We start from the raw sequence: 57,671 nt of genomic DNA, 5'->3' as shown, positions 1-57,671 counted from the left end.
AATCCGCCGCTTGATGAAACGCTGATAAACTTTGAATCTCAGACCTTAATCGATAATTTAACCGATATAGAGGCTGCAAAAGTCGGTAACTTTAATGACGCAGATTACACTTTGCTGTACGCGCTGATTACCGAAAATAGCGAAGGGTTAACAACCCAGCAATTGGCCAGTCGCCAAGCATACGTAGAAACGAATGGAAGCACTCAATTTATTCCTGGTTTTGACGTGTTAGATCCTCAAACCAACGAGTACACCTTTAGCAATGATACTATAGTACGTGGCTTGAACGATGTGGGCACCACGGTGGGAAGCAGTTTTGATGTGTTTTATACATTAGACTACACATTGGAAGACGAGACTGAGTTAACGTTTGTGGTCAATGATTTTTATAATAGAGCATTCGCCACTGTTAATAATACGACAATTGAATTACCCCCAATTGCTGATACTGCAGGGGGCCTAAGTATTGCTTATGATGTAAATAACAACAATCAAGTTGCAGGTTACAGCACGACACTTTTAAATTCGACGTCATTACAAACGTCTGTTGATAATTGTAACGACGACGATGTTCGCGGTGATGAGCCTGTTGAAGTTTGTTTGCGTCGTATTAATTTAGCCGAATCTACCAATGGTGAAAAAGCGCTAGAGTTTAGCTTTCAACGCCGCGGTGTTATTTGGCAGTTAGACAACCAAGGTCAGATAATCAGCACCAAAGCGCTAGGATTGCTATATACGCCTGAAGAAGATGACACTAACAGCTACGAGAGTAAGGCGCTAGCCATCAACGACAACGGTGTTGCTGTTGGTGAGTCACAAGATGAATATCGCGACACAAATATCATTCGTACTTTTGCTGCGGTTTTTGAAGGCGATACGGTCACTGGTATTACGAGTGACGACGAATTCACCTCTAGCACTGCAACAGACATAAATAACAGCGGGTTAGTCATTGGCTCTGGCGTTAAGCAAGTTAATGGTATTTCACGTAGCAAATTCTTTGTACATGACATCAACACTGACGAAACCACGTTTCCTGAAGACTTCTTCTTAGGCTCATCTAGCTTCGCTAATAGTATAAACAATGCTGGAATTGTGGTTGGTAGAGGTGAGGTAGAAACAGGGGTATCTGCAAGAAGAAGTCATGCATTTAGATACGACACCAATACGTCTGAATTCATCAACATGAACGATTTAATTCAGTGTAACTCGGCATATACTTTGGTTAATGCGACCAGTATTAATGATGACGGTGTTGTTGCAGCATCAGCATTAGTGCGAGTACCTTCTAAGAATGTTTTAGGAGAGGTCATTTTAGACAGTAACGGTGATGAAGTGTTGGTTGATAAGATTATCGGCGTTCGCTTAGAGCCCATTGCCGGTGGCACGATAGAAGATTGTGATGTCACCGAGCCTGGAGATGACGAAGAAGGCAATGACAATAATGACTTAGATCGCAAAGGCGCAGGCTTTGGGATACTGTCATTAACGGGCTTGATGTTAATGGCCTTTCGTAGACGCATAAAAGTGTAAAAAAATACACATTCTTTTAGAGCCCGCATCAAGCGGGCTTTTTTATGCCTGTTTGACATTTTTATTACAAAATTGGCTAAATAGCCCGTTGCATATTCGAAATGAGTTTATTGGAATTAAAGTATTTAAATCAATGAATTAGTTGATATTTTTCATTATGTTAAATAATCAATATTGAACCAAAATCCGAGATCAACTATCTCTATACACGTGCTTATTTTAAGCACGATTTCAGATAGCTACGTAATATAGGAAACTCGATTAAATGAAGAGACAAAAGAGAGACAAACTTTCCAGAGCGCATTCAAAAGGGTACAACGCAGGCATATCCGGTAGATCAAAAGAAATATGTCCATTCCAAGCTTCAGAAGCTCGTTCAGAATGGCTAGGAGGGTGGCGAGAGGCCATGGGTGACCGAAACACCGGCCTCAAGCTTTAGATACCACTCTCGTTAATTATAGCCCCTTACGGGGCTTTGTTTTATTCAACGTACAGTGAACGCAATTCTTTTAGAAATTACTGGTATCTTGAAATAAACCGACTTTAAGATCTTTGGCCTGATAAATAACGCGACCATCAACAGACACTTCACCGTCACCAATTCCCATAAACAACTTACGTTTGATAACTCGCTTCATATCAATTTTATAAGTGACTTTCTTCGCCGTAGGCAATATTTGGCCAGAAAATTTCACTTCTCCAACGCCCAGTGCACGCCCTTTACCGGGGCCGCCACACCAACCTAAAAAGAAGCCAACTAATTGCCACATGGCGTCTAATCCTAAGCAACCTGGCATAACGGGATCACCGGGAAAGTGACATGCAAAAAACCATAGATCTGGTGAAATATCGAGTTCCGCGATAATGACACCTTTACCGTGTTCGCCATCTTCTTCAGATATTTTGATAATACGGTCCATCATTAACATATTTGGCGCGGGGAGTTGGCTATTACCTGGGCCAAATAACTCACCTCGACTACAGGCCAATAGCTCTTCTTTTGTAAAACTGCCTTGATTAATTGTCATAGTATTCCGAGTCTAAAATTTGAAAGGACGTAATTTAGCGAACACTTGTACGCTAAACAACTCTGAGCAGTGATTTATTTTACATCTTTGACATAGTAAAGGATGATAACCAGAAAATAATCCTCTTTTTACACGGAAAAAATGACGCCATAATGAAAAACCCGAAAATGGTTGCCAATGCAGAAAAGCAACGAAGATTCAGAGAAAGACAAAAAGAACTGGGTAAACAGCAAGTTCGCGGCTATGTATCGCCTCAAGGTATGGAAAGTTACCAAGAATTATCAGCTAAAACAGGTTGGTCAGACAGTGAACTTTTATCCAATGCGTTACGCATAACCTATGCAGCCTATAAATGCGGCCAAATTAAGTTATTAAATGAATGGTTGAAAGACAACAATAAGTAATGTCTTTAGGGGCTTAAATTAGAAGGCGCACTTAGAAGGCACACTATACTGAGTGATTCAGGATCTTCATTATTGATAAGAGAAAGCGAAACAAACAGCGCTTAAGCCTAGTGTCGGTAAAGCTGACGGTGTAGCTAACATCAGGTTGAACAGATATTTAAGACAGGCAGCATTTTTTGTATTTTTTACCACTGCCACATAAACATATATCATTTCGCTGGGGTCTATGAATTCCACTGTCTTCGAATAACGTACCGCTATCGTAACGCCAAATATTATCTTCAAGATGGAAGGTCGAACGCTCATGCATTTTATACATTTCATCGTTAAAGCGATAATATGCAATGAACTCAACTTGACCTGTGCTGCCGTTTTGATCAACAAGCGCATCAAGTACATCTAAGCGTAGCCACTGCGTTTCGCTGCTACTTTGAATTAAATCATCAAGGGTTAGTGTTTGTCGCTGGGATTGGGTATAGGTATCTAATACGTACTGAAAATGGCCAGAGGCGTAAGCGCTGTATCGAGAGCGCATAAGTTGTTCAGGCGTACTTGGTGTACTTAAACCTTGCAAGTATGGTTGGCAACATTGCGCAAAGTGAAGTTCGCTACCGCAAAAACATAGATGTACATTCATTAATTCAACTGTGCAGTAAATCTATTACTGCTTCCTTTCGCTGCTAATTTTACTGAAGGTGAATGATACACCTTATAACAACGCATTAGCGCAGGAAATTTCAAAACAGCAGCTGTGAATAAAACCGAAGCGCAAATCCACATTATGGTTACATTCACCAATTTAAAAAAGTGAGGTAACAAACCTTAGTTTTTTGGGCTGAGGTTTAACTATCAAGCCAAGGACCTTTAACCACTTCACCGTGTTGATGCGTCGTTACATTGATCAAATTTACATTATGCATAATGCAAAGCTGAGTCAGACGTGCCTGGCTCATTTCGTCTAACACTACATGCTCAACGAATATATTGGCGCACTGCCCACCACTAATTAGCCGTTCCAACCAAATCACTAGTTGTTCCGTTGCGGGCATATTGAGTTTAATACAATGGGAATACGCCTGTTTAAACACAATATTATTAGCAATAAGATAGGACCACTTGGCCTTATCCACATTATTATGGATCGCCTGTAAGCGCTGCTGATTAAAAACCGAAACGCTATCGAAATGACTTGTTTTTGATGCTGAAATTGCGTGTACGCTGGCCATGTGCTTTTACCTGTTTGTTTATACAGTGGTTGCAATAACAATAGTACTGTATAAAAACACATGCAAGTTATTTTTGTATTTTTTGCGTATTATTTAATCTCTTTTTAAATATCCGTTTCAGCTTATCTCGCCTATAAAGCAGTAATAACAAGGTTATCAGCATATATATCAACGGTTCTAGGATGGCAGATTTGACTGACCATAAAAAATGAACCGACACTAACATAACCGCGAGGTACACCCAGTTGTGCAGGGATTGCCACTTTTTTCCTAGGTAGCGCTGGGCTTTTTTTGTTGATGTGAGGGTCAAGGCGAGCAGGATGAGCCAAGCGATTAAGCCGACAGTAATGTAGGGGCGTTTTATTATTTCGCTCAACAATAACGACCAGTCGAGCTGTAAGTCGAATAATATGTAACTAGCGAAATGCGCAAAGGCATACGTAAAACTATACAAACCAATTAACCGGCGTACTCGTATCAACAACCCTTGTTTGAGCACTCGGGCCAATGGTGTAACGAGCAGTGAAAGTAATAATAACTTGAACGCACCTAAGCCGGTAAAATGCAAAAGCGCAGTGACCGGATCGCCCCCTAAGTTATCAGTAAACGCTTGATAAAACGTTAAACATAACGGTGCTAGGGCGGCGACATGTATAATGAGTTTCACCCAGAAAAGATGATTTGGTTTAAGTTTTAATGCAAAGGTATTCGGCATTAGAAGTTTTTTCTTAAATTCATGCCATCGTATAAAGGCGCGACCTCTTCGTAACCATTAAACATCTGCGTATCAATCCTATTTCGTGAAAACAAGCTAGCTCCACTGATACGCCTTTCACTGGCTTGACTCCATCTGGGGTGGTCAACGCTTGGGTTGACGTTGGCATAAAAGCCGTATTCATTTGGAGCAAGTCGGTTCCAACTGGTAGGAGGGCGTTTATCTGTTAAACGGATTCGGGTAATTGATTTGATGCTTTTAAACCCATATTTCCAAGGAACCACCAACCTTATTGGCGCACCGTTTTGTGGTGGAAGTGTTTTTCCGTACAGTCCAACTGATAGCAATGTGAGTGGATGAACAGCCTCGTCAATTCGCAGTCCTTCAACATAGGGGTAATCTATGCCGCCTCCTGCAAATCGATTCTTTTGGCCTGGCATTTGTTTGGGATCATACAGGGTTTCAAACGCCACATATTTTGCTGAGCTTAATGGCTTGGCTTTTTTAATCAATGCGGCCAACGAAAAGCCAATCCAAGGCACCACCATTGACCACGCCTCAACGCAGCGTAAACGATAGATTCTTTCTTCTAGTGGGAATTGTTTGAACAAATCGTCGTAATCGAGAGAGAAGGGGTTTTCTGCCAAACCTTCAACGCTTAGCAGCCAAGGATTAACCTTAAATTGTTGTGCATTTTCAACGGGATCAGATTTTCCTGTACCGAATTCATAAAAATTATTGTGGGTTATAATTTTTTCTTCAGGGGTTAATTTGGTGCTAACTTGTTTGGCGTCAGGCGCATAGTCAAGAGCTTGCGTCTTAAAGGGTTTGTCATCATTCCCGAAAAAGCTTGCTTGAGCTGAGGTGCTGCTAAGCAGCGAAGACGCCCCTACAAAGCCCATAGACTTTATGATATCTCGGCGTCTGTGGTACACGCTTTCGTCGGTGATTTGGTTTTCTTTGGCTGCGCTTGTTTTCGGAACTTTAATTAACATAGTGGCCTTAATTCTTAATTAACCATATTGATTAATACTTAAGACAATGAATTAAGACCAAAAATTTCAATTGTTTTTTATTTGACCGCTAAATGCCAATGCTGTCGGGGCTCGCCCCGCTTTTAGGAATAAACAGGTTACTGTACAAACGAGAGGCAAATTCGTCCGTCATGCCAGCGATGTAGTCGCTAATAACACGCATGCCATTATTGTCGTTTTGCGCCACCAGCCATCGTTGACGCGTGTTTTCGGGCAACAAACGCTCAGGATCTGACGAAAAAGCTTCAAATAACGCCATGACAACTTGTTGTCCTTTGTATTCAAGCAGCTGGATTTCAGGTTTACGGATCACTTGTTTAAATACAAACTGTTTAAAAAGCGCCAATGCTTGCTCATATTCAGCAGGAAAAACCGCGTTATATTTTAATAAATCGTTTTGAAAAGCAGGATCTGTACGCGCGATATCAATATGGGTAATAAAGCTATTGACCAATGCACCGATGGCGTCTTTGCGCTCGTGATGATGCTGACTAAACAATTTTTTGGCTAGCATGGAAATATGCCCTGACAACCAAGTGTCGCTCAGGTCTTCTATTGGTTCGACAATCTGCGCTTCAAACTGTTGCAAGTTCACGATCCCCATGACAATTGCATCTTCTAAGTCATGGATCGCATAAGCAATATCATCTGCAAGCTCCATAATCGAACAATCAAAGGATTTGAATTTTGTTTTATGCTGTCGCTGTTCAGACGTACTCGCGACGATATGGCAAAATAACTCCCGGTCGTCTTGTGAAAGTGGCTCAATTAGCCAGTTAAACATGTTTCTGTCGCATTCGTACAAGCCTTTGGGGGGAACCCAATCAGACGCCTTGATATTTCGATGAGACAGGGCAAGCTGATTCATCTGTGCTGCAGGTTTTAGGTTGCTCAACGAAGGAATAAAATTAGGATACTTTACAAGGCCGAGCAAAGTGCGGCGACTCAAGTTCATACCATGGGAAGGGGTGTAAGGTTCTAGTTTGGTCACAATCCTAAACGTTTGCCCGTTGCCCTCAAAACCACCGTGATCGCGCATCATATAATGTAACGCAATTTCTCCGCCGTGACCAAAAGGAGGGTGACCAATGTCATGGGCCAAACACAAGCCTTCTATCAAGGTATCGTTTAAATTTAACCCCTGTGTTAGCTCAGGGTGTTTACGGCGAAGTTGTGCTGCTATTCCTTGACCAATTTGTGATGCTTCTAATGAGTGGGTTAGGCGGGTTCGATAGAAATCACTCATACCCACGCCTAATACTTGTGTTTTAGCTTGTAAACGTCTAAACGCCGCAGAATGTAGGATGCGTGCTTTATCACGCTGAAAAGGTGAGCGGTGATCGCCATCGCGCTGAATTTGTTGTGAAAAGTGTCGCGCTGACCACATCTTACTGTGCTGCATTTTACTATTTACCTTTTACTTATGGGCTAACTGATATTCCCTTGCCGGTTGCTGCCCAATATATACCACCATATATGTGCTGTAAAAACGCATTGTCTTGATAGGCAATGGACTTATGGCCCAATGCGGTATAAAACGCACGTCCACCGTCAAAATCGTGATACCAAGCAACAGGATGGAATGCGCCCATGCCTTTCCCGATATTATCATTCCACTTGGTGTCAGGGTTAAACGTACGCTCGTCAACTGAGAGTAAATAGGTTAAATCGTCCACTTTCGCGGAGCTGAATTCATACCATTCGTCTGTCCACAAGACGGAATCTGGAAAGTACTCAAGACCAGGAAAATCTCTTGAAATTACATCAAGTTGCGCACTTTGAATCTGAGGGTGAATTTTAAATACGTGGCCTACAAGCTGTGTATACCAAGGCCAGTTCTTTTCAGTATCAGATGCGCTGTGGATCCCCACGAACCCTTTTCCTGATTGAATGTAACGTTGCAGGGCATTTTGTTGCTCATTATTTAAGATGTCGCCAGAGGTTAACAGAAAAACAATCGCGTCGTATTTCTGTAAATTTTCATCATTTATTAACCCGGCACCCTCTTGCCAGTCAACGTTAAAATGATGCTTATCACCTAGTTTCTCAATGGCTTGAACAGCACCATTAATTGACTTGTGATGCCATCCAGCCGTTTTAGTGAAGAGCAACACATTAAATTGACTTGAATAAGCCAAAGAAGAGTAAATTAAAATAACACTGGCGATCACTAATTTGCTGAATTGTCTGATTAAAACTTGTGGGCAAGGGTGCATAAATACTGTCCATTTTTAAGTTGACCCAACATAGTAATCATTTATCAATAAAAAACTATTCAGTTTATTCTTTTTACCGCTAATTTATTTATTTTATATGTGATCTTTATGGGCAAAACCTTGTGTGCAAAATGCTACAAACTCATCATTTTCTAATTGTGTCAGACAGAGCATGGCGTAATAAGTTTAAAGTGAGTGCTCTTGACGTCGCTTAGTGTTAGTAATGGCCCATCTATCAACAGTTTACCCAACACTATTTATCACCAAACCACGACGTTTTCGTATTAGGAATAACCCGAAGGTCCCTCTAATACCCCCAAGCGATACGGTTAAAGCTATTTCGCATTGAATGCGCTAATTCAAGTTGAAACTAGCGGTTTGGGTTGTGTAAAAAATTACCGGCTCGCGAAAATATTGCCTGAATAAAGTGTGCAATTAGTGCTCAAAGTGCTGGCACTCGCCTAGGATCATGGTCGGATGAGCTCTACAGTCTTTGTAAACCTTGGTGTGGGCGGTCGTTTAATTTGCGCAAAGCATATCTGGCAAACTAACTGCACGCTCTAATGTTTTTTATTCTGTCATATCGCGGGAATGTCTTAATGGAAAATGAAATGGTTTCTCAAGATGGTGGTAAACCGATTGTTTTAATAACGGGAGCGTCTGGCAATATAGGAACACATATTTGTCGTCAACTTAATCCAAACTACACCACAATTGGATTAGATAGAGACGAATGTGAGTGCTCCGATGAAAGTTATATTTGCGATCTAACGTCGGATGATTCGATTGAGTTAGCCATGTATAAAATTCGAGAGAAACATGGAAACCACATCGCTGCAGTCGTGCACTTAGCTGCGTATTTCGATTTCACAGGTAAGCCTAACCCGTTATATGAAGAAGTTAACATTAAGGGGACTGAGCGCCTTTTAAGTGCTCTGAACGATTTTGACGTCAAACGGTTTATTTATTCTTCCACTATGTTGGTACATAAGGCTGGCGTGCCAGGGCAAAAAGTGGATGAAGATACACCCGTAGAGCCCGCGTGGGAATATCCCAAATCGAAAGCCGGCGCGGAAACGGTCATTATAGAAAACGACGATGACATACCCTATACCATATTGCGCCTTGCGGGTTTGTACGACGATGAAACGGCAGTACCTACGTTATCTCAACAAATCGCTAGAGTGTATGAACGGGATATGAAGAGTCACGTTTATGCAGGTGACCTAATGGCTGGTCAGTCATTTATACATCAAGAAGATATGATAGATGTGTTTGAAAAAGTCATAGAGCGTCGTGAATCACTGCCCAAAGAACATATATTGCTTGCAGGTGAAGAAGACGTGATGAGCTATCAAGCGTTACAAAATAGGATCGGCAGCTTATTATTCGGCGAGACACAGTGGAGTACCATCAATGTACCCGACGTTGTTGCGAAAGCCGGCGCTTGGATGCAAGTTAAAAGCGAGCCAGTGGTGCCTGATGCGATTGATCAGGGGGAAAAACCATTCATTAAACCCTTTATGATCGATTTGGCTTCGCAACATTACCATCTTGATATTTCCCGCGCCAAAGAACAGCTCGATTGGCAGCCTAAACATAACATTTACGACAAACTAGCCACGTTAACGAACAACTTAACGTCTGATCCGTCCGCTTGGTATAAAAATAATGGGATTACTCGACCCGACTGGATAAAAATGAGTCGAGAAAAGGAGAAAAATTCGCATACGGTACGAAAACAGTATGAAAAACATTACCGCGCTGAGCATCAACGTTTTTTGTGGGCTCACTTTTTGAATATAGGTCTGGCTTTTTGGTTATTGAGCGCACCGTCAATTTTAGGCTACGAGTCACAAGCCATGAGTGTCAGTAACTATGTAAGCGCAATTGGGTTAATGTTTTTTTCCTGTTTGTCCCTTTCTTGGCGGATGGGCTGGGCCCGTTGGGGAGCCGGGTTGGTTGGTTTTTGGCTATTGTGTGCTCCGCTTGTGTTTTGGGCACCTAGCGCCGCAGGGTATTTAAATGACACGTTAGTGGGTATGTTGATACTTGGCTTTGCAGTGTGTTCTCGACCGACACCTGGGGTGGCGAACGTCGCTGCAGAAACAGGTCCAGCCATACCGACAGGATGGGATTTTAACCCATCAGGCTGGTTGCAGCGGTTGCCCGTTATTGTTTTAGCCTTTGTCGGTTTTTTTATTTCACGTTATCTATGTGCTTACCAACTCGGTCACATTGATGCTATCTGGGACCCATTTTTTACTGGGATTGCCTCTGATCCTCAAAATGGTACTGAGGAAATTATCACGTCCTCTTTTTCACAAGCATGGCCTGTTCCGGATGCTGGTCTTGGGGCAATGACTTATGCACTTGAAATTATCACTGGGATAATGGGCTCTACGCGGCGATGGCGAACTATGCCGTGGTTAGTGATGCTGTTCGGTATCATGATAGTGCCACTGGGGGCTATTTCAATCTTCTTTATCATTATTCAGCCCATCTTATTAGGGACTTGGTGCACCCTGTGTTTGATTGCAGCCGCCGCCATGTTAATTCAGATCCCGTATTCTTTGGATGAACTTGTAGCGACATCAGAGTTTTTATATCGCCGTAAAAAGCAAGGTAGGCCGCTTCTGCGGATTTTGTTCACCGGGGATACCGATGAAGGAAGTGCTGAAAAAACAGAGCACTCTGAATTCGAACGACCAGTGGGCGCCATAATAAAAGACTTAGTGGGTGGGGGCGTAACCTTTCCGCCCAGTTTAGTTTTATGCTTGCCCATTGGTTTATGGCTTATGTTTACCCGAATGACCCTAGGGGCAGAAGGTGAGATGGCTAACGCTGATCATCTCATTGGTGCCCTAGTCATCACGGTGGTCGTCATTGCGCTAGCCGAAACGGGTCGAGCAGTGAGGTTTGCACTTATTCCGTTAGGAGCTGCATTATTCATAACACCTTTTGTGTACGGTGTTGATGGTATTAGCATTGCGTCTAGTTTTATCTGCGCAGCCTTACTTATTGCATTGAGTTTACCGAAAGGAAAAATGCACAATCGATATGGGCTGTGGGACAAAGCGATCATTTAACGCCATTTTTAACCCACTTTTTAATCCAAGAAGTGCGCGATGAGGCTATATATCGTGCTCTTCTTGGGTGATTTCATCTAGGCTTAAACTAAAGCTAGGCACATAAGCGCGCATAAAATAATCCACCTCTTGTGAGTGATAATCTTTTAAAATTTTGTCTAGGCGTTTTTTAGCTAACACAAATTCTTGATTGCCCGCTGAGAGTTCTTCTAAGGTTTTCAGATAAGCACATATCACATCAGCCGCTTTGATGATGAATGCTTCACTTTCATCTTGACCTTCATGTTGAATAAGAGATGCATAATCTTCTTTGAAGTCTTGAGGAGCCATATCGATCAGCTTTTGCTCTGCTATTTTTTCGATTTTTTTATATTCAGTCTGAATGGCTGGATTGTAATATTTAACTGGGGTCGGTAAATCTCCCGTGAGCACCTCTGAGACATCATGGAACATCGCTTGAGTTGCAATTTTATAGGGGTTAACGGTGCCGTTAAAATACTTATTGCGGATCAATGCCAATGAGTGCGCAACCATAGCAACTTGTAGGCTGTGCTCTTGCACATTTTCAGTACGTACATTGCGCATTAAAGGCCAGCGGTTAATAAGCTTCATGCGGGCTAGATGGGCAAAAAAGTGACTCTTTTGTGGGGTGCTCATAATGTAGGATCTGCCTGACGGTAGTGTTTAAAGAAATTGGCGATACGTTCAATGGCTGGGCGTAGCACATCAATGTGAGGTAAGAAGACTAAACGAAAGTAACAGCCGTCGGTTAAATTAAATGCCTTGCCGTGCACAAGCAGCACCTTTTCACTGCGCAGCAAGTCCATGATCATTTGCTCATCACTGGTAATATTAAATTTCTGTGCATCTACTTTAACGAAACAGTACATTGCACCTTTAGGAGCGACGCATTCAAGCCCATCAATTTCATTGAGTAGGGTTGTGGCAAGGTCTCTTTGCTGTTTTAAACGCCCACCGTCGGCAATTAAATCATTGATGCTTTGATAGCCGCCTAAGGCAGTTTGAATTGCGTGTTGGCTAGGTACGTTAGCGCACATACGCATCGATGAGAGCATGTTTAAGCCATCGATGTAATTGCTGCCTAGCGCCTTTTGACCACTGACCACTAACCAACCTGCACGGAAGCCTGCAATACGGTAGTTTTTCGATAAGCCGCCAAGAGTGATAAAAAATATGTCATCAGCGAGGGCAGCAATACATTGATGCTGCGCGCCGTCATAAAGGATTTTGTCGTAAATTTCATCACTAAACACCATTAAGCCGTGCTCACGAGCGAGTTCAGTTATTTGTAATAGCAGTGCTTTACTGTAAACCGCCCCAGTTGGATTATTTGGATTGATAAGTACTAAGGCTTTTGTGTTAACCGTGATCTTGCTTCTGATGTCATCAATATCAGGCTCCCAGCCCGAATTTTCGTCACACCGATAATGCACGGGATTACCTGATGACAGGCTAACGGATGCCGTCCAAAGGGGGTAATCTGGGCTAGGCAACAGTACTTCATCGCCGTCATCAAGCAAGGCTTGCATTGCCATTACTATCAATTCACTTACGCCATTACCTATGTATATGTCATTTACTGAGATATTTTTGATTTGCTGTTGCTGATAATACTGCATGACAGCAACACGGGCAGGGTAGATCCCTTTTGACTCAGAATAACCTTGTGATTTAGGCAGATGATGTATCACATCCTTCAAAATGTCATCGGGCGCCTCAAAACCAAAGGGAGCAGGGTTACCAATATTTAGCTTTAAAATACGGTGACCTTCATCTTCCATTTTCTGTGCTTGTTCTAATATTGGGCCCCGAATGTCGTAACACACATTATCGAGTTTTCTAGATTTGTTAAAAGTACGCATGAATTAAACTAGCTGACGGTAAGTGGCAGCAAGAGTAATACAGGGTAATAGGGGATGTTAAGTATAAATGTGTGTTCTGTGCGCTTTATCAACATAAAAATACCTAACGGGTGGTATCAGCGCTATATAAGGAGGAGAACGAGAACCTTCGGTTGGCTCTCTCGCAATACGCGATTGTTTTTTAATTGTTAAATAATAATGAACAGTTCGATCTTTTTACCTGACAAGTTGAGTATATAGGATTAATCTAAAAGAGCAGTAAGACAAAACAGACGATAAATTTCTTTCTTAGTTTGGAGTATCTCTCTATGTCACAATCGTTTAAAGACGCCCCTCAAAATGCGATTACTGGAAGCCGAATCGCCCGAGTCATACCGTGCAAACAATTATCGCTCTCTGACCCTATAGCCTGGTTAAAACTTGGATTTCAAGACGCGATGCGTGCACCTATTTTAACCTTAGTGTTTGGTGTCTTTTTTGCGGCTATCCCGTGGTTTATTACCTACTTAGTTGAGTTAACCGGTTGGCATCTGGTCATAATGCCGGCCATTGTGTGCTTTATGTTAATCGGCCCTTTTTTAGCGGCGGGTCTTTACGACATAAGCTGGGAGCTTGAAAAGGGGCATAAACCTTCTTTATGGCACAGCATTAAGGCGGTGAAACGCAATGCAGTAAATGAGTGGGGTTTGGGCATACTACTTATGGTCCTCATGATTTTCTGGTTACGTATTGCGTCTTTGATCCATGCTTTATATCCGCCTTACTTAGATGAAAACTACGCGAACTTGTTACCCTTCTTAGCCCTCGGTGGTGTAATAGGGGCAGGTTTCACGTTACTGGTGTTTTTCTTAAGTGCATTTACCCAGCCGATATTGATGGAGCGTAAAGTCGACTTAGCCACTGCTGTACTGTCCAGTATGAACACCGTATGGAGCAATAAAATCCCTATGTTGTTCTGGGCAAGTATTATTTTTATGGCCGTGCTAATTGGCTTTGCAACGCAGTTCTTTGGTTTTATCATCCTCATGCCCATCATTGGTTATGCTACGTGGCATGGTTATATTGATAGTATTGAAGTAAAACGCAAACGCTTGTACGCCTAACGAAACCTTCTGCATTTTTGGCCTCAATATACTGCCATGTATATCGGGGCCAGGTTCAAACCTCATAATTTCAACTGCTAAAATTGTTTATTAGAACAACGGTTTTTAATCGTTGTTGATTAAAAGCGGATAATCATCATGTTTTCGCGATTTAATTAGAATAGCTATCCCTTCTTTTGTTAAATTCACTCCAAATTTGGAAACGCCCCATCCTAGTATTTACACTAGCATTAACACTCAAGTAACAACTTTCAAACATGGTCAATCATGGCGGTGTTGAGGAACGTTAAAGAGGGTTTATGGTGAACGAAAGAAATCATCTCTCAGATGTGGGGATAAGCCACAAAGTTAATATCATTGGTAAAGGTACAGTCGATCTGCCGATGCTACAAATTTTGCAGCCTGACGGTAGCGTACATGACGATGCAGATATGCCTGACTTAAGCAGGGATGAAGCACTGAAAATATTCAGGACCATGCACTATATAAGGGTGCTTGATGAGCGCATGGTTGGCGCACAGCGCCAAGGTCGCATCAGCTTTTATTTAGCCTGCAGTGGTGAAGAAGCGTCGACTATTGGCAGTGCTGCGGCGCTGAGCGAAAACGATATGATCATGTCCCAGTATCGCGAGCAAGGGGCACTGGCGTACCGAGGCTATCGTACAGAGCAGTTTATGAATCAAATGTTCAGTAACAAGCTTGACCCTAATAAGGGACGACAAATGCCAATACACTACGGTGATAAAGCGCTTAACTTTATGACCATTTCGTCCCCCTTAGGCACACAGATTCCCCAAGCTGCTGGCTATGCTTACGGACAAAAAATGGCAGGCAATGAAGCTCTTACTATTTGTTACTTTGGTGAAGGCGCTGCTTCTGAGGGGGATTTTCACGCCGGGCTAAATATGGCCTCAGTGTTAAATTGCCCAGTGATCTTCTTCTGCCGTAACAACGGCTACGCGATTTCTACCCCTGCTAGTGAGCAATTTAGTGGAGATGGCATTGCTTCGCGCGGTCTAGGGTACGGAGTTAAAACTATTCGTGTCGACGGCAATGACGTATTAGCCGTTTATTTGGCAACGCAAAAAGCACGAGAAATTGCGCTTAAAGAAAACTGCCCTGTATTGATAGAAGCCATGACCTATCGTTTGGCAGCCCATTCTACCTCTGATGACCCTACAGGCTACCGTTCTAAAGAAGAAGAGCAAAAATGGCGTGAGAAAGATCCCGTTCAACGCTTTGAAAACTGGATGAAAAGTAAAGACTGGATTGATGAAGCAGAACATAAGCAATTCGTTGAACAAACCCGCCAAGACGTGTTAGCAGCGATGAAAAAAGCCGAGCAAGTGGATATTTGCGAGATAGATGATTTGATTAACGATGTATACGACACGCCGCCATGGCACTTACGAGAGCAATTAAGCCAATTAAAACAACATATTCGTTTGTACCCAGAAGCCTATCCAAAAACGGCAGGGAGAATCAATCATGATTAAAATGAATATGCTACAAGCAATCAACAATGCGCTCATTACCGCTATGACTGAAGACGAGAAGGTCATGGTATTCGGTGAAGATGTGGGGCATTTTGGTGGGGTATTTAGAGCCACAAGCAATCTTCAGCACCAATTCGGCAAAGGTCGCTGCTTTAATACGCCCTTAACTGAGCAAGGTATCATTGGCTTTGCAAACGGGCTGGCGTCACAAGGCTCAGTGCCGGTGGCGGAAATTCAGTTTGGCGATTATATTTTTCCAGCGTTCGATCAAATTGTGAATGAAACCGCTAAGTTTCGCTATCGTTCCGGTGGGCAATTTACCTGCGGCACGTTAACCATACGTACGCCATATGGTGGCGGTATTGCAGGAGGCCTATATCATTCACAATCACCAGAGGCCTTTTTCGCGCATATTCCTGGTATGAAAATCGTTATTCCACGTAATCCGTATCAAGCGAAAGGCTTGTTATTGGCTTCGATTCGAGACGACAACCCCGTTTTATTCATGGAGCCAAAGCGTTTGTATCGTGCGTCGGTTGGCGATGTGCCTGAAGAGGATTACGAGTTACCTCTGGGTAAAGCTGAAGTCGTCAAAAAAGGCGATCACATTACATTGCTTGCTTGGGGAGCCCAGGTTGAAGTCATTGAAAAGGCTGCTGAGATGGCAGAGAAAGACGGCATTTCTTGTGAAATAATCGATTTGCGTAGCATCTTGCCATGGGACGCGGAGACCGTAAGTGAATCAGTCAAGAAAACCGGTCGACTTCTTATCAACCATGAAGCGCCTCAAACGGGTGGTTTTGCCAGCGAAATATCTGCCACTGTCCAAGAGCGCTGTTTCTTATACCTTGAATCTCCTATTACCCGAGTGTGCGGGTTAGACACGCCTTATCCTTTGGCACACGAAAAAGAATACATGCCGGATCACCTAAAAACCTACGAAGCGATTAAACGCTGCGTGAATTTTTAACCACTGATATCGAGGAAAGATGAAATGAAAGACTTTATTTTGCCAGATATTGGTGAAGGAATTGTAGAGTGTGAATTATTGGAATGGTTAGTATCAGAAGGCGATATCATCGTTGAAGATCAACCGGTTGCAGAAGTCATGACAGACAAAGCCACAGTGCAAATACCCGCTATGTACAGTGGCACCGTTAGAAAGTTGTACTACAAAGCAGGTGAAATTGCTCAGGTGCATAAACCTTTGTTTGCCTTGGATATTGAGGGGCAAGAAAACAGCCCGTCTACTGATGTACAAGAGCACGCAAGTAATACTGAGCACAGTGATGCTGACGACTACGTCAGTACATTAGGCGCAAACCAGAGCACAAATACCACGTCAGGCGTCAAAGCAAACGACAGTAACCTAGAAACATTTATCTTACCGGATATCGGCGAGGGCATTGTCGAGTGTGAACTGGTTAAATGGTTAGTCAGTGAAGGTGAAGAGGTCATTGAAGACCAACCCGTTGTTGAGGTCATGACTGATAAAGCATTAGTGGAGATACCCGCTAAGCACAATGGCACAATTGTCAGCCTTTGCTATCAACAGGGTGATATCGCTAAAGTCCACTCTGCTTTATTTACTATGCAGGTTGAGGGCGCACAAGGCCAACAGCAGACACCTTCGAAAGACACAACACAGAAGGTGACAGCACCAGAGCCTACGTCTCAAACGCAGGGCAGCACGTCAGCTAATTTGGCAACAGTAAATCACAAAGTATTGGCTAGCCCAGCTGTAAGACGCGTGGCGCGAGAGCAAGACATTGATTTATCAAAGGTACAGGGCACAGGGGATAAAGGACGCATTTTAAAATGCGATTTAACTCAACAGCGAAATGAAAAAAGCGCTGATAACACTAAAGCGCACAGTGAAACGCACAATGCGACGCAGCGTAATTTGCAGGGTGCGACACGTGTTGAGCGTATTAGTGGAATTAAAGCGGCAATGGCCAAACAGATGGTACACAGTGTTGCTACCATTCCTCACTTTACCGTCAGTGAAGAAATTCAAATGGATGCCTTGATAGCACTTCGCGCTCAGTTAAAAGACGACTTCGCCGAACAGGGTGTAAAATTAAGTTTTATGCCGTTCTTCATTAAAGCCTTGTCTATGGCGTTAAAAGCGTTTCCGATTATTAACAGTCAAGTTAACGCTGATTGTACTGAGTTGACCTATTTCAATGATCACAATATCGGTATGGCAGTTGACGGTAAACTCGGATTGATGGTGCCAAATATCAAAGACGTGCAAGATATGTCGATATTCGATATTGCCAAACGCGCTGCCGAGTTGATTGAACAGGCAAGAGAAGGTCGCCTAAAAACGCAAGACCTGACAGGCGGGACGATCAGCATTTCAAATATTGGCGTATTGGGCGGTACGGTAGCTACACCTGTGATCAATCACCCAGAAGCCGCGATTGTCGCACTTGGCAAAATGCAACGTTTACCGCGTTTTGATGAGAATGATAACGTTCACGCGGTGAACATTATGCATGTCAGCTGGTCTGGAGATCACCGCATTATCGATGGCGCTACCATGGTGAAATTCAATAACCTTTGGAAGTCATACATTGAGCAACCGATGAAAATGTTAAGCACATTGCGCTAATTCATCGCGTTAATTCGCAACGACACGAGTTGCAGAATAATTAATAAAGCCCGCCTCGAGCGGGTTTATTTTTGCTTAACACCAGTGACAAGGTAAACTAGCGGTCTAACGCTTAACAAGCCAATGACGTATTGTGTCATCAAGGAGTCAATCAGTTGTTTAGTTATCGCCACGGCTACCATGCGGGTAATCATGCAGATGTGTTGAAGCATATCTGCCAGATGTTGATCATCGACAAGTTAAAACAAAAAGACAAAGGCTTCACCTATATCGATACGCACAGTGGTGCGGGCTTATATGATTTAACATCAGAACAATCCCTGAAAACCAATGAGTTTAAACAGGGTATCTCTAAACTGGCTGATTACGCTGGTGTACAAGAGACGATCTTGGCCTATCAAGAACTCACGAGTCAGTATGTAAAATGCCATCAGTATCCAGGATCGCCAGAAATTGCGCGCATGTTAATGCGTGAGCAAGATAAACTGCACTTAATGGAATGGAACAACCAAGAGGTCATTAACCTTAAACGGCAAATAAAAGGCCCGAACGTTTCTGTGCATCACAGGGACGGATACGAAGGGCTTATAGCCTTGACGCCACCAGAATTAAAACGTGGTCTAGTGCTAACCGATCCATCCTATGAAACCCCCGAAGATTACCAGTTAGTCGTTGACTCCATTAGCAAGGCTTATAAGCGTTGGCCCACAGCAACTTACGCTATTTGGTACCCACTGTTGTCAAAACGTGATGCATCACAAAGTGAGGGGTTTGAACGCGCCACTACTAAGCACAAAAAAAGTCAAAAAATGCTTGAAGCACTTTCTCAGCAAGACTTTAAAAATGTACTGCAGGTAGAATTAGCAGTACAAGACCCCGATACCTTTGCAGGAATGTATGGCTCTGGTATGGCGATTATTAATGCACCTTGGCAACTTGATGTGCAAATTAATGATTGTTTAGCCGAAGCTACCCCAGTAATGGCACAGAGCAAACAAGCGTCATTTCAAGTGAATTGGCTGGTGGAAGAAGCGTAAGGCTGACAGCAAAATGGTTGCCCAAACTGATCTTAAACATTTCTATATTCCAGATGAGCAATCTATTTATTTGCTCTCTCATAAGGACGCGAAAAAGCTAAAAGACTGGTTCAAATTGTGTACAGAACAACTTGAACGTCTTGGCTATCAAGAGATTGAACTAATAGGAAAGGGGGCTTTTGGCTTTGCGTTTGCGGGTAAGCCCAGTTATGACACAAGCAAGCAATACGTATTTAAGTTTTCCCGGGCCAATTTACCACAGCACGTACAAGACCGCCTTGAGGAAGAGGCCTACATGCTTGGACATGTGGCGCACCCTTATGTACCCAGCCTGATCGAATTTCAACGGATCAAAAAACAATCTATCTTAGTCATGCAGCGGGCTACAGGTAAGGATATGGAAAAAATATCACTGGAACTAGGGCCTCTGTCGCCAAGATTGGTCGTAAAAATTGCTGTTCAATTGGCAGATATATTACAAACGCTTCGCGCATTTTCTGAAAATGGTCAGCCAAAGCCGATTGTTCATGGGGACGTTAAACCGTCAAATATCGTGTTTGATCCACTCACTGAAAAGGTCGGTTTGATTGACTGGGGGTCATCGGTTTTTGCTCAGCTTGATGCGCAAGGAAATTACTTAGCCAATAATGTGATGGATTTAATGTCCAGTGATATGCAGCAAACCAATGCCCGCCTTGGTGATGTGTATTTCATTGGGCCTGAGCAGTTAAGCGGAAATTTGTCGTCGCCTCGTTTTGATGAGCAAGGTTTAGCCAGTACCCTGTATGCGTTAGCATCTGGGCAATCAAGTCGATTTGGCGCTCAAGTGATTAGGCCCAACGCCTTGGGTTTACCTAAAATGCTTGGCGAGATATTAACGGCTATGCTCAGTGATGATGCGCAAAAAAGAGCACAGGGTGGTGACTATCTACTGAATAATATCCAACATTTGAAGAATCTAGTGTTCAGCGCTGAAGACCCGCCCCAAGCTCCGGCGCTAATACCTGGTTGGAGCCATCAAAAATCCCGCGAGATAGACACAGTTGTTTACAGCTCACGAAAGTCATTTTTACGCGCCGAAGGTGAGCAAAGTACCGAGGAGTTACGCTACCTCAATGACGAACAGTTTGAGCGATATTACAAGAATTACTTACAAGGTATGGGAGAAACGGAAAAAGCCTTTATTTCTGAAGTAAGCCGCCTCGGCAAGTACCCTGTGGTAGGCGGATTAGCCGTGCGCTGGACACCGCAAGGGGTATATATAGATTCTAGTCTTAATGTTTACGACCCTAAATTAAAACCATCCTTTGACGCCACAGTGAACAATATTGTGACCTTAGCGCGCTCGATTCATCGAGTCGGTGTATTTAAAAGCTGTATGTTTAACGCGCGTGATACCTTACACATCGAGCGAGAAGATGAAAATACCCCCTTTGTCCCGTCATCAGATATGTGCATACCATATGAATTAAACAAGGTATCAGTACAAGAAGATCAAAGCCGGATGCATTCATATTTTGAAGATGGCGATGACCCTGATGAATTACTGACTTTGCCAGATGATCTTATGACGATTATTCATCAACTAAACGGGATACATCACACGGGGTGTATTATTTTTGAAGCGCTTCCCAAGCACTTAAAGATCCATAGCTATTACACCTTGCTGGATCATTCATCAGCAGATGAGTTTAAATATTTACTGAGTAAAATTATTGAGCTGGTGCCCATGATACAAGGCGTAGGCATGTCAGGGTTTATGAAGTTACCCTATAAAGATACGCGTTTTTTCGAGCATCAAGCTCATTTACCTGATAAATTTTACCCTAGAAACCCATATGCCGAGCGAGCAACGGGCTCGTAAGTTAAAAGCGACAACACACAATTTATTCATTTGAGAGATTATGAGCGATATTAAATTAGTAGATTTATTAACCTTAGAAAAAATAGAAGACGGGTTATTTCGTGGGCAAAGTTGGGACTTAGGTTTCAGGGCGCTGTTTGGTGGGCAAGTCATGGGGCAAGCCATCGCTGCCGCTCAGTTAACCTTACCTGAAGGGCGCGTAGCCCACTCTTTTCATGCTTATTTTTTATTGCCAGGTGACGCTAAAAAGCCTGTGGTATTTGACGTGCAAACCGTAAGAGATGGTCGCAGTTTTTCTACTCGCCGCGTTAAAGCGATTCAAAATGGTCGTAATATTTTTTATATGACAGCGTCATTTCAACAACCTGAAGCGGGGTTAGAGCACCAGTTTGCACAAATGCCTGATGTGCCAATGCCTGAAGACTTACCTCGCGACACCACCTTCGATGATCTGGATCCTGAAAAGTTATCGACGCGTATGCGCGAAGCCATTGGTTATCACAAACCACTGGATATGCGCTCGGTACAGCAAATTGACCCTGTTAATCCAGGTGTGCACGAACCTAAACGCTACATTTGGATGAAAGCAGAAGAGGCTTTAAACAGTAACGTTCATTTAAATCAGGCTATGTTGTCTTATGCGTCTGACTATCACTTTCTGTCAACGGCAATTCAGCCACATGGCGTGTCTGTTCGTGATAAGAACTTAATCATGGCGACTATTGATCATGCAGTATGGTTTCATCATCCGTTCGATTTTGACGACTGGGTATTGTACTGCGCTGAAAGCCCGTTTAGTGGTGGGTCGCGTGGCTTAGTGCGTGGCCAATTCTTCAATCGTCAGGGCAAGCTTGTTGCGTCAAGTATGCAAGAAGGCCTAATGCGTAAAATTTAGTTTAAGGAGTCGGTATGTTGTATTCATTAGGGAACGATAAGGTCACTGTCGGTAAAGATGTTTTTATTGCGCCGGGCAGTCACGTTATGGGCAAAGTGACCTTGGCAGACAACGCCAGCGTTTGGTTCAATGCAGTATTACGAGGCGACTGCGATGAAATAACCATTGGTGAGGGCAGTAATGTTCAAGATGGCAGCGTACTGCACACTGATTTTGGCGTGCCCCTTACGGTAGGTAAAGGCGTTACCATTGGGCATAAGGTGATGTTACACGGTTGCCAAATAGGTGATTTTTCCCTGATAGGGATCAACAGTGTGATTTTAAACGGTGCCAAAATAGGCAAGCATTGTGTTATTGGCGCAAATAGTTTGGTCACAGAAAATATGGATATCCCAGACGGGTCACTGGTGATGGGGTCGCCGGCGAAAGTAGTCAAAAACATTCCAGATGCGCAAAAGAAAATGCTTGAAGCATCTGGTCAACACTATGTTGAAAACGCCAAGCGTTTTATCGCAGAACTAAAAGTACAAGACTAGCAGATAAAAAAATGCTCGGACCATAAAAGCTGATCCGAGCTGAGGGGTATGGCTCATATGAGCCTTGCGCTAACTATATCCAATGTACAAATCAAGTGTAGTTTAGTTACGTACTTTTGCTAGGGCTTGTTGATTTTTACTGCAAAAATGTTTCGCCAAGATAATCTCGCCTTCATAAGACGCGCTTTCGTGCATTCACAAGAATAAATCCTGCAATTTTTTCTATTCACATTATTTATGTCGGTTATCGACCACTTGTTGCTAGCTTAGATCTAGGTAACATGGGAAACACATCAACAAACATAAGGCTTAGAATATTCATGACAGCGCAATTCAACACTTTTATTCCACCTGTTAGAACGTTGATGGGGCCGGGCCCATCAGATGTTGATCCTCGTATTTTGAACGCTCTTTCACGTCCTACGTTAGGGCATTTAGATCCCGCGTTTATCGGATTAATGGACGAAGTCAAAACATTGCTTCAGTTTGCCTTTCAAACTGACAATCAACTTACTATGCCTGTTTCTGCGCCTGGTTCGGCGGGAATGGAATCTGTTTTTGTTAACCTACTTGAACCTGGTGACAAAGTCATCGTCTGTCAAAACGGTGTTTTCGGTGGACGAATGCAGCAGAATGTACAGCGCTGCGGCGCAACGGCTGTAATGGTACAAGACACCTGGGGACAACAAACAGACTTGCAAAAAGTGGAAGAGGCCTTAAAGGCTAATCCAGATGCGAAAGCTGTAGCGTTCGTTCACGCTGAAACGTCTACTGGAGTGCGCAATGATGCCAAAGCAATTAGCGAACTCGCTAAGCGTTACGACTGCTTAAGTATAGTCGATGCCGTAACCTCTTTAGGCGGTATAGAGCTTGACGTAGACGGTTGGCAAATTGATGCCATTTATTCTGGCACTCAAAAATGTTTATCATGTGTTCCAGGATTGTCTCCAGTTTCCTTTAGTCACGCAGCTGTTGAGGTGATAAAAGCCCGTAAAACACCTGTGCAAAGCTGGTTTTTAGATATGGATCTTGTCATGGGGTATTGGGGGCAAGGTGGGAAGCGGGCTTATCATCATACGGCTCCCGTCAATAGCCTGTATGCCCTACATGAGTCACTACGCATTTTACACAACGAGGGGCTACAACCTGCTTGGCAGCGTCACGATGAAATGCATCAGGCATTAAAGTCGGGCCTTGAAAATATTGGTCTAGAGTTTGTGGTCGATGAAGCGTATCGCTTACCCCAGTTGAACATGGTAAGTATTCCAGATGGTGTTGATGATGCCGAAGTACGCGGTCAGTTGTTAAGTGAATTTGGCTTAGAGATTGGCGCTGGGCTAGGGGAGTTAGCAGGCAAAGTGTGGCGAATCGGTTTAATGGGTTACGGCAGTAATATGAAAAATGTTGATTACTGCGTTAGTGCGTTAACAAGCGTGCTTAAACGCTAAACTTACGCTGTTAAAAATACTGATAGCGAAAATGTAATTAAAAAAGTGCAGCCAAAGGGCTGCACTTTTCATGTTTAGATCTCACTTCTATTTCATAAGACGGCGTTTAAATAATTTGAAATTAACTTTCCACAAGGTTTTCAATTTATTTTTCAGGCTTTGTACTTTCCATGCTTCAAATGGTAAACGTTTGTGCGCAAGCGCTTGTTCAATCTCTGGTTTTAAGTGAAATGCCGCTATTGTGTTCCAAGGTATATTGTCAAACCCAAGAAACGTATTCACTTTGTTTTCCATGTGAATGACTGACATCCACATAGGCTTGGCGCGTACTGGAACAAGCGCTTTGATTTCACTCCATTGACCGTGACGCTCTAAAAACCATACTGTTTTTATCTCATCCGCTTTTTCAATTAGGCTTAGAAAAGGGTTATGTACGTGGGAACGTTTGGCAAAACGCACTTGAGGTTCAACTTGTAAGGTAAAGCCATCTACAAAATCAATAGCCATAAATTGCTGCTCAGCAAAGTGACTCTGTACTTCCTTAATATAATCTTGATGCAAACTATCATCATTATCGAGCCGAGATGTAATGACATAAGGTTGGGTTAAGCGTTGATTTATTTGGCGTCTGCTTTGAGGTAAGAACTCGTCCATTCCGTCTATATAGATAGGGGTGAATTGACTGAATGTTTGTTCTAGACGGGCTATCACACTACGAAATCTGTCTGGCGTAGTGGTGTCAAAGAACACAAGCCACGTAAAGTTTTGCTCCGTCTGTGCCTGTAACGAAGAAAAACAGTAGTCCTCAAACAGTGCTAAGCGATTCTCCATCCAGGTATCGGTCAATACTTGTTTGTTATGTTTTGACGTTTGCCAATCTTGCTTGCGTAAATTAAAGCGGGTAATTAAAAAATGCTGAAACATATCCCTACTAAACGAAAATTATTAAGGCCTTTATTGTACAACAAAGTGGTCCTCTACCACGAGAAAATCGGCTGAATTTATAGAGGGAACTGCAAAAAAGTAAAATATTGTTTAGTAGAATTCAAAAATAAATAAAACTGCTAAATATAAATATCTATTTTTCCTTCATATAAGTGCAAGCGCTAACTACGTCTATATATCACTATTTATAGTGGATTTCACTCACAAGAAACCTGCGAAACGCTTTTGTTATTGTTTTCATATCTTTAATTTGTACTTGTATTATGGTTGATATATGCTTGATTGATCAAATATTTATCAAGTGTGCGCGCTTGAGTTGTAGTTCAGATCTTACGCTACAATCGTTTACACTTATTAATCGGAGTATTTTATTGTGGACCAACTTCCTGCTTCTTTAGCTTTGCTGTTTTCACTATCAGGAACAGTGGGGAAATTATCTAAAAAGGCTGACCGCGCATTAGGTGTGCACGGGATAAGCTTGAGTGAGTTTATGGTGTTACATCACTTAAACTATGCGCAAAATCAGGTCATGAGCCGAACAGAACTTGCAGACGCAGTTAATCTTACTGCATCAGGGGTGACTCGATTATTGACACCGATGGAAAAAATTCACTTGGTTGAAAAAGAAAAAAACAATCGAGATGCGCGTGTCAGTTTAGTTAAACTGACATTTACTGGGCGAGATATATATAAGTATGCTTTTCTCAGTTGTAAAAATACATTTGATGAGGCAGTAAAAGATATTAGTCCTAAACAACTGTCTACCGTGCTAGAAGTACTAAATAAATTAGCGTAATAGCGAAGCGGTATGTTGAGCGCCTTTTCAATAAGGCACATAAAAAGATTTCAATGAAGGGTTTCTATGAGTATTTGTTTAACAGACCTAAATGTCGAATTTTCTTCAACATTTTCGCTGCACGGAATCAATTGGTCTGTCGAAAAGGGGCAGCATTGGGTCTTGGTTGGCCAAAATGGGGCAGGGAAATCCGCTTTAGCGGCTGTGCTAGCCGGTTATGGCGACATACAGCAGGGTACGTTAGTCAGTGATTTCGGCCACATCGAACTGGTCTCCTATGAAAGCCAGCAAGCGCTAATTGAACAGGAGCGAGAAAAAGATGCGGCAGACATACTGGACATAATCCCGGTTCCCACCAAAGTGTATGAATTACTCAGTGTTAGTGTGCAAAGTATTGATGAATTATTGAATTTACCCTTGTGTAAACGACTTATTGAACTGTTCGAATTTTCCCCTTTATTGACCCGTGATTTTTCCGCACTTTCCACCGGGGAAACGCGAAAATTACTTTTAATTAGAGCGTTAATTGCTGAGCCAGACTTACTGATTTTAGGCGAACCATTTGATGGTTTAGACAGCAACATGCAGCAAAAATTAGCTGAATTAATTACTGAGTTACATACAGATATTTGTATGGTTTTGGTCATCAATCGTTGGTCAGAAATACCATCATTTGTGACACATTATGGGTTGGTGTCGCAGGGGGGATTACAGTCTACTGTCACAACTGAAGATCAGATAGCTGTTGGTGATTTAGCGCGATTATTAACGCTTCAACAAACGTGTTTTTCACTTCCTGCGCCAGACTCAAGTGTTACGCGTAACTCATTTAAGCAAGGTGATACAATAGTTCGTTTGAATAATGTAGCGATTAAATATCCGCAAGGGGCAATCATTGAAGCACTGACATGGGAAATTAAACTAGGTGAACATTGGCAACTAAGTGGGCCGAATGGTTCTGGCAAAACGTGCCTTTTACAGCTTATTTCGGGTGATCACCCCCAGTGTTATGTGAATGATATTTTTGTCTTCGGTTTTAAACGCGGAAGCGGAGAAAGTATCTGGGATATCAAGAAAAATATTGGTTTTCTTTCAAATGCATTTCATCTTTCTTACCGCGTGAATTGCAGCCTACTTCATGCTGTGCTTTCGGGCTTTTATGACAGCATAGGTTTGTACCAACAACCGACAAAAAAGCAGATACATTTAGCCAAGCTTTGGTTAGCGCTTATTGGATTGGATGATCATGAAAGTACTCCTTTTCAGCAGTTATCCTTCGGTGATCAGCGCTTGGCATTAATTGTACGTGCTATGGTTAAACATCCTCCATTATTAATTTTAGACGAACCTTGTAATGGGCTCGACGAGATTAATCGTCAGCGTATTCTTGCGGTGATCGAAACCATCGCTAAATCTACAACCACTTCAATTATCTATGTGAACCATCATAGTGATGATGTAATTGCTGGCATCAATAATCATATTTTGCTCGAGGGTGATTCATCCCGTTCAAATGTGCGTTATGCTTGCGACACTTTTTAACAGGTGACGAAAATTAATAGATTAAGAAAAACGCGTTAACAGGACAGATATAACATGAGCGATATTTACGTAAGAGATGCGACCGAACACGATTTTGAACGGGTTGTTGAATTGAATCTCGCTGAGGTGGCGCATACTAGCGCTATGAATCAAGACGATGTCGCTAAATTACATAGCTTATCTGCGTATCATAGAGTGTTAGTTGTTAAAGGTACTGTTGCTGGTTTTTTGCTGGTAATGGGGCCGAACAGTCATTACATCAACGAAAATTATGCTTGGTTTAAAAATCATTTAGCGAACTATATGTATATTGATCGAATTGTGCTTGATGCTCGTTATCAAGGGAGGCAACTAGGCACTGTCTTATATCAAGATTTGTTTACATGGAGCAAAGCCCAAGGTGTTAATCATGTGGTTTGTGAATATAACCTTGTGCCACCTAATCCGCCATCAGCAAAATTTCATCAGCGATTAGGATTTAAAGAATTAGGCTATCAATGGTTATTGTTGAACAAAAGTCCATCGGTCGCCGTTTTTGATCACGCTGGGGTAAGTGCCCGTACCCATAAAAAAGTCTCAATGCAATGTTGTGACTTATCGCATACTTAAGTTAAGTTGCTATGTTAAAAGCAATACTGACATTATTTAGCCAGTTGATGGCCTCACATTTGTTTATTAAGAAAGGCCAATAGATGCAAAACATCGTTGACAGTATTTACCAGGAAATGCGCTCTCGCACTGACCGGGGTAAAGTAGCGAACTACATACCACAATTAGCCTGTGTTGATCCCAACCAATTCGCGCTCACAGTGGTAACTCCAGAAGGTAAGGTCTACAGCGCCGGTTGCGCAGATACCTTATTTTCCATTCAAAGTATTTCAAAGGTCTTTACCCTGACTATGGCGCTGGGCAAACTTGGCGACGCGCTATGGGCGCGGGTAGGTCGAGAACCGTCTGGCGACCCATTTAATTCAATTGTGCAGCTTGAACATGAAAGTGGAATACCGAGAAACCCGTTTATTAATGCCGGTGCTATCGCGATAGCTGATGCCATTATGGGGCATAATGAGCCCAAAGAAAGCCTTGCAGAAATATTACATTTTGTGCGTTTTGTGGCCAATGATGAAAGTATTTCAATAGACGAAAAGGTCGCGCAATCTGAAATGATGACAGGCAGCAGAAATGCGTCACTTGCACATTTTATGGCGTCATTCGAGCGTTTAGAAAATCCTGTCGAAAAAGTACTAGGAACGTATTTTCATCATTGTTCAATTTCGATGACCACGGAACAACTCGCCAAAGCCGGCTTGTTTCTAGTCTCTAACGGCACAAATCAAAGTACTGGTAGTCGTGTTGTGCCTGAACACCGGGCCCGGCGCATAAATTCACTGATGTTAATGTGCGGTCATTATGATGGTTCTGGGGAGTTTGCCTATCGCGTTGGATTGCCCGGTAAAAGTGGCGTTGGTGGGGGGATCCTAGCTATCGCTCCAGGTAAAGCATCAATTGCAGTCTGGTCTCCGGGTTTAGACAAAATAGGTAATAGTAAATTGGGCACCGAGGCCCTCGAAATGCTGGTGCATGAAACTGGTTGGTCCATTTTTGGCCATTAAATCATTACGTTTTATAAAAATAGTAGATAAAATAACAAGATACGGGTTTTAGTAATAAACATGCTAACCCGTTGCGGGTTTTATTATGTGTACTTAGGAATTTCCCATGCCCCATCAACGTTACTTTTATCAGCCTCATCTAGGGCATAACCTTAAACATAATCCTTTTAACGCCATTATCGCTCCTCGACCGATTGGTTGGATATCCACCAAATCCTTATCTGGTGACTTAAATTTAGCGCCTTATAGTTTTTTTAATGCCTTTAACTACCACCCACCGATAATCGGTTTTTCCAGTATCGGCTATAAAGATACTGTGAAAAATATTCAAGAAAGTGGCGTGTTCTGTTGGAACTTAGTCTCTGAGTCGCTTGTAGATGCGATGAATCAAACCAGCGCGACGTTACCAAGCACACAAAGTGAATTTGATTTTGCTGGTTTAGCAATCGGCAAATCGAACGTAGTTGATGTCCCACATGTCGCTAACAGTCTTTGCGTGTTCGAGTGTAAAAAGACACAAATTATGCAACTGACTGAAGCAGACGGAAAATTGGTCGATACATGGATGGTAATGGGGGAAGTTGTGGGGGTCCATATAGACAACTCACTAATAGAAGAAGGTATCTACAACACCGCATTAGCAAAGCCCGTATTGCGCGCTGGCGGAGCAGGAGATTATTTTAAAGTGAACTCTGAGCAGAAATTTACCTTAAATAGACCATAATAAAGAAGCTAAGGCAGAAAATTGATATAGAGGAATATATGGAAATTATCAGAAGTAAAAAATTTACCGCATCACTTCCTTGGGGATCAATGAAAATCGCTAATATGAACGGCATTACCACCAAGCTGCATTGGACAAACGAACCTTATCGCTGGCATGTAAACGAGGGGCAAGAGGTTTTTGCCGTGCTCGATGGCATGGTCGAAATGCAGTACATGAAAAATGGCATCGTTCACACCAGCTTGCTCAATCAAGGTGATGTGTTTTATGCAGATGAGGGAACTGAGCATGTTGCAAGCCCTGTGGGTGAGGCCCGTATTTTAGTGATTGAAAGCGAAGGCAGTATATAACCATTCCAACCTATATTGCCCGGATCGACTCAACGATCCGGGCAATACTTACCTAAACATATTCTTTTAAAAAGGCGAACATCACTTTTAGTGCTGCTTCTATATCCGGTACATCTATCGCTTCTGCTGGGTGATGACTTAAGCCTTTTTCACAGCGCATAAACATCATGGCCACAGGGCAAACTGCTGCCATTGCCATAGTGTCGTGTCCTGCGCCTGACGCAAGCGTAAAAGGCGGTGTGTCCGTCTCCTCAAATGCGTTTAGCAATTGCAGTTGTAAATTTTCGTCGCATTTTACAGCAGGCGCTTGGTGTGTGGGCGTAATATCCATTTGGATACGTCGTGTCTCAGCGATACCCTTTAATTCATCGATGATAAGCTTAAGCGTCTCATCACGTAGGGCATCATCGATACTACGAATATCCAGACTGAAGGTGGTCGCCCCTGAAATAACGTTAACCGCCCCGGATAAACACTTAAGATGCCCGACAGTAGCAACAATACCCTTTTCTGTGGCTAAACGTTCAATCGCTAAAATCATTTCGCTTGCAGCCGCTAGGGCATCTTGGCGCATCGGCATAGGTACTGTGCCTGCATGTCCTGCTAAGCCTTTCAAGGTGATAGAAAAGCGTTTTGCTCCGGCAATACCATTGACCACACCAACAGCGAGATCGTTTTGCTCTAGTACTGGGCCCTGTTCAATATGGAACTCGAAAAAATCATCGACATTGGTTTCTTGGCGAGACGCTTTTTTCACTTCACTGATATCAAGCCCAGCATCAATAAATGCTTGCCTAAGTGTTATGCCATTTTCATCCGATAAATCATTCCATTTTTCTTGCCACGTGCCTGCAACCGCGCAACTGCCTAGCAATGTCGCGCCAAAGCGTGTGCCTTCTTCATCGCCAAAACCGACTAACTCGAGATGAAAAGGCAGCTCGATGTGATGATCATGCAAGTAGTGAATTAAGCTTAACGGGGCTAACACGCCTAAGATCCCATCGTACTTACCGCTGTTAGGCACTGTGTCTAAGTGGCTGCCAATAACGAGCGTTTTCGCGTTTGGAGCTTTACTTGGATAACGACCCCATTGGTTAGCAGCTGCATCTTGCCATGTTTCCATGCCTGCTTGTTCCATCCACTGGGCAACTTGGCGGTTGGCTTGTAAATGTTCAGGTGTAAGATACTGCCGATTAATACAATCAGGATCTTGACTGAAATGTGCGAGCACATCACAGCGCTCGTATGTTTGAATAGCGTAGGGGGCTAATGTGGTCATTAACCTTTCCCGTTGTACACAGTAAATGCACTGTCAATTGCTTGGCCAGGTTGCAGCGTATGGCCTGCTCGGCGAAGCAAGGTCTCAAGTGACTGCAAGGTATGCAGTACCGTGTCTTGGCGAGCGTTGTAGCCCATGGTACCAATGCGCCAAATTTTACCGTGCAGTGGGCCAAAACTCGTGCCGATTTCAATATTGAAATCATGAAGCAATTGCTGGCGTATCTGCTCACCATCGACACCATCTGGTATATAGACACCCACAACATTGTTCATCTTATGTTTTAAATCACCAAAGGGTTTCAAGTTCATCCCTTGAATACCGGCTAACATGGCATTGCCGTGTAACTCATGGCGTGCAATAGAGGCATCAACGCCTTCTTCGAGTAAATTAATTGCGCACTCGCGCGCACAATAAAGCATAGAGGTGGCTTCTGTGTGATGGTTTAAGCGTTCCTCGCCCCAATAATCCAGGATCATGGGGATATCGAAGTAATTAGAACGAATGCGGCTTCCTGCGCCGGCATTATGGTGCTCTGCTTTGATACCGGCTTCAATATGTTGACGCCCGCGAACTAACTCCACGTAGCGCTCACTGAGGGTGATAGGTGCACTGCCACTGGGCCCACCTAAACACTTTTGCAAACCAACCGACACTGCATCGAGTTGCCATTTATCGGTCTCAAACGGATTCCCGCCAATGGAGGCCGTTGCGTCTGAATAAAAAATTACATCATGACGTCGGCAGATTTCTCCGATATGTTCAAGAGGCTGCAGCATCGTGGTAGATGTGTCCCCCTGAACTAAAGCAAGTACTTTAGGCTGCACGCGCTTAATTGCGTCTTCAATTTGCTCTGGTTCGAATACTTCACCCCAGGTGGCTTCAATGCAATGCACGTCAGCCCCAGCTCGCTCAGCAATTTCTTTGAGCAAATGGCCAAAACGACCAAAAATAGGCACGAGCACTTTATCGCCAGGTTCAATACAAGAAACCAAAACCGCTTCTATCCCAGCGCGTGATGTTCCATCGATCAACAGCGTTGCCTGATTTTTAGTGACAAATACATCTCGATATAAACTCATCACTTCGTTCATGTAGCCAGTCATCACTGGATCGTATTGGCCAATCAGTTGCGTTGACATGGCGTTCAATACCCGGGGATAACAGTTAATTGGTCCGGGGCCCATTAAAAGGCGCGGAGGGGGAGTAAGGTGTTTCACTATGCGTTGCGCTCCAAGGTATTAAAAAGAAAAATTAAACTAAAAATAGGGCATGTACACACAGCTAAATAAATAGCTGAGCTAACATGCGAGTGCCGGTGATAAGCAACACGACGGCGAATATTTTTTTCAACATATTGGCATCGAGTTTAGAAGCAATTCCGGCACCAATAGGCGCACAAAGAACCGTTAAGGGCACGATGCAAACAAAACCAACTAGATTGATATAACCATAAGTGCCGAGCGGGGCATCTTGTGGTGTTTGGCCAAACATGAGTAGGTATAAAGCAGCTGGCAATGAAATAATTAGCCCAATGGCTGCCGCTGTGCCCACGGCCTTATGCGCTGGGTAATTAAAAGCGGTTAAGATTGGAACGGATAATGTTCCACCGCCAATCCCCACCATAGAGCTAAAAAAGCCAATACAAGCTGCCATGATGGATTGTCCCACACGACCAGGTAGGCTCTCAGCGAGTGCCGATTTACCTGTTCTAAATAACATATTCAATGCAGATAACGTGGCAACAATTCCAAAAAGTGTTGTTAGGTATCGACCGTCGACTTTCGTCACTAACCAACTTCCTACCAGCACCCCCACTAATATTAACGCACCCCATTGTTTTAAAAGTGCTGCATCCACATTGCCTTTTTTACGATGCGAGCGAATAGAGCTAATAGACGTGGGGATAATTGTGGCTAATGAGGTACCAGTTGCAATGTACATTGCGCTTTGTGGGCTCACGCCAAAGGATTGGAAGAGAAAAAACAACACAGGCACAATCACAATGCCCCCGCCTACGCCAAGCAGTCCTGCTAGTAAACCCGCGAATATTCCTGTGCCAACCAACGCGGCGATTGTGGGCAGGTTATTTAACACTAGTTCCATCATTTTATTTTTCGTCTCATTAAGGTGTTTAAGTTATTCGTTATCTATGGGTATTTTTCACCCGTTTAGGGTCATTAATCTAATGTGTGTGCGGCAAATGCATTGCCATCACTTCTTGGGTCTGTAGCCGCTGTGACAGTACCATCAGCGCGTTTAACCACCGCGCCTGCGTGGCCCATTAATTCGTTGCATGATTCAACCAGGGCGATATCGTGTCCTTTTGCGGTCAGCTCTTGCTGTATGTCTTGGGCTAAATCTTGTTCAATTTTTAAGTTATGACTTTCATCGCCCCACGTTCTACCGAGCAACCAACGACCCAGACGAATAGATTCAGAAAGCGATTTTTGCTGATAGATATAGCGCGCGAAGAGGGCTGCTTGGGTTTGTGGTTGTCCTTCGCCACCCATAGTGCCATAGCTTAAGCGACTGCCATCTTTTAGCTCTGCAAATGCAGGGTTTAAGGTGTGAAAGGGTTTCATGCCTGGCGCAAGCTCTTGCAAACTGCCTGGTGTTAAGGAAAATGAGGTACCGCGATTGTTCCATACAATACCCGTTTGCGGTGAGACAACACCGCTGCCAAATTCCCAATAGATACTCTGAATGTAGCTGACCATGCGCCCTTCGCTGTCACAAGCTCCCATCCATATTGTGTCGCCAGGCTTAGCTTCATGAGGCCAAGACAATGCGCGCTCTAGGCTAATATCAGCGGCCATAGCGTCAATAGATTGCGGCGTCAAAAGGGAATGTAAATCAATCGCTAAGCGACTAGCATCGCCAACAAACTGATTACGTTTTATAAAGGCCTGCTTGGTGCACTCTACTAATAAATGCACAAATTCTGCTTCGGTAGTGGCCAAATGTTGTACTTTATCAAATAGCGCTAAAATCAGTAGTGAAGCAATGCCTTGGGTAGGTGCAGGGAGGTTGTACAAAGTAGCAACTGATGTATCAACCGATAACGGCGTGACTAATTTCGCTTCATATGCATTGATGTCTTCAAGTGTGATTGGAGAGCCGGCAGCATGCAAATCTTCCGCCAACGCTCGGGCTATTTCACCTTGATAGAAATCCTGCAAACCATTTTCGGCTAACGTATTTAGTGTTTTGGCAATGGCTGGTAGTTTAAGTATTTTGCCTTTTTGTAAACGTTTCCCTTTAATGAGGAATTGTTCGAAATGAGGGATAGTTGATAAATCATCAAAGGTCTTCTCACTAGCGTCTTGCAAGCTTTGCGTAACTTCAATTCCCCATTCTGCTTGGCCTATTGCTGGGGCTAATAATTCACTTAGGGGCAGGGGGGATTGCCAGGTTTTACTGATATCTAACGCTTTTTGCCAGCCTGAAACAGCACCAGCCATCGTTAATGCGGCTTTGGGACCCCGAGAAGGAATAGCGGATAGACCGTTGTAGTAGCTAAGATCTGCGTTTTTACAGGCGTAGCCGCTGGCATCAATCGCAATGGGTGTTTTACCGGGCTCACTGATCAACCAAAATCCGTCGCCGCCCATGCTATTCATATGCGGGTAAACAACCGATATAGATGCTGCGGCCGCCACCATTGCTTCAATGGCCGTGCCACCGTGTTGTAATACATTCTGGCCAACTTGGCTGGCGGCGTAGTGGGGCGCAGTAAACGCCACAGGACGTGAAGTCTGACTCATTATTATGTCTCTAATAACATGCGAGCGATTTCAATTAATTGTTTGTCATGATTTTTTTGGCCAATTAATGAAAATCCCATAGGCGCATGGGGGTTAATGGGTAACGGAACATGTAATTGAGGTAAGCCACATAAGCCTGCAATGCAGGTGAGCTTCATCAGTGTATTCCGATAGGTTGCTAGTACGTCACTCGGCGTATCAATAAATGGAGCTGGGCCGGGTGTTGTCGGTAAAAATATCACATCACATTGGGTAAATAGATGATTAATATGTGAAATAAACTTGGCTTGCTTTTCTAGCGCTTGCTGACGCTGTTGATTATCAATCGTTGCACACCATGCGAAGCGCTGTTGTATGTCAGGCGCAAATGTGGGTGCTTGCTGCGTGATCCATTCTCCATGGGTCTGCCATATTTCATAGCCTTGTAAGATACGAAATGTTTCGCTGGCCTCTATCAAACTGTCTGACGACAAGCCCGATTCTAAAATACAAGGGTCTTCGACCATTGAGTGATAGGCAGTCGTTAACGCCTCGGAGTATTCGCATTGTCGTGCTAGTTCTTGGGCAAAACCGATTTTGCTGTTTTGCGCAATGTCTTGTGAATTGCTGGCATCGTCGATGTGTTTATCACCAAAGAAAACTGACGCGACTTTCGCAAGCACGTCTAAATCTCGGGTTATCCAGCCTACTGTATCGAAACTAGGAGCAAGGCTAACCATGTGCTCGCTACTGATCCGCCCGTGGGTAGGGCGAAGACCAAATAAGCCATTATAACTGGCAGGTACACGAATAGAGCCACCCGTGTCTGTGCCTAAGCCGACTTGCGCACTACCTTCACGCACCGCAACCGCTGAGCCGCTTGATGAGCCGCCTGGTATTCTGTCCGGCGCAGATATATTGAATGGCGTACCATAATGAATATTTTGTCCGTTCAGGCTATACGCTAATTCATCCGTAATTGTTTTTCCGACCAACCGTGCTCCGTTCTCTAAAAGCGTTTCTACAGCCGGGGCAGTATGTATAGGGATCGGATGACTTGCCAACCAATCAGGGTTACCTGCCGTTGTAGGTAAGCCTTTAATATGAAATAGGTCTTTAACCGCAAGGCTTACGCCAGATAACATTAGGTTATCCGCCTGCTTGGCGGGGTATTCTTTTTCAGTAACGCTTAAAACGTACGGAGTTTGACTGCTGAAATGCGCTGCGCTGGGGCTCATAACTCTTAAAAACTTGACCAAATGGTCCTATATGAAACAAATGTTTCACCGAATAGTCAAGAGAAACATTATGAATTACCGCTATATATTTTGAATTTAAGACTTAATAGCGTTAAAGCAGCGAGAATAATGCGTTAACAACTATTTAACACTATGGCAATTCCTTTTGCCAGATGAAACAAATATGCCTGTAGCAACGACTTTTTACCGAGTTTTTGTGCTGCTTATTTGCTTATTTGCTCAATATACAGTTATGTCATAGAGGATGGATCAAGCAATTCGCGTAATTCATCTATCGGGATATCAGTCATTTCTGCTGCTACCTCAATAACAGGCCGCTTCTCTTCATATGCCGCTTTGGCAATCAAAGCGCCTTTTTCATAACCTACCTTATTATTTAGCGCAGTAACTAATATAGGGTTTTTACTTAAATATTCGGACATACGCTCACTATTGGCCTGCATAGTCACTATGGCTTTATGTGTTAGCGCACTTATGCCGTTACTAAGGATAGAAATACTGGTTAAAAGGTTATAACCAATCAATGGCAACATGGTGTTAAGCTGAAAATTGCCAGATTGGCCAGCAATAGTAATGCTTTGGTGATAGCCCATAACTTGCGCGCACACCATGGCCACCGCCTCAGGAATAACAGGGTTCACTTTGCCTGGCATGATGCTGCTACCGGCTTGTAACTTATCAAGGCTAATCTCACCTAAACCGGCAAGGGGGCCGCTATTCATCCAGCGCAGATCGTTGCAAATTTTCATTAAACTGACAGCGAGCGTATTCAGTTGTCCACTGACTTCAACCGCAGTATCTTGGCTACTGATGGCCGCGAAATAATTATCTGCGGGGTTAAAGCGCAATCCTGTTAACTGACTTAGGTGCTGGCAGGTCGTTTGGGCGAATTTCGGGTGGGTATTAATGCCTGTGCCAACCGCGGTGCCACCAAGTGCCAATGTTGAAATCCGCGGTAGTACCTCTATTAGCCGGCTGATTGAAAACTGAATTTGTTTACTCCAGCCACTAAGCTCTTGTCCTAAGGTGATCGGCATTGCATCCATTAAATGAGTACGCCCAGTTTTCACCGTCTCTCGATACAATACACTTTTAGCATCAATAGCTGACATTAAACTCTGTAATGCAGGAAGCAAATTTTGACTCAACGCCAAGGTAGCACTGAGGTGGATAGCGCTTGGAATAACATCGTTTGAACTTTGCCCCATATTGACATGGTCGTTCGGGTGTACTTGTCTTCCTAATTTCGAACTTGCTAACGTCGCAATCACTTCGTTGGCATTCATATTGGTGCTGGTGCCTGAACCTGTTTGATACACATCTACTTGAAACGCACCGTCGTGATCACCTTGTGCTACCTCCATGGCAGCTCGCTGAATATCAATGGCGATTTCACTGTCTAGTCCTGCTACTTCAGCGTTCGCTTTTGCGGCGCTGGCCTTAATTAAGGCCAAAGCATGAATAAACTCACTAGGCATTGGGGTGCCACTAATCTGAAAGTTCTCTAGCGCTAGCGAGGTTTGTTCTTTATAAAGTGGGGTGTGATTATCGTCAGAAGTAGGCATTGGACTTCCTTATTGTAAAATAGCGAATTAAAAGTTGGGGCAAGATCAGGTAATAAAATCTCTCTAGGATAGACTTTGGTGTGAATAGTTATTTTTCAAGGGGAAAGTAAGGCTTTAGGCGTACAAGCATTGAGCACGACAGCGCCGAGATTATTTTTCTAGCTCGTCAAGCTCTTCGTATAAAGAGGATATTTCACTAATGCGACGATCAGCGGTTTTATCCAATTGGCTAAACACCTGATTGCAAATTATAGAAATAACACTCATTGGCGCTGCATAACTATCAAGAGCTTGCTCTTGCCCTAGTTGGCAAATAATGAGTTGTTTTACTTGCTCGGCGTAAATTTGTCCTGATGGGTCAGCTAATAGTGCCACGTTATGATGTTGCAGTTTTTCGAGCAATGGTTTGAATATTTTTGGTCTGCGGCGAAAACCGATCAGTATCACCAGTTCATCGTCGCTAATATCTCTTAGTTCTTCACTCAATGTTTGCCCTGGCTGCGGAAGTAAACGCACTTTACTGCGAATTTGCAGCAACTGCTGCCTGAAGTGCAGGGCAACGGGATAACTATTTCTAAAACCAATCAAGGTAATGCGAGACGCTTCACAAATAGATTTAATTAATCCACTTAACTGGTCTTGATCTAGATTGCTCCAAGTTTGTTCGATCCGTTGAATTTCTCTATTTAGCGCCCCACTTTGATCCGATTCCATATACATTGGATAACCGTTAGCACGAAAGGCATTGAGTTCGGTCTTTGCATCGTGATGGGATTGATAACCCAATTGCCGAAAAAAACGACTGACGGTCGCCTTTGATGTTTGGGTTTTCTGAGCGATCTCGGCAACTGAGCAACTCAGTACGTCCAACGGGGTATGTTGCAAGTGGTCAGCAATTAATCGAGCGTTCGGAGAAAGCCCTTGGTACTGCTGTTCAATTCGTACAATAAATGGAATTTTTGCCAAGGTAGAATGATCATTATAAAAAACGGATATATAGCTTATACCAACTTAACGGTATAAAGGAACTGTTAGGCGCATTGGTTAAGCGTTATTACCATCTGCCTTGGGTAAACTGTTATCTAGATTAGGACAATGGTAGCATGCGCTGTTTTTTGGCAAACAGCGGTGCGATAGGGGGCGGTAATCCGTTTACGTTCCTGCGTTTAAGTTTCTCCGTATGTGTTTATAAAAAGAATGATGGTTCAAAAAGAATGAAAGAGAGCAATTGTGTCGAGAAAACCAACACCTCAGATTAACCCTAGTCATACTGACACTTCAAGTGACAGCCAATGGCCTAACATTGTTATTTTGACGGGGGCAGGGATCTCTGCCGAATCGGGCTTGAAAACGTTTCGCGACAATGATGGTTTATGGGAAGAGCATGCGGTAGAAGAGGTAGCAACGCCTGAGGCATTTACTCGTAACCCGGAATTGGTCTATCGCTTTTATAATCAGCGCCGTGAACAATTGCAAAGTGACGATGTACAGCCAAACGCCGCGCATATTGCACTAGCGCAGCTTGAGGCCGCACTCCCTGAACACGTACTGGTTATTACCCAGAATGTCGACGATTTACACGAACGAGCAGGCAGTAAAAACGTACTACATATGCACGGTGAGCTGTTATCAGCGCGTTGTAATCATAGTCACCGTCGTTTTATAATGAAAATCCCTTTCGATGGCACAAGCCGTTGCCAGTGCTGTTCGCCGAGTCAAACCATCAGGCCAGACATCGTTTGGTTTGGTGAAATGCCATTTCATATGGACGAAATAGAACGTGCTGTACAAGAAGCTGATGTATTTATTTCTATCGGTACTTCAGGCAATGTCTACCCAGCAGCGGGGCTGGTGCAAATCGCTAACCACTATGGAGCGCATACGGTAGAGCTTAACCTAGTGCCAAGTGACGGGAATAATGACTTTTTAGAGGCTCATTACGGGCTGGCTAGTGACGTGGTACCTAGTTACTTAACACAATATTTAAAAGGCAAATAAATGGACTTGAGTCTTTATTGGGGCGAATTTTTGACGATAGCTGGCGTGCATTTATTGGCGGTAGCAAGCCCAGGCCCTGATTTTGCAATCGTGTTAAAACACAGTATTAATTATGGGCGTCGTATCGCTATGATCACCAGTATAGGCGTGGGTGTAGCGATTTTATTACATGTAACCTATTCACTGTTAGGAATAGGGTTATTGCTAAAGACAAACCCGCTTGTGTATACGATTTTTAGTTATGTAGCCGCAGCGTACTTGGTTTACATCGCCATTGGAGCATTAAAAAGCAAGGCGGTGGACACGACCGAACCTGCCAGTGAAGTCAGTTCAAGCGAGATAAGTGACCGAAAAGCCTTTGCAATAGGGTTTTTAACCAATGGCTTGAACCCGAAGGCCACCTTATTCTTTTTATCGGTCTTTGCGGTTGCTGTGTCAGCGCAAACACCGAGTAGCATTAAACTAGCGTATGGGGTGTATCTAGCAGTGGCGACAGGTATGTGGTTTTGTTTTTTATCGTACCTATTAAGTACACGCAAAGTGCGAGCTTTCATTCGTCAATACAGCCATTGGTTTGATCGCATTATGGGGGCTGTGCTGTTGTTACTGGCTGCTAAACTGGTGATCGTGTAAATCAATTCGTTGAAAATATAAACGTGCTGCTCTTAGCAAGCTAAGTGTCAATCAGATAAAATTAACCATGTGCGGTGAAAAAGGGCAGTTTGGTGGAACAAGATAATAAAAATAACCTAGGTGGTAATGTTGATAAGTCGCTACGCGGGGAAACCCCGTTAGACCTGAATGCGTGTGTAAAAGAGGGGTGGCAACTTTCAAAGCAGCATTTTTATAGCACTTTGCAAGGCGGGCTATTCACGCTAGGTATTATATTAGCCATGCTGATGTTAATTGGCCGCTTTGTCAGCATTGATGACTTACAAAATCCCTCTGTTTCTCTGAGTTATGGATTGAATCTCTTATTCACCTTGGTGACGACGCCTTTAATAACCGCATTGATGATGATGGGTATCGGCCATAGCGTTGGAGTTAATGTACCGTTTTTAAGTTTAGTAAAACGACTTGCAACTTCTGCATTACTGATTTTAAGTGCGTTAATGCTCGGTGCATTGGCCAACCTTGGCTTGGCGCTTTACATTTTACCAGGCTTATACTTGGCGATGTCCACTGGGTTTGCTCTGGTGCTATTAGTCGAGAAAAAATATCGTCCTAGTCAGGCTATTCTAGTTTCAATGCGCGTGTTTAATCGCTATTGGGGTCTGTTAAGTCAATTTTACATTGTTTCATTTATCCTTTTTGTTGGCGGGCTTTTCACGTTCGGTATCGCACTTATTTGGATTGTTCCTTGGTATCTTCATACTAAAGGTGTGTTGTACCGTACCTTGTTTGGTGTTGAAGTGTTGGGACAACCCTCCACTCATTCCAATAATAAAGATTCGGTTTTTTATGCCTAAGACTCATGATAAATACCAAAAGCTACGTTACTTCGCCGCCGCCTGCGGATTGTTTGCGATTATGTACATTGCTGATGACTACTTTGACAGCCAACTGCCTGATACAAAGTTAGAACTCACTGAAACGGAACTGCGGATATTAATTGACGATTTCGATCGTAAATCGACATCGTCAACTGATAGTAGTAAATCAAAAACAGTTCCTAATTTTAAGCAATACGATGATGTCACCGAAAAAAAGAAGGCGTTTTTTGCCTATTTACTCCCCGAGATACGCCATCAAAACAAGATTACATTGATAAAGCGCAAGGCGATAATGAGCATCGCCCAGCAGCTTGAAGGGCATCAGACGCTTAGCCCCTTCACAGTAAAACTACTGAAAAATATGCGCCGAGAGTACAAAATCGATAAGGGCTTAACCGATTTACAATCAACCGCTGTTTTACTGCATCGTGTTGATATGATCCCCCCTGAATTGGTGTTAATTCAAGCAGCAAACGAATCGGGGTGGGGTACCTCTAGATTTGCCAGAAAGGGATATAATTTCTTTGGCCTATGGTGTTTCAAGCAGGGCTGTGGATTCGTGCCTAAACGCAGAAATGAAGGCACAGTTCACGAAGTGGCTAAGTTTAAAAATCTCTCTCACGCGGTAAAAACCTATATTAGAAACCTAAATCGTCATTACGCTTACAAAGAATTACGAGATATACGTGCAGATTTGCGCGCGCAAGACAAACCTATTACAGCTAAAGCCTTGGTTCACGGCTTACAGAGTTATTCTGAGCGTGGGCAAGATTATATCGATGAACTGTTAAGTATGATGAGGGTAAATAAAGAGCACATGAATTTATGAAAAAGTGGTTAATAGCAGCTTGTATTATTCCAAGCTGCGTTGCAGTTGCACAACAGACAAATCAGCAAATGGCCAGTACAAACACATTGAACGTCGAATACAGTAGTTTTTATAGTCATGTGCGTAAACTGGATGATGAAGAGACAAGCGCGTTACAGTTTGCGTTTGGTTTTAAGCGGGTTCAAAGCGATACCTTATGTAGGATCACAAAAGCGTATATTCATACTCAAAAACAAGATATTCCTTTGTCGGTGACAAATGAGCAACGCTTCACCGTGCCCAGTGAAAAAGCCCTTAAAATGGCGAAAGCCGAAGTGGTATTGTCTTTAGTAGAACCAAAAAATCAATGTGATATGTCAGTTCAGCTCGAAACCAAACCTAAGTGGTTAAAAACGCAATATTCCGCAAATGAACTGGCGACGTTGTTCACGCAATACCAAACATTTTTTGATGATATGGGCAGCTTTTTGTCCTTTTTGATGCCCAGTGTAGATGGTTTAGTTGTGCACTTTACTGACACAAGTCTACATAAAACGTTGGCGAACGGATTAGTCATTGAAAAGGGTTCCTTGCATATGACAAAAGAGTGGATAAACCAAGGGCGCAGCTTAACGTTGCCAGAGATGCCGTTACGCATAACCGCTAACACGACTAAGTAACCTAGTATTGCTTAGAGCCATCTACTGTTCTCGCGAGCCTAGCGCTCGCGCGCTCCCCCTAGTCGGCCGGTGATTTAAATAACCTTTCATTCATAACTGTGTAACCTATCGGTTACATGAAATACTTATATAATTCAATTAATTAAATATATTTGAAAGAGTCTTTGAATGCATTATGACGTTATACCATTCCACGTTAATAAGTGATGACTCAGCGAGAGTTTAAAAGGGCTTAAACAAGGAGCATGACTGACAGCTCTTTATTAAAAGAAAACTAGTTCTCTTTCGAAGTCATGCAACGCAGTGTAAGCCCTTTTAAAACTCGCCTGCAAGGAATGCCCCAGCGGCTTTTGCTCTGCGTTCTCACTATTTGAAAGGGAACAACCATTACTACATAGCGACGCCTTAATCAAAAACCGCTGGACGCATTCTGAGGCGGTCACTTATTAATGCGGATTGGTATTACATTAAGGTTGCACGTCTAAACCTACTTGTGGAGTCAAAACAATTCTTTCAATCCGTGGTGAGCTACACCTTTTATCTGCGACACTGCTTGCGGCCGTCGGTTGGGTAGCCTCTAAACTCGTCATTGACGTGGTACCTGGAGATACTTTTTTAGCTGTGCGCTTTTTACTTGCCAGCGCGATTTTATTTCCTTTTTGTTTTCGTCAAATCTTGAAGATAAGCATAAAACGCATATTTGCTGTTTGTTCTGTAGGTGTCATCTTGGCGTTATCTCTGCAAGTCTGGGTGTATGCTGTGTCGATTACCAATAGCCTTTCAGAAGGTGCATTTATTATGAGCTTGGCCATGATAATCGCTCCTTTTACCTCTTGGATGATATTTCGCCAAAGGCCGCAAAGGGCATTTTGGCTCGCGCTACCTATCGCTATTATTGGTTTAGCACTGATGACATTAACAAATAGCTGGCAGGTAGAACCTAGCCAATGGTGTTTTTTAATCTCATCGACCTTGCTGTCGGTTCATTTTGTGTTTAACAAGCGAGTTACGGTCAATATAAGCCCGCTACTGTCCATTTTTTGTCAGTTATTAACCGTGGGGATCGTCAGTAGTGTGTTCGCGATGTTCTCAAAAAATGTACAGTTTGAGCTAAATCAGAACGTTATCATGTGGTTTATTGTGTCGATTGTGGTAGCAACGTCTATCCGTTATTTATTGCAAACCGTAGGGCAGTTTTCTGTGAATATGGAAACGGCTGCGCTTATCATGATCTTAGAGCCCATTTGGACCTTAGTGCTAAGTATGAGCTTATTAGATGAAGTGCTTGCGCCGCAAAAATTATTCGGAGCAGGAATTATTTTTATGTCGTTATTTGTCTATGTCAAACTCTCACGTCGCGGGTAAGCAGCACGGTATCAGCGCAACTAGTCTATTCGCAATTGATACCGAATCTGATCAGCGATGCGCTTGACGCTGTTTCTGCCTTCCTCAATGAGTTCCTCCGCTCGATAAAATTCCATCATGCCAAAATCGCGTAGTTGTGGCTCGATGAGTATATCCGGCGGATTACCTGCTAAACGTGAGCGTGTGACTCGAGCCTGTAGTATGTCCAGTGAACCCGCCATCACCCCAATCATGCTAGGTGGGTGCTTTTTCACTGTGCGAGGCTTGGCAATTTCGCTGTTTAATTCAACGTGGTCTTGATCATCAGGTTTTCCTTCATTATCTAAAGGGTCGCTCTCTTTGTGCTTTTTATCGCTTTTGAACCACTTTGAGAACTGATTTTGACTCTTACTGAAAACATCGGAAATTTTTTGTTGGTTCCGTTCTCGCTCTTTTTCATTACTGTCTAGCGCTTGAGGACGAAAATCAGCGCTAAGGTTCACAGCGAATACGATATCGGCACCTAAATGACGACACAGATTAACCGGAACCGGATTTACCACACCGCCATCGACTAACCAACGATCATTAAAAGTTGTAGGGGGGAACAAACCGGGGATCGCACATGACGCGCGAACAGCATCAACTACTGAGCCGGTTAAAAAGTTGATTTCCCGGCCACTGTATAAATCGGTGGCAACACAGGCAAACGGCTTACACAATTCTTCAAAGGTTTCTTCACTAAAATTTTCTTCTAACGCTTTGAAGACCTTTAAACCGCTCACTAATCCCCCTCGATACAAGCCAACGCCCATTAACGCGAATACTTGCCACTCAGTTAAGCTACGTACCCACTCCTCTAAAGGGGCTAGCTTATTTGAAGAGTAGGCTGCCCCCACGTAGGCGCCAATTGAACAGCCTGCTACCACATCAATTTTAATGCCTAACTCTTCTAGCGCTTGGATCACACCTATGTGCGCCCAACCACGAGCAGCACCACTGCCTAAGGCTATGCCTATTTTCAATGTTTGGCTCCTAATCTATGCGAGTAATGGGAAGAGTTGAAATGTTGACGTCTTTTGGCGGGCTCAAATCGAGCGGATCAAACGCAGTATCGCCATTTGTTTCACCAAGGTTGTTTTCATTCAAATCTTTGAAGTTAAATACTTTTGGATCGGCCAAGTGTGACGGCACCACATTTTGTAGCGCTTTGAACATGGTTTCTATTCTACCAGGGAATTGGCTGTTCCATTGTTCTAACATCAGTTTCACTTGCTTGCGCTGTAAATTTTCTTGAGAGCCACATAAGTTGCAAGGAATGATAGGGAAGCCCATGTGAATTGAATAATCGGCGATGTCTTGCTCACTGCAATAGGCAAGCGGGCGTATGACGACATTTTTGCCATCATCACTGGTTAATTTCGGTGGCATCGATTTCAGACGACCAGTATGAAACATATTTAAAAACAACGTTTCAAGCATGTCGTCTCTATGATGACCTAGCGCAATTTTAGTCACGCCCATTTTGATGGCATTAGTATATAAAATGCCGCGGCGCAAACGTGAGCACAGTGAACAGGTCGTTTTACCTTCTGGGACTTTATCAACCACGATTGAGTAGGTATCTTCTTCGATAATGGCGTAATCGACACCTAAACTCTCTAGGTAGTTAGGTAAAACATGCTCAGGAAAGCCTGGTTGTTTCTGGTCTAAGTTGACCGCAATAATGGAAAAATGAATCGGCGCAGATTTTTGCATATGCAGCAGCATATCAAGCATGGTGTAGCTGTCTTTACCACCCGACAAGCACACCATGACTTTATCGCCCTCTTCAATCATGTTGAAGTCAGCAATGGCTTGGCCCGTTTTTCGTCTTAATTTTGTCGCAAGTTTTTTTATACGTTTGCCGTTATCGTTGGCAACGTTAGGGCTTGCAGGGATGTCAGATGGTGTACTAGAAACATGATTCATGAAATTGGGCAACTGTTGGATGATGAAAAGAAAATACCAGCGGATTATAACGAAGTTATTCATGTATTTTAAGCGACATCGCTTGCCGATATTATAAAAATGATTACCCTATAGCTTCAGTCATATTATCGGGAATACTATGTCGTTTGCGGTTGACATCGAAAGTCTCAGTTTTACATGGTCCAAAAACAATTCACCTACCTTAACGATTCCAAGGTGGCAAGTGCGCACAGGGGAGCAGGTTTTCTTGCGCGGCCAATCAGGCAGTGGTAAATCAACTTTATTAAACTTATTGAGCGGAGTGTGCATTGCAAGCGAAGGGCGTTTGTCTGTATTAGGGAATAACTTAGCTTCCATGTCTTCACGTCAGCGAGATCAATTTAGAGCCCAATATTTAGGGGTAATTTTTCAGCAATTTAATCTGTTGCCTTATATGAGTGCGAAGGAAAACATTCTACTTGGCCAGCGGTTTAATAAAAAAGCGCACAAAAGCTCATTGAGCAAAAGTGAGGAGCGCTATCAATACCTTGGTGAAACATTAGGCCTAAGCCAAAAACTCCTTAGCCAACAGGCGTCAACCTTGAGTGTAGGGCAACAGCAAAGAGTGGCTGTTGCTAGGGCATTGATTTCTAACCCTCAACTTATTATTGCCGATGAGCCTACCTCAGCCCTTGATACAGAGCACCGAGACAAGTTTATTGAGTTGCTGTTAAATCAGTGCCACGCAGATAACACGACCTTGGTGTTTGTGAGTCACGATCAATCATTAGCCAGTGCTTTCACTCAGCAAACCAGCATGTCATTGTTGAACACGATTGTTGAGCCAGAACCTCCGGTGGCCCACCATGCTAATTAAATTAGCTTTGCGCAGTTTAAAGGCCCGTAAGCTAATGGCAGGGCTGACCATTTTTTCTATCGCCGTGAGCATGTTTGTTTTGTTTAGTGTTGAGCACTTACGCAACGAAGTACGAGCAAATTTCGAACGCGCCGTGTCTGGCGTTGATATTATCGCCGGCGCTCGGACCAGTCAGTTAAATTTACTGCTTTATTCGGTTTTTCATATTGGCAATCCGAGTAGTAATGTAAGTTGGCAAACCTACCAGCAACTGAGTCAAAACAAGGCGGTAAAGTGGGCGATACCTATCTCACTAGGTGACTCGCATGAAGGTTTTCCCGTGGTTGGCACCACGAAGGCGTTTTTTAACCATTTTAAATATGCAGATCAACATGCCATACAGTTTAAGCATGGTGGCACGTTTGACGGCTTGCAAGAAATGGTTATCGGTTCTGAGGTAGCCAAAGCATTAGAATACCCTTTAGGACATCAGGTAGTATTGGCCCATGGTACGGGGAAAGTCAGTTTTACTAAGCACAAACAGTTTCCATTTCAAGTGGTGGGTATTTTAACGGCGACAGGTACACCAGTAGATCAAAGTGTATATGTGCCGGTCACCGCGATTGATGCGATGCACACAGGCATGACGACGTCAACGCTGCGCCAACACATCAGTAAAGAGCGCACTGTCGCTGGCGAACATGAGCATGAATTCACTCAACATGCGCAGCATATCGAACATAGCCATCAAGCATCTAGCGAGCAGGAGCGTAGCATTGACGAAAAACAGGCTCATCCAAATGACTCAGTGCATTTTGAAGACTCTGAAAACACGGGTTATGCCAACGGGCCAGCGTTAAGCGCTATCTTTCTTGGATTGAACAACAAAATTTCAACGTTGCAAATTCAAAGAGCGATTAATACGGACCAAGAAGCGCCACTGTCTGCCATTTTACCCGGTGTTGCTTTAGCGCAACTATGGAGCATTATGGCTGGAGTTGAAACCAGCTTAAGTCTGGTTTCAGTGCTTATTTTACTGGCGGCTATGCTAGGAATGCTGACGATGTTGTTAGCTTCTATGCATGAAAGACAAAGGGAAATTGCGGTACTAAGGGCATTGGGGGCAAATGCCAGTGTAATTGTTTTGATGATGGAATGCGAAGCGCTGTTTCTTGCGTTTTCAGGCTGTATTTTGGGTTACATGATGACCAATATCGGCATAGCGCTTTTCGCAGATTTGATACAAAGCCAATTCGGGTTAGTGATAAATCCATTGCCATACTCCGACGCGATCATCGGTTACACCCTACTTGGACTAGGTCTTTCAGCGCTACTTGCATTAGGTCCAGCGTTAAGTGCATATAAAAGCGCATTAAACAGTGGATTGTCGGTACGCTAAATTTGGTCGATACTAAATTTGGTCGATACTAAATTTGAACGATAAAAAGTCACCGGAGAGACTACTCCGGTGTTATCACTTAAGAGCACACCACAGGGGAAACATACCCATCGGGTTTAATCGCCAACACATCACAATTGAGCTTATCAATAACATGCTCTGCTGTGTTACCTATTAACACCCCAGAAATTCCTTGTCTTCCTACTGTGCCAAGCACCACCAGTTCAGCATCAATTTTCTCTGCAAGCGCAGGGATAACGTCTTCTGGTAATCCTTCTTCAATATGCGAGCAGTTTTGTGGAATTTCATGCTTTTGAGCATGACGTAACATGGCATTATGATGATGGTCTTTAACCGAATCACTATACACTTGAGGGTCAAACTCTGGGATCTCTATGGCGATATTTACAGGGGTTCCTGGATACGCGTTGACCAAGTGCACCTCAGATGAAAGAAGGTCTGCAAACCCTTTAGCGCTTCGAGTAACGCAGTCGTTTAATGCAACATGATCATCGTCTTCAACACCGACGCTTACCGCACCAAGTACTTTGCCGCTAATGGGCCAGTCATGATCCTTGACCAATAGAACTGGCACTGGACTTTTACGCATAATATGCCAATCCGTTGGAGTGAATATGACTGCTTTTAGGGTGTCGTTTAATTGTGTACCCTTTACAATCAAATCATAATTATGCTTCATCACGCGGCAAATAATGCTTTCCCAAGCACGGTTGTGCCACTCTACGTTCAAGTCTATTTTGATGCCGTGTTGCTTTTCAATCGGCGCCACCAGTTCAGCCAGCCACGCGCTTTTATCTTCAATCACGGCAAAGCGCATATTCTCTCGCTCATCGGTGGAAAGCATGGTGGTCATTTCGTAGGATAGGTCGTAAATAGGTAAAAAAGCGGTAATTTGGGCTTGGGTTATTTGCGCAATTTCTATCGCGCGCATGAGCGATTTCTGCTCTTCGTCTTCAGGATCGATAACTGCGAGTATTTTTTGATATTTCATCATTATTCTCCGCCGCTGATGTGACACTTTGAGTGTACGAGACTAACGTTAAATTTGCCATTTAACTTACTATTATATTGATTTAACGCAAGTTATTTTATACACCTGCGGCTAAATAGTGTTTAGGAATAAAAGCTAAGGAATAAGGGTATAAAAATATAGTGTAAAAAATAAGGAGTAAGAAATAGTGGTAGGATGAAGTGCCAACAACTAAGCACTTGCTGCTTCAGCGGTCTTACCTAAGCTAGACATAAGCACGCCAAAGCATGTGTAACGCAAAACCGAGTAAACACAGTGCAACGATTTGACGCGTTTTAGGATTGGTGAGTAGCGTTTTCATTGATTCAACGCCAGCGGCCATAACAATAAGTGCCGGCAGGGTGCCTAGCCCGAAAAATAACATGACCAATGCGCCGTTGATTGCACTGCCACTGGCTAAACTCCAGGTCAGGGTAGAGTAGACTAAACCGCAAGGCAGCCATCCCCAAATAATCCCATAAGGTAAAGCATACAGAGGATGTTTAAATGGTAATAATGATTTAGATAACGGCCGAACATAACGCCATAGCTTAGCACCAGCACGCTCTAAATAATGTAAGCCACGCCACCAATTGCCCACATAACACGCCATAGCAATCAGAAATAGTGCGCTGATGGTGTGTAAAATAGGAATCGATTTAACGATTTCTGCGCGCTCTACCATGCTGCCTAAATATCCTGTTAAAGCCCCCAGTAATGCATAACTCGCTATTCGCCCAAGATTGTAGGTGAACACGTACGGCCACTGCTTAGCTCCTTTAGGCACCGCAAAGTGAAAAGCGCTGACCACGCCACCGCACATACCAAAACAGTGCACACTGCCAGCTAAGCCAATTAAAAACGCAGCGGTAATATTAAGGTTGGTCATTTGACGCTATAGATTGTTGTTTTTTGTCCTCAACACCTTGGTTAACCTCAGAGGTTTTATCAGAAGACTTATCGTCGCTTGCCGCCGGCGATTTTAAATCATCGTCAAACAAAATACTGTAGCCGTGACGTTCAAGGTCCTCAAACTGATTACTTTTGACGGCCCAGAAAAAAATACCAATCGCTAAGGAAACGATGATGATCGCCAGAGGAATTAAGATATAGATAATGCTCATAGAATAACCTGCAAGTTTTACTTGAGTAATCGTACGGAGTTAACGACCACAATGATAGAGCTGAGTGACATGCCGATAACGGCCATCCAAGGCGTTAACAGCCCGCTAACCGCTAAGGGCAGAACGAGTACATTGTAACCTAGGGCCCACGCCATATTTTGTCTGATCTTTTGCTTGCAGCGTATAGCAATCTGGAACAAATAGGGTAACTTGCTTAACGCATTTTTAAGCAAAATAACATCAGCTGAGGTTTTGGCTAAATCAGCACCCGCGCCTAGGGTAACAGCCACATCTGCTTGGGCTAAAACTGGCGCGTCATTTATGCCGTCTCCAATCATTAATACGCGGTGCTCATTTTCTTGAAGACGTTGAACAAACGCTAATTTGTCTTGAGGTGATTGTTCGGCTAGCCAATCAGAGATACCTATTCGCTTAGCGACTTGGCTAACGTTAGTTTGGCTATCGCCACTGAGCAAGGTGATGTCTTTACGGCTTAAACGTGCAAGCATGTCTGAGACATCAGGGCGCAGTGTATCGCTGAGTTCGAAACCGCAAACAAACTCACCATCGATGCGCATTACAATACTGCTATCTTTGAGTTGTTCAGGTATGTTAGCGTTTTTAGATGCAGCACTGTGCGCAGCGAATAGCTCAACGTATTGCTGATTTACTTTTGCACTAACACCTTCCCCTAATGAAAACTGAAAGTCTTCGACTTGGGTAAACACAGGGAAAGAGGAAAAAGCACGTGCAATGGGATGCTCAGAATACTGTTCTACGCTGTGAGCATATTGTAAAAGCTCAGTATCACTAAGGGCCGAAATATTGTACATGGCACTAATTGACACTTCACCTTGAGTCAAGGTACCTGTTTTATCGAGTACTAGGTGATCTACTTGGGTCAATTGTTCAAGTACGTCAGAGCGTTTAAGTAGCACGCCTTGTTTATTCAAATTGGCCATGGCAAAAGACAACGCTGAAGGGGTCGCCAGCCCAAGGGCACAAGGGCAGGTTGCAATCAATACTGAAATCGCAATCCAGAATGCGTCAGGATCACCTTGCAACCACCAAAATGTAAAACTGCCGATTGCAAAAAATAATACGGCCAACACAAAGTACTGTGAGAATTGGTCGGCCATGGTGGCAATTTTTGGTTTACTTGCCATTGCTTGCTCTTGCAAGCGAGCAATTTGATTAACTAATGCATATTTAAATTGTGACGTGACTTTCAGAGTCAAGGTGCCGCTTTTATTGATTGTGCCACCGTATACGGCGTCTCCCGCGTTCTTATCGACCGGATAAAATTCACCTGTAAGTAGGGATTCATCAATTTGTGCATGGCCCGTTAAAACCAGCCCGTCAATAGGTATCGTTTCCCCAGCTTTTACTAAGATCACATCATCAAGTTGCAGCGATTTTGCCAGGGTAGGCTGAATTTCCTCGTCTACCATAAGGTTTGCAGTGAGCGGTATGTATTGCAACATGTTTGCGGATATCTGAGCGGCTTTGTGGCGCGCTTGATGTTCAATAAACCGGCTTACTAACAGCAGAAAGATAAACATACACACGGACTCAAAATACACTTGGCCATGCTCGAAGACAGTTGCCCATACGCCAGAAAAGTAAGTTGCTAGCAGTGCAATAGAAACGGGTACATCCATATTGACCGTTTTTGCTTTTAAGGCTTTATAAGCACTGTGGTAAAAGCCTGCACCAGAATAAAACACCACAGGTGTACTTAATACTAAGCTTATCCAATTAAAAAATGAGCTGGTTTCCTTTTCTAAATCACCAAATAAATCAAAGTAAACGCCAATCGCTAACATCATGACTTGCATGGTCATAAGGCCCGCTAAACCAATGCGTTTTAATTGCGCTTTGTGAGATTGTTGAAACAGGGCTTCGTGCTGTTCTTGTTGAAATGGACTTGGGTGATACCCAATTCGCTCAATGGACGCCATAATTTGGCTTAAGCTTAATGCATCTGAATACCAACTAACGAGAGCGCGGTTAGCAGTCACATTGACCGACACTTGTTTAATACCAGAGACTTTAGATAATTGCTTCTCAATCAACCAACCACAAGCAGCGCAGCTTATACCGCTCAAACTAAGCTGAATTTCACTGATCTCACCTTGATGCACGACAAAATCTTGTTGGATACTTTGTTCATCAAAGATGGCAAGTTGGTCAAGGGTCTGTTGAATATTATCATCAGCCTTAACGCCTGGCTCAGTGCGAAAACGGTAGTAATCTTCTAAACCGTTTTCAACAATGGCTTGGGCGACTGCTTGGCACCCAGGGCAGCACATTTGGCGCTCTATGCCCAAAACATGAGTATTGTATTTATCGCCATCGACAGCAGGTAAACCGCAGTGGTAACAAGGTATAGTATTTGTCATTAAGGGTTAAAAATAATTGGGTCTGCATTTGGAAAAGAAAGCGTTTGCTGTACTTTCCATTCGTTATCGTGGGGGGTAAGCGCGACTTGCCACTTACCGGTTACATCATGCTCTGTGCTACCACGATAAATGCCTTGTGCATCTCTGAATAAATCGACAGTTTGATCCTTTGGAGCTTGAGTCACATGGTAAAAAGCGAGACGAAGAGCAGCCCCAGTTTCAGGCGTACCATTTATAAAACGTAAACTGATGTCTTGTTCGTTAACGATTAATTGCGTTTCAATATTTCGCGCTCTCGCTGCCTGAATTTTTTCTAAGCTAATATTGATTGCCTTACCTTGCTTATAATAGTCGTCGACTACCATGGCATCTTGACCATCAAACGCGAAACGCAACATATTAAAACTCAAAATCATGGAGCACACTGGGATCGTAATTAGAAACCACGGCCAGAACTGTTTATACCATTTTTTTTTGTCTGTAATGGACGGCTCTGAAGTAGGGGACATAACAACCTTAAATAAATGAAGAATATAAAAAAGCCTCGCACAAGCGAGGCTTATTCTAACCGAAAACGGGGTTATTTATCTTGCGATAAACTGTAAACATATGCTGCAACCAAGTGAATTTTCTCTTCGCCCAAGGTTTTCTTGAATGAAGGCATCACACCGTTACGACCATAGGTTAGCGTTTCAGTAACTGCTTTATGGCTGCCACCGTATAACCAAATATTATCGGTTAAGTTTGGCGCGCCCAGTGCCTGATTACCTTTACCATCAGGACCGTGACATGCTGAACAAATAGCAAAGCGAACTTTACCTTTTTCTTTTAAATCAGGGTCTACTTGGCGTCCACTCAAACTAAGAGCGTAGGCAACCACTTCTTCGATACCTTGCTCACCCATTGCTGCAAGTTGTGCGGGCATCGCTGCTTGGCGACCTAAGGTTAGCGTTTCGGTGATTTTAGCCGGCGTGCCACCATACAACCAGTCGTTATCCGTTAGGTTAGGGAACCCACGTTGACCGCGCGCATCTGAGCCATGACATTGAGAACAGTTTTGGCTAAACAAACGTTGACCTACTTTCAATGCTTCAGGATCTTGTGCTAAAGATTCGATAGGTTGCTTAGCGTAAGCAGCGAAAATAGGTGCAAAACGTTCTTCTGCAAAATCCAGTTCGCGGTCATATTGCACAATATCGCCATTGGCTTTTGCATCAATTCGCGCTTGCTCAGATTCAGCAAGTGAACGGATGTCTTGGTTAGAGCTCTTCCAACCTAACACACCTTCAAAGCTGCCTAACCCAGGGTAAAGTATAAAATACAAAAATCCCCAAACGATGGTGGCGTAAAACATAATTGTCCACCAGCGCGGTAACTGATTATTTATTTCTAGAATGCCATCATATTCATGATGCATGTCTTCGCCTTCAGGGACGCCGGTTTTATTGCTTAAGCACCAACGCAATAGTAAAAAACATCCAATAATTGTTCCCAGTGTGATAACTGTGATCCATATGCTCCAAAAGCTACTCATGTGTGCCTGACTCCCGCTTTTCTTTTTTGTCCTCATCAGCAAAAATTAAGTTGGCGGCTTCATCGAAGCCGGACTTAGATTTTTTGCTGTAGGCCCAAATAACAATACCTATAAATACAACAAATACGATTAGGGTAAATATGGTTCCTGTAATTGCGTAATCCATATTACTTCAACGCAGTTCCAAGAGATTGTAAGTATGCAACTAGTGCATCTATCTCATATTTACCTTCAACCGCAGCTTTCGCTCCCGCAATGTCTTCGTCGGTGTAAGGCACACCAAAGTCACGGAAAACAGCGAGTTTCTTAGCAGTCAACTCACCACTAAGCTGATTTTCAAACAACCAAGGAAAACCAGGCATATTGGATTCAGGTACTACATCACGTGGGTTTCTTAAATGTACACGGTGCCATTCATCACTATAACGACCGCCCACACGGGCTAAGTCAGGTCCGGTGCGCTTAGAGCCCCACAAGAATGGATGCTCCCAAACTGATTCACCCGCAACAGAGTAGTGACCATAACGCTCTGTTTCAGCGCGAAATGGACGAATCATCTGACTATGACACCCAACACAACCCTCGCGAATGTATATGTCGCGACCTTCCATTTCCAAAGCAGTGTATGGCTCAAGCCCGTCAACTGGCTTCATTGTTTGCTGCTGAAACATTAGCGGAGTGATCTCAACCATGGCGCCCAAACTGATGGCAACCAATATTAAAATGGTTAATAGGCCAACGTTCTTTTCAATTATTTCGTGTGCGTTTTTCATCAATACTACTCCTACGCGGTTTGAGCTTCAGCGTCTGAACGAACAGTTTCGTCTTCAGACTTAGAACGAATGGTCATGTAGCAGTTGTAAGCCATAATAAGCATACCAACAACCACAAACACACCGCCCAGAAAGCGTACAAAGTAGAAAGGTTTAGACGCTTCAAGCGCTTCTACAAAACTGTAGGTAAGCGTGCCATCAGCATTAACTGCACGCCACATTAGGCCTTGTAAAACACCTGACATCCACATGGCAACGATGTAAAGCACTACGCCTATTGTTGCTAACCAGAAATGCACGTTGATCAAGTAGATGCTGTGCATTCTAGGTTTGTTAAACAACACAGGAATAAGATGGTAGATAGAACCTATTGATACCATAGCAACCCAACCTAGTGCACCAGAGTGAACGTGTCCTATGGTCCAGTCAGTATAATGTGAAAGCGCATTAACGGTTTTAATGGCCATCATTGGGCCTTCAAAAGTAGACATACCATAGAACGACAATGACACAACCAAGAAACGTAAAACGGGGTCAGTACGTAATTTATGCCAAGCGCCTGATAGTGTCATAATACCGTTGATCATGCCGCCCCAAGATGGAACAAACAGGATAATCGACATAACCATACCAACAGACTGAGTCCAATCTGGAAGGGCAGTGTAATGAAGGTGGTGAGGGCCGGCCCAAATATAAAGCGAAATCAACGCCCAGAAGTGAACAACCGATAAGCGGTAAGAATAAACTGGACGACCCGCTTGCTTAGGTACGAAGTAATACATCATGCCCAAGAAACCCGCTGTTAGAAAGAAACCTACAGCGTTGTGTCCGTACCACCATTGCATAATAGCATCCACTGCTCCGGCATAAATTGAATATGACTTAAACAGGGAAACAGGAATAGCCATACTGTTACCAATATGAAGAACAAGAACGGTAAGAATAAATGCGCCGAAGAACCAGTTAGCTACATAAATATGTGACACCTTGCGGATAATCATAGTACCGAAAAAGTTAATCATATACGCAGACCAAACCAGTGCGATAAGGATATCGATAGGCCATTCTAACTCAGCGTATTCTTTGGTTGAAGTTAAGCCCATAGGTAAGGTTATAACCGCAGAAAGAATAACCGCTTGCCAACCCCAAAAGGTAAATGCAGCGAGTTTGTCACTAAAAATACGTACCTGAGAGGTACGCTGAACCACATAAAATGAGGTTGCCATCAGTGCACAGCCACCAAACGCGAAAATAACGGCGTTAGTATGCAATGGTCTTAAACGAGAAAACGTTAACCAAGGTGTGTCAAAATTAAGGGCAGGCCAATATAACTGGGCCGCAATAAACACGCCTAGCGACATGCCAATAATGCCCCAGACGACTGTCATAACTGCAAACTGACGAACAACTTTATAGTTGTAGTCAGGGTGTACTTGAATCGCTTCACTCATTTTAATGAATCTTCCACTTCAATAAGGATGTATGTGTCTCTCGTGTGTGTCCTAGCTCATGTTCGTTTTGTGTATGTGTACATTAAACAAGCGTAGCTATACCCATACACAAAACTAGCATGTTAAAAACCCGCGTATAATAATCAAAACAAGCCTAAAAAGATAGGTTGAAACGCACTTGTAAGCGCAGTTTCTATGTTGCAAACTTGATGCAAATCAAGTTATTAAATTACCTATCTGTGAATCGTACATTAATCAGGCGTTTTTGGCCTTTTGGCCTCATTTTACTTTTACTTTCTTTCGTTTACCTAAACTCAATAGATAATGTGAATACGCAGCACGGCGCGCAATGTGAGTTAATTGAAACGCAAACGTGCGTAGCCACTTTAGATGGCCGTGAGTTTGCTGGTCGACTTTTGCAAAATCCACAAGTGGAAGAGGAACTACAGATTGAGTTGATTTACCCAAGCCAATACGATTTACAGCAGAGTTATATTCAAGGTATTAATATGTATATGGGGCAAACGGCCTTATTGAATACGAGCATAGAAAGTGATGCTGAACGGATTGTCTCAAAAAATACGTTTTTTCTTGGGGCATGCAGTGAACGAAATATGCGCTGGCAACTGGTATTACTGTTTGTGAATGCAGCAAGCGGTGATGAAAAACGAGTGTTTTTTAATTTTGAAACCCAGTATTAAACAATACTGCCTCATTATAAGTAGCTAATACCAATCCGCATTAATAAGTGACCGTCTCAGAATGCGTCCAGCGGTTTTTGATTAAGGCGTCGCTATGCAGTAATGGTTGTTCCCTTTCAAATAGTGAGAACGCAGAGCAAAAGCCGCTGGGGCATTCCTTGCAGGCGAGTTTTAAAAGGGCTTAT

The 57,671-nt window shown here is 43.3% G+C and carries 56 protein-coding genes (1 of these 56 running past the window's edge); 28 read left to right on the top strand and 28 right to left on the bottom strand.

Features of this window, described 5'->3' with window-relative positions; all coding sequences use genetic code 11:
* Positions 1-1,533, top strand: the 3' portion of a protein-coding gene (locus GCHA_RS18960) for a DUF3466 family protein (RefSeq protein WP_007991215.1). 171 nt of this gene lie to the left of the window's left edge; the window shows 1,533 of its 1,704 coding nt (coding positions 172-1,704); its start codon lies off the left edge, out of view; it ends in the stop codon at positions 1,531-1,533.
* Between the two features lie 265 nt (positions 1,534-1,798).
* Positions 1,799-1,972, top strand: a complete 174-nt coding sequence (gene rmf, locus GCHA_RS18955) for a ribosome modulation factor (protein ID WP_013753831.1) — start codon at positions 1,799-1,801, stop codon at positions 1,970-1,972.
* Positions 1,973-2,042: 70 nt separating this feature from the next.
* Here the strand turns inward: rmf and fabA are convergent, their stop codons facing one another.
* Entirely contained in the window at positions 2,043-2,561 is a 519-nt protein-coding gene (fabA, locus tag GCHA_RS18950) for a bifunctional 3-hydroxydecanoyl-ACP dehydratase/trans-2-decenoyl-ACP isomerase (protein WP_007991214.1), read from the bottom strand.
* Positions 2,562-2,713: 152 nt separating this feature from the next.
* Here fabA and GCHA_RS18945 point away from each other — a divergent pair, with 152 nt between their 5' ends.
* The gene (locus GCHA_RS18945; protein ID WP_013753830.1) at positions 2,714-2,965 is read left to right on the top strand and encodes a RepB family protein; all 252 of its coding nucleotides are present in this window, start codon (positions 2,714-2,716) and stop codon (positions 2,963-2,965) included.
* 157 nt (positions 2,966-3,122) lie between these two features.
* Here GCHA_RS18945 and GCHA_RS18940 read toward each other — a convergent pair whose 3' ends face one another.
* The 6 genes from GCHA_RS18940 to GCHA_RS18915 all read right to left on the bottom strand — a co-directional run bounded on the left by GCHA_RS18940 (position 3,123) and on the right by GCHA_RS18915 (position 8,156).
* Complete coding sequence (locus GCHA_RS18940; RefSeq protein ID WP_039992829.1) at positions 3,123-3,602, bottom strand: YchJ family protein; 480 nt, start codon at positions 3,600-3,602, stop codon at positions 3,123-3,125.
* 205 nt (positions 3,603-3,807) lie between these two features.
* Positions 3,808-4,191 (bottom strand): hypothetical protein, encoded by a 384-nt coding sequence (locus tag GCHA_RS18935; protein ID WP_007991208.1) that lies wholly within the window; start codon positions 4,189-4,191, stop codon positions 3,808-3,810.
* A gap of 67 nt (positions 4,192-4,258) precedes the next feature.
* Complete coding sequence (gene msrQ / locus GCHA_RS18930) at positions 4,259-4,906, bottom strand: protein-methionine-sulfoxide reductase heme-binding subunit MsrQ (RefSeq protein ID WP_007991206.1); 648 nt, start codon at positions 4,904-4,906, stop codon at positions 4,259-4,261.
* Positions 4,906-5,901 carry a protein-methionine-sulfoxide reductase catalytic subunit MsrP gene (msrP, locus tag GCHA_RS18925; protein WP_007991204.1) on the bottom strand — a complete coding sequence of 332 codons (996 nt, stop codon included), beginning with the start codon at positions 5,899-5,901 and terminating at the stop codon, positions 4,906-4,908. Before msrP ends, msrQ begins: the two co-directional genes overlap by 1 nt.
* 88 nt (positions 5,902-5,989) lie before the next feature.
* Entirely contained in the window at positions 5,990-7,342 is a 1,353-nt protein-coding gene (locus GCHA_RS18920; protein WP_007991202.1) for an anti-phage deoxyguanosine triphosphatase, read from the bottom strand.
* Between the two features lie 19 nt (positions 7,343-7,361).
* On the bottom strand, positions 7,362-8,156 hold the full coding sequence (locus GCHA_RS18915; RefSeq protein WP_007991200.1) for a ThuA domain-containing protein: 795 nt from the start codon (positions 8,154-8,156) through the stop codon (positions 7,362-7,364).
* 599 nt (positions 8,157-8,755) lie between these two features.
* Between GCHA_RS18915 and GCHA_RS18910 the strand changes: the two genes are divergently transcribed.
* The gene (locus GCHA_RS18910) at positions 8,756-11,245 is read left to right on the top strand and encodes an NAD-dependent epimerase/dehydratase family protein (protein WP_007991198.1); all 2,490 of its coding nucleotides are present in this window, start codon (positions 8,756-8,758) and stop codon (positions 11,243-11,245) included.
* A gap of 45 nt (positions 11,246-11,290) precedes the next feature.
* Here the strand turns inward: GCHA_RS18910 and yfbR are convergent, their stop codons facing one another.
* Both yfbR and GCHA_RS18900 read right to left on the bottom strand, forming a co-directional pair.
* Positions 11,291-11,902, bottom strand: coding sequence for a 5'-deoxynucleotidase (gene yfbR / locus GCHA_RS18905; protein ID WP_007991196.1), 612 nt, complete (start codon positions 11,900-11,902; stop codon positions 11,291-11,293).
* Entirely contained in the window at positions 11,899-13,128 is a 1,230-nt protein-coding gene (locus GCHA_RS18900; protein ID WP_007991193.1) for a pyridoxal phosphate-dependent aminotransferase, read from the bottom strand. The genes yfbR and GCHA_RS18900 overlap by 4 nt, the downstream gene beginning before the upstream one ends.
* 308 nt (positions 13,129-13,436) lie before the next feature.
* Here GCHA_RS18900 and GCHA_RS18895 point away from each other — a divergent pair, with 308 nt between their 5' ends.
* The 9 genes from GCHA_RS18895 to GCHA_RS18855 all read left to right on the top strand — a co-directional run bounded on the left by GCHA_RS18895 (position 13,437) and on the right by GCHA_RS18855 (position 24,124).
* Positions 13,437-14,231 (top strand): DUF2189 domain-containing protein, encoded by a 795-nt coding sequence (locus tag GCHA_RS18895; protein ID WP_007991191.1) that lies wholly within the window; start codon positions 13,437-13,439, stop codon positions 14,229-14,231.
* A gap of 299 nt (positions 14,232-14,530) precedes the next feature.
* Entirely contained in the window at positions 14,531-15,727 is a 1,197-nt protein-coding gene (locus tag GCHA_RS18890) for a thiamine pyrophosphate-dependent dehydrogenase E1 component subunit alpha (protein WP_007991189.1), read from the top strand.
* A complete protein-coding gene (locus GCHA_RS18885; RefSeq protein ID WP_007991187.1) occupies positions 15,720-16,697 on the top strand; it encodes an alpha-ketoacid dehydrogenase subunit beta in 978 nt (325 codons plus the stop codon). Before GCHA_RS18890 ends, GCHA_RS18885 begins: the two co-directional genes overlap by 8 nt.
* A gap of 24 nt (positions 16,698-16,721) precedes the next feature.
* Positions 16,722-18,344, top strand: coding sequence for a dihydrolipoyllysine-residue acetyltransferase (locus GCHA_RS18880; protein WP_007991186.1), 1,623 nt, complete (start codon positions 16,722-16,724; stop codon positions 18,342-18,344).
* 155 nt (positions 18,345-18,499) lie between these two features.
* Positions 18,500-19,381: a 23S rRNA (adenine(2030)-N(6))-methyltransferase RlmJ gene (locus GCHA_RS18875; RefSeq protein ID WP_007991182.1), complete on the top strand. Its 882-nt coding sequence runs from the start codon at positions 18,500-18,502 to the stop codon at positions 19,379-19,381.
* 13 nt (positions 19,382-19,394) lie between these two features.
* Positions 19,395-21,245 carry a protein kinase domain-containing protein gene (locus GCHA_RS18870; protein WP_007991180.1) on the top strand — a complete coding sequence of 617 codons (1,851 nt, stop codon included), beginning with the start codon at positions 19,395-19,397 and terminating at the stop codon, positions 21,243-21,245.
* Between the two features lie 40 nt (positions 21,246-21,285).
* Positions 21,286-22,140, top strand: coding sequence for an acyl-CoA thioesterase domain-containing protein (locus GCHA_RS18865; protein WP_007991178.1), 855 nt, complete (start codon positions 21,286-21,288; stop codon positions 22,138-22,140).
* Between the two features lie 14 nt (positions 22,141-22,154).
* Complete coding sequence (locus GCHA_RS18860; RefSeq protein WP_007991176.1) at positions 22,155-22,676, top strand: gamma carbonic anhydrase family protein; 522 nt, start codon at positions 22,155-22,157, stop codon at positions 22,674-22,676.
* 320 nt (positions 22,677-22,996) lie between these two features.
* Positions 22,997-24,124 carry a pyridoxal-phosphate-dependent aminotransferase family protein gene (locus GCHA_RS18855; protein WP_007991174.1) on the top strand — a complete coding sequence of 376 codons (1,128 nt, stop codon included), beginning with the start codon at positions 22,997-22,999 and terminating at the stop codon, positions 24,122-24,124.
* A gap of 87 nt (positions 24,125-24,211) precedes the next feature.
* Here the strand turns inward: GCHA_RS18855 and GCHA_RS18850 are convergent, their stop codons facing one another.
* Positions 24,212-25,048 carry a glycosyltransferase gene (locus GCHA_RS18850; protein ID WP_007991173.1) on the bottom strand — a complete coding sequence of 279 codons (837 nt, stop codon included), beginning with the start codon at positions 25,046-25,048 and terminating at the stop codon, positions 24,212-24,214.
* 394 nt (positions 25,049-25,442) lie between these two features.
* On the opposite strand from GCHA_RS18850, the gene GCHA_RS18845 reads away from it, so the two are divergent.
* The 6 genes from GCHA_RS18845 (at position 25,443) to GCHA_RS18820 (ending at position 30,094) form a co-directional block, all read left to right on the top strand.
* A complete protein-coding gene (locus GCHA_RS18845; protein WP_007991172.1) occupies positions 25,443-25,865 on the top strand; it encodes a MarR family winged helix-turn-helix transcriptional regulator in 423 nt (140 codons plus the stop codon).
* Between the two features lie 66 nt (positions 25,866-25,931).
* Positions 25,932-27,407, top strand: a complete 1,476-nt coding sequence (gene modF, locus GCHA_RS18840; protein ID WP_007991171.1) for a molybdate ABC transporter ATP-binding protein ModF — start codon at positions 25,932-25,934, stop codon at positions 27,405-27,407.
* Between the two features lie 54 nt (positions 27,408-27,461).
* A complete protein-coding gene (locus GCHA_RS18835; RefSeq protein WP_007991170.1) occupies positions 27,462-28,016 on the top strand; it encodes a GNAT family N-acetyltransferase in 555 nt (184 codons plus the stop codon).
* An 83-nt stretch (positions 28,017-28,099) separates the two neighbouring features.
* Positions 28,100-29,020 (top strand): glutaminase, encoded by a 921-nt coding sequence (locus tag GCHA_RS18830; protein ID WP_007991169.1) that lies wholly within the window; start codon positions 28,100-28,102, stop codon positions 29,018-29,020.
* A gap of 106 nt (positions 29,021-29,126) precedes the next feature.
* The gene (locus GCHA_RS18825) at positions 29,127-29,744 is read left to right on the top strand and encodes a flavin reductase family protein (RefSeq protein WP_007991168.1); all 618 of its coding nucleotides are present in this window, start codon (positions 29,127-29,129) and stop codon (positions 29,742-29,744) included.
* A gap of 38 nt (positions 29,745-29,782) precedes the next feature.
* Positions 29,783-30,094, top strand: a complete 312-nt coding sequence (locus GCHA_RS18820; protein WP_007991167.1) for a cupin domain-containing protein — start codon at positions 29,783-29,785, stop codon at positions 30,092-30,094.
* Between the two features lie 52 nt (positions 30,095-30,146).
* On the opposite strand, the gene GCHA_RS18815 is transcribed toward GCHA_RS18820, so the two are convergent.
* From GCHA_RS18815 to GCHA_RS18785, 7 genes are all read right to left on the bottom strand, one after another.
* Positions 30,147-31,373: an allantoate amidohydrolase gene (locus GCHA_RS18815; protein WP_007991166.1), complete on the bottom strand. Its 1,227-nt coding sequence runs from the start codon at positions 31,371-31,373 to the stop codon at positions 30,147-30,149.
* Entirely contained in the window at positions 31,373-32,560 is a 1,188-nt protein-coding gene (locus GCHA_RS18810; RefSeq protein WP_193362837.1) for a pyridoxal-phosphate-dependent aminotransferase family protein, read from the bottom strand. Before GCHA_RS18810 ends, GCHA_RS18815 begins: the two co-directional genes overlap by 1 nt.
* A 97-nt stretch (positions 32,561-32,657) precedes the next feature.
* The gene (locus GCHA_RS18805; protein ID WP_008306429.1) at positions 32,658-33,479 is read right to left on the bottom strand and encodes a sulfite exporter TauE/SafE family protein; all 822 of its coding nucleotides are present in this window, start codon (positions 33,477-33,479) and stop codon (positions 32,658-32,660) included.
* A 74-nt stretch (positions 33,480-33,553) separates the two neighbouring features.
* Positions 33,554-35,140: a gamma-glutamyltransferase family protein gene (locus GCHA_RS18800; protein WP_007991160.1), complete on the bottom strand. Its 1,587-nt coding sequence runs from the start codon at positions 35,138-35,140 to the stop codon at positions 33,554-33,556.
* A 2-nt stretch (positions 35,141-35,142) separates the two neighbouring features.
* Positions 35,143-36,357, bottom strand: a complete 1,215-nt coding sequence (locus GCHA_RS18795; protein WP_007991158.1) for an amidase — start codon at positions 36,355-36,357, stop codon at positions 35,143-35,145.
* Between the two features lie 251 nt (positions 36,358-36,608).
* Positions 36,609-37,943 (bottom strand): class II fumarate hydratase, encoded by a 1,335-nt coding sequence (locus tag GCHA_RS18790; RefSeq protein WP_007991156.1) that lies wholly within the window; start codon positions 37,941-37,943, stop codon positions 36,609-36,611.
* Between the two features lie 150 nt (positions 37,944-38,093).
* Positions 38,094-38,909, bottom strand: coding sequence for a MurR/RpiR family transcriptional regulator (locus tag GCHA_RS18785; protein ID WP_007991154.1), 816 nt, complete (start codon positions 38,907-38,909; stop codon positions 38,094-38,096).
* A 264-nt stretch (positions 38,910-39,173) separates the two neighbouring features.
* Here GCHA_RS18785 and cobB point away from each other — a divergent pair, with 264 nt between their 5' ends.
* The 6 genes from cobB (at position 39,174) to GCHA_RS18755 (ending at position 44,287) form a co-directional block, all read left to right on the top strand.
* On the top strand, positions 39,174-39,941 hold the full coding sequence (gene cobB, locus GCHA_RS18780; protein WP_007991150.1) for a Sir2 family NAD+-dependent deacetylase: 768 nt from the start codon (positions 39,174-39,176) through the stop codon (positions 39,939-39,941).
* Positions 39,942-40,574: a LysE family translocator gene (locus GCHA_RS18775; protein WP_007991148.1), complete on the top strand. Its 633-nt coding sequence runs from the start codon at positions 39,942-39,944 to the stop codon at positions 40,572-40,574. It begins immediately after the preceding gene.
* A 92-nt stretch (positions 40,575-40,666) separates the two neighbouring features.
* The gene (locus GCHA_RS18770) at positions 40,667-41,410 is read left to right on the top strand and encodes a hypothetical protein (protein ID WP_007991146.1); all 744 of its coding nucleotides are present in this window, start codon (positions 40,667-40,669) and stop codon (positions 41,408-41,410) included.
* A complete protein-coding gene (locus GCHA_RS18765) occupies positions 41,403-42,263 on the top strand; it encodes a glucosaminidase domain-containing protein (protein WP_039992823.1) in 861 nt (286 codons plus the stop codon). Before GCHA_RS18770 ends, GCHA_RS18765 begins: the two co-directional genes overlap by 8 nt.
* Entirely contained in the window at positions 42,260-42,922 is a 663-nt protein-coding gene (locus GCHA_RS18760; protein ID WP_007991142.1) for a DUF2987 domain-containing protein, read from the top strand. The genes GCHA_RS18765 and GCHA_RS18760 overlap by 4 nt, the downstream gene beginning before the upstream one ends.
* A 507-nt stretch (positions 42,923-43,429) precedes the next feature.
* Complete coding sequence (locus tag GCHA_RS18755) at positions 43,430-44,287, top strand: DMT family transporter (RefSeq protein ID WP_191866101.1); 858 nt, start codon at positions 43,430-43,432, stop codon at positions 44,285-44,287.
* A gap of 20 nt (positions 44,288-44,307) precedes the next feature.
* Here GCHA_RS18755 and GCHA_RS18750 read toward each other — a convergent pair whose 3' ends face one another.
* Together GCHA_RS18750 and ttcA are read right to left on the bottom strand one after the other, a co-directional pair.
* The gene (locus GCHA_RS18750) at positions 44,308-45,291 is read right to left on the bottom strand and encodes a patatin-like phospholipase family protein (RefSeq protein ID WP_007991139.1); all 984 of its coding nucleotides are present in this window, start codon (positions 45,289-45,291) and stop codon (positions 44,308-44,310) included.
* A gap of 10 nt (positions 45,292-45,301) precedes the next feature.
* A complete protein-coding gene (gene ttcA / locus GCHA_RS18745) occupies positions 45,302-46,237 on the bottom strand; it encodes a tRNA 2-thiocytidine(32) synthetase TtcA (RefSeq protein ID WP_007991137.1) in 936 nt (311 codons plus the stop codon).
* 139 nt (positions 46,238-46,376) lie between these two features.
* Here ttcA and GCHA_RS18740 point away from each other — a divergent pair, with 139 nt between their 5' ends.
* Complete coding sequence (locus GCHA_RS18740) at positions 46,377-47,093, top strand: ABC transporter ATP-binding protein (RefSeq protein WP_318249022.1); 717 nt, start codon at positions 46,377-46,379, stop codon at positions 47,091-47,093.
* Entirely contained in the window at positions 47,083-48,471 is a 1,389-nt protein-coding gene (locus GCHA_RS18735) for an ABC transporter permease (protein ID WP_039992820.1), read from the top strand. Before GCHA_RS18740 ends, GCHA_RS18735 begins: the two co-directional genes overlap by 11 nt.
* Before the next feature lie 79 nt (positions 48,472-48,550).
* On the opposite strand, the gene uspE is transcribed toward GCHA_RS18735, so the two are convergent.
* The 9 genes from uspE to ccoN form a co-directional block, all read right to left on the bottom strand.
* A complete protein-coding gene (gene uspE, locus GCHA_RS18730; RefSeq protein ID WP_007991132.1) occupies positions 48,551-49,486 on the bottom strand; it encodes a universal stress protein UspE in 936 nt (311 codons plus the stop codon).
* A 241-nt stretch (positions 49,487-49,727) separates the two neighbouring features.
* Positions 49,728-50,390 carry a sulfite exporter TauE/SafE family protein gene (locus GCHA_RS18725; RefSeq protein ID WP_007991130.1) on the bottom strand — a complete coding sequence of 221 codons (663 nt, stop codon included), beginning with the start codon at positions 50,388-50,390 and terminating at the stop codon, positions 49,728-49,730.
* Positions 50,377-50,625: a cbb3-type cytochrome oxidase assembly protein CcoS gene (gene ccoS / locus GCHA_RS18720; RefSeq protein ID WP_007991129.1), complete on the bottom strand. Its 249-nt coding sequence runs from the start codon at positions 50,623-50,625 to the stop codon at positions 50,377-50,379. The genes GCHA_RS18725 and ccoS overlap by 14 nt, the downstream gene beginning before the upstream one ends.
* A 17-nt stretch (positions 50,626-50,642) precedes the next feature.
* The gene (locus tag GCHA_RS18715; protein ID WP_007991127.1) at positions 50,643-53,027 is read right to left on the bottom strand and encodes a heavy metal translocating P-type ATPase; all 2,385 of its coding nucleotides are present in this window, start codon (positions 53,025-53,027) and stop codon (positions 50,643-50,645) included.
* Positions 53,027-53,536 (bottom strand): FixH family protein, encoded by a 510-nt coding sequence (locus GCHA_RS18710; protein WP_083881864.1) that lies wholly within the window; start codon positions 53,534-53,536, stop codon positions 53,027-53,029. Before GCHA_RS18710 ends, GCHA_RS18715 begins: the two co-directional genes overlap by 1 nt.
* Positions 53,537-53,607: 71 nt before the next feature.
* Positions 53,608-54,561: a cytochrome-c oxidase, cbb3-type subunit III gene (gene ccoP / locus GCHA_RS18705; RefSeq protein ID WP_008306407.1), complete on the bottom strand. Its 954-nt coding sequence runs from the start codon at positions 54,559-54,561 to the stop codon at positions 53,608-53,610.
* Positions 54,554-54,727 (bottom strand): CcoQ/FixQ family Cbb3-type cytochrome c oxidase assembly chaperone, encoded by a 174-nt coding sequence (locus GCHA_RS18700; protein ID WP_007991122.1) that lies wholly within the window; start codon positions 54,725-54,727, stop codon positions 54,554-54,556. The genes ccoP and GCHA_RS18700 overlap by 8 nt, the downstream gene beginning before the upstream one ends.
* A 1-nt stretch (position 54,728) precedes the next feature.
* Positions 54,729-55,334: a cytochrome-c oxidase, cbb3-type subunit II gene (ccoO, locus tag GCHA_RS18695; protein WP_007991121.1), complete on the bottom strand. Its 606-nt coding sequence runs from the start codon at positions 55,332-55,334 to the stop codon at positions 54,729-54,731.
* An 11-nt stretch (positions 55,335-55,345) separates the two neighbouring features.
* The gene (ccoN, locus tag GCHA_RS18690) at positions 55,346-56,785 is read right to left on the bottom strand and encodes a cytochrome-c oxidase, cbb3-type subunit I (protein WP_007991120.1); all 1,440 of its coding nucleotides are present in this window, start codon (positions 56,783-56,785) and stop codon (positions 55,346-55,348) included.
* 326 nt (positions 56,786-57,111) lie between these two features.
* Between ccoN and GCHA_RS18685 the strand changes: the two genes are divergently transcribed.
* On the top strand, positions 57,112-57,486 hold the full coding sequence (locus GCHA_RS18685) for a hypothetical protein (RefSeq protein WP_318249021.1): 375 nt from the start codon (positions 57,112-57,114) through the stop codon (positions 57,484-57,486).
* Positions 57,487-57,671: the final 185 nt, after the last annotated feature.

Origin of the sequence: Paraglaciecola chathamensis S18K6, from assembly GCA_000314955.1 — a bacterium.
Classification (GTDB): domain Bacteria; phylum Pseudomonadota; class Gammaproteobacteria; order Enterobacterales; family Alteromonadaceae; genus Paraglaciecola; species Paraglaciecola chathamensis.
The sequence above is the reverse complement of the archived record's forward strand: the minus strand, read 5'-3'. Positions and strand labels throughout refer to the sequence as shown.

Excerpts from the sequence above, each read along its gene's own strand:
- rmf (WP_013753831.1), top strand. The coding sequence starts at position 1,799 with ATGAAGAGACAAAAGAGAGACAAACTTTCCAGAGCGCATTCAAAAGGG.
- fabA (WP_007991214.1), bottom strand. The coding sequence starts at position 2,561 with ATGACAATTAATCAAGGCAGTTTTACAAAAGAAGAGCTATTGGCCTGT.
- GCHA_RS18945 (WP_013753830.1), top strand. The coding sequence starts at position 2,714 with ATGAAAAACCCGAAAATGGTTGCCAATGCAGAAAAGCAACGAAGATTC.
- GCHA_RS18940 (WP_039992829.1), bottom strand. The coding sequence starts at position 3,602 with ATGAATGTACATCTATGTTTTTGCGGTAGCGAACTTCACTTTGCGCAA.
- GCHA_RS18935 (WP_007991208.1), bottom strand. The coding sequence starts at position 4,191 with ATGGCCAGCGTACACGCAATTTCAGCATCAAAAACAAGTCATTTCGAT.
- msrQ (WP_007991206.1), bottom strand. The coding sequence starts at position 4,906 with ATGCCGAATACCTTTGCATTAAAACTTAAACCAAATCATCTTTTCTGG.
- msrP (WP_007991204.1), bottom strand. The coding sequence starts at position 5,901 with ATGTTAATTAAAGTTCCGAAAACAAGCGCAGCCAAAGAAAACCAAATC.
- GCHA_RS18920 (WP_007991202.1), bottom strand. The coding sequence starts at position 7,342 with ATGCAGCACAGTAAGATGTGGTCAGCGCGACACTTTTCACAACAAATT.
- GCHA_RS18915 (WP_007991200.1), bottom strand. The coding sequence starts at position 8,156 with ATGCACCCTTGCCCACAAGTTTTAATCAGACAATTCAGCAAATTAGTG.
- GCHA_RS18910 (WP_007991198.1), top strand. The coding sequence starts at position 8,756 with ATGGAAAATGAAATGGTTTCTCAAGATGGTGGTAAACCGATTGTTTTA.
- yfbR (WP_007991196.1), bottom strand. The coding sequence starts at position 11,902 with ATGAGCACCCCACAAAAGAGTCACTTTTTTGCCCATCTAGCCCGCATG.
- GCHA_RS18900 (WP_007991193.1), bottom strand. The coding sequence starts at position 13,128 with ATGCGTACTTTTAACAAATCTAGAAAACTCGATAATGTGTGTTACGAC.
- GCHA_RS18895 (WP_007991191.1), top strand. The coding sequence starts at position 13,437 with ATGTCACAATCGTTTAAAGACGCCCCTCAAAATGCGATTACTGGAAGC.
- GCHA_RS18890 (WP_007991189.1), top strand. The coding sequence starts at position 14,531 with ATGGTGAACGAAAGAAATCATCTCTCAGATGTGGGGATAAGCCACAAA.
- GCHA_RS18885 (WP_007991187.1), top strand. The coding sequence starts at position 15,720 with ATGATTAAAATGAATATGCTACAAGCAATCAACAATGCGCTCATTACC.
- GCHA_RS18880 (WP_007991186.1), top strand. The coding sequence starts at position 16,722 with ATGAAAGACTTTATTTTGCCAGATATTGGTGAAGGAATTGTAGAGTGT.
- GCHA_RS18870 (WP_007991180.1), top strand. The coding sequence starts at position 19,395 with ATGGTTGCCCAAACTGATCTTAAACATTTCTATATTCCAGATGAGCAA.
- GCHA_RS18865 (WP_007991178.1), top strand. The coding sequence starts at position 21,286 with ATGAGCGATATTAAATTAGTAGATTTATTAACCTTAGAAAAAATAGAA.
- GCHA_RS18860 (WP_007991176.1), top strand. The coding sequence starts at position 22,155 with ATGTTGTATTCATTAGGGAACGATAAGGTCACTGTCGGTAAAGATGTT.
- GCHA_RS18855 (WP_007991174.1), top strand. The coding sequence starts at position 22,997 with ATGACAGCGCAATTCAACACTTTTATTCCACCTGTTAGAACGTTGATG.
- GCHA_RS18850 (WP_007991173.1), bottom strand. The coding sequence starts at position 25,048 with ATGTTTCAGCATTTTTTAATTACCCGCTTTAATTTACGCAAGCAAGAT.
- modF (WP_007991171.1), top strand. The coding sequence starts at position 25,932 with ATGAGTATTTGTTTAACAGACCTAAATGTCGAATTTTCTTCAACATTT.
- GCHA_RS18835 (WP_007991170.1), top strand. The coding sequence starts at position 27,462 with ATGAGCGATATTTACGTAAGAGATGCGACCGAACACGATTTTGAACGG.
- GCHA_RS18830 (WP_007991169.1), top strand. The coding sequence starts at position 28,100 with ATGCAAAACATCGTTGACAGTATTTACCAGGAAATGCGCTCTCGCACT.
- GCHA_RS18825 (WP_007991168.1), top strand. The coding sequence starts at position 29,127 with ATGCCCCATCAACGTTACTTTTATCAGCCTCATCTAGGGCATAACCTT.
- GCHA_RS18820 (WP_007991167.1), top strand. The coding sequence starts at position 29,783 with ATGGAAATTATCAGAAGTAAAAAATTTACCGCATCACTTCCTTGGGGA.
- GCHA_RS18815 (WP_007991166.1), bottom strand. The coding sequence starts at position 31,373 with ATGACCACATTAGCCCCCTACGCTATTCAAACATACGAGCGCTGTGAT.
- GCHA_RS18810 (WP_193362837.1), bottom strand. The coding sequence starts at position 32,560 with ATGGGCCCCGGACCAATTAACTGTTATCCCCGGGTATTGAACGCCATG.
- GCHA_RS18805 (WP_008306429.1), bottom strand. The coding sequence starts at position 33,479 with ATGGAACTAGTGTTAAATAACCTGCCCACAATCGCCGCGTTGGTTGGC.
- GCHA_RS18800 (WP_007991160.1), bottom strand. The coding sequence starts at position 35,140 with ATGAGTCAGACTTCACGTCCTGTGGCGTTTACTGCGCCCCACTACGCC.
- GCHA_RS18795 (WP_007991158.1), bottom strand. The coding sequence starts at position 36,357 with ATGAGCCCCAGCGCAGCGCATTTCAGCAGTCAAACTCCGTACGTTTTA.
- GCHA_RS18790 (WP_007991156.1), bottom strand. The coding sequence starts at position 37,943 with ATGCCTACTTCTGACGATAATCACACCCCACTTTATAAAGAACAAACC.
- GCHA_RS18775 (WP_007991148.1), top strand. The coding sequence starts at position 39,942 with ATGGACTTGAGTCTTTATTGGGGCGAATTTTTGACGATAGCTGGCGTG.
- GCHA_RS18765 (WP_039992823.1), top strand. The coding sequence starts at position 41,403 with ATGCCTAAGACTCATGATAAATACCAAAAGCTACGTTACTTCGCCGCC.
- GCHA_RS18760 (WP_007991142.1), top strand. The coding sequence starts at position 42,260 with ATGAAAAAGTGGTTAATAGCAGCTTGTATTATTCCAAGCTGCGTTGCA.
- ttcA (WP_007991137.1), bottom strand. The coding sequence starts at position 46,237 with ATGAATCATGTTTCTAGTACACCATCTGACATCCCTGCAAGCCCTAAC.
- GCHA_RS18740 (WP_318249022.1), top strand. The coding sequence starts at position 46,377 with ATGTCGTTTGCGGTTGACATCGAAAGTCTCAGTTTTACATGGTCCAAA.
- GCHA_RS18735 (WP_039992820.1), top strand. The coding sequence starts at position 47,083 with ATGCTAATTAAATTAGCTTTGCGCAGTTTAAAGGCCCGTAAGCTAATG.
- uspE (WP_007991132.1), bottom strand. The coding sequence starts at position 49,486 with ATGATGAAATATCAAAAAATACTCGCAGTTATCGATCCTGAAGACGAA.
- GCHA_RS18725 (WP_007991130.1), bottom strand. The coding sequence starts at position 50,390 with ATGACCAACCTTAATATTACCGCTGCGTTTTTAATTGGCTTAGCTGGC.
- ccoS (WP_007991129.1), bottom strand. The coding sequence starts at position 50,625 with ATGAGCATTATCTATATCTTAATTCCTCTGGCGATCATCATCGTTTCC.
- GCHA_RS18715 (WP_007991127.1), bottom strand. The coding sequence starts at position 53,027 with ATGACAAATACTATACCTTGTTACCACTGCGGTTTACCTGCTGTCGAT.
- GCHA_RS18710 (WP_083881864.1), bottom strand. The coding sequence starts at position 53,536 with ATGTCCCCTACTTCAGAGCCGTCCATTACAGACAAAAAAAAATGGTAT.
- ccoP (WP_008306407.1), bottom strand. The coding sequence starts at position 54,561 with ATGAGTAGCTTTTGGAGCATATGGATCACAGTTATCACACTGGGAACA.
- GCHA_RS18700 (WP_007991122.1), bottom strand. The coding sequence starts at position 54,727 with ATGGATTACGCAATTACAGGAACCATATTTACCCTAATCGTATTTGTT.
- ccoO (WP_007991121.1), bottom strand. The coding sequence starts at position 55,334 with ATGAAAAACGCACACGAAATAATTGAAAAGAACGTTGGCCTATTAACC.
- ccoN (WP_007991120.1), bottom strand. The coding sequence starts at position 56,785 with ATGAGTGAAGCGATTCAAGTACACCCTGACTACAACTATAAAGTTGTT.